The organism is Polynucleobacter necessarius (assembly GCF_900096755.1).
Lineage (GTDB): Bacteria > Pseudomonadota > Gammaproteobacteria > Burkholderiales > Burkholderiaceae > Polynucleobacter > Polynucleobacter necessarius_K.
Genome location: NZ_LT615227.1, coordinates 224,493 through 278,618, shown reverse-complemented (window position 1 = coordinate 278,618; position 54,126 = coordinate 224,493). Strand labels below are relative to the sequence as shown.

Here is a 54,126-nt window from a genome sequence, read left to right as displayed (position 1 = left end):
TCCTCCTGTTGCTCCCTTTTATGAGTTATTGCTCAAAATGACTCCGGATGGAAAGTTGGGGCAGGTGATTAAAAAAGAGCAGATTAAAACCTCGGTAAAGGGTGCTCAGGCTTGGAAGATTGCATACATCTCTTCAGATTTATATGGACGCAAAACCATCGTTACGGGATTGGTGGTTGCGCCAGTGGGCCCCGCACCTAAGGAAGGCAGACCAATTATGTCTTGGGCTCATGGAACCACTGGTGCGGCTCAGAGCTGCGGCCCATCGCAGGTGCTCAATCCTGTAGTTCCGCTAAATGAGTATTTTTTAATTGGCGGGAACTCTTGGACTGATTATGGAATTCCTGCGATTGAAGAATTTATTCAAGAGGGATATGTCGTTGTTGCAACTGACTATCAGGGCCAAGGTGGTGGCGGTAGGCATCAATATGCTCTTGCTACAACCAATTCTATGGGTACGATTGATGCTGCAAGAGCAGCAAGTTCGATGAAAGAAACTGGAGCGGGTAAAAAACCATTATCTATGGCTGGTCGCAGGGTGGTGGTGTGGCTGTGGCAGCAGCAAGCATGCCGGAGTACTTCTCCAAAAAAGGAACGGCCTCCGATAGTTTGGAATTAATTGGGTCAGTGGCTTTGGCGCCGGATGACATTGCCATCATGTTGCCTGGGGCTACTGTAGATGAGGCTAATGCACAAAAGTCTCTCAGCGGACATCATCCAGATGCGCACTAAAAATATCTTTGACTTTTCTCATATGGCAATGAGCATGTGGGGCGTGCAGGCCGCCAACCCCAAATTAAAGCTGACCGATATCTTTACAGAGAATGGCGCCAAGATATTGGATGAGGTTATCAGTAATAAATGTATGCATGCTGTTGTTGCAGATACCCTGAATTTCAACTTGAGTAGTCAATATAAAGGCGTTTTGAAGGACCAAATTACCAATCCTTTGGAGTGGACCAAGACAATGGTGAAGGGTAGTGTGAACCCAACCAAGCTAATTGCACCGGTGGTAATTTATTGGGGCAATAAAGACGTTACCAATCCGCCAATCATGGGTAAGCTCTATCTATCAAGAACAGATGTGCAAAATGGGTGGTAATGTGAATAGAATTCAATTGCCTGGGGATCAATCACACTTCACTACCCCGGGGGCTTCCAAACCTTTTTATCTGCCATGGATCAAGGATCGATTGGCTGGTAAACCCGCTACAAATAATTGTGATCAGGCCGCACAGCTTCCAAGTTAACAGCTTAGATACCCGGATTAAAAATGCCACCCCTAGGGGTGGCATTTTCTTTGATAACACTGCATTAGCATTGCGATGGATAATGGCAGTCACATCATTTATTGCGTCATTTTCGGAATATATCCATGGAAATTAAGGTTAACTTTCTCGATAAGCTGCGGCTGGAGGCTAAGTTCGATGACTTCACAGTCATTGCTGATCAGCCCATCCGCTACAAAGGCGATGGTTCAGCCCCGGGCCCATTTGATTATTTCTTGGCTTCATCTGCTTTATGTGCCGCTTACTTTGTAAAACTTTACTGCGACACTCGCAATCTTTCTACGGAAAATATTCGACTCTCACAAAATAATATCGTTGACCCTGAAAATCGCTATCAGCAAATATTCAAAATTCAGGTGGAGTTGCCTGCAGATATCTCTGCCGCAGATCGTCAAGGTATCTTGCGCTCCATTGAACGCTGCACTGTTAAAAAAGTAGTGCAGGAAGGCCCAGAGTTTGTCATTGAAGAAGTTGAAAATCTGGATGCTGACGCGCAGGCCTTGTTGGCAATTCAGCCTGCGTCTGATGTAAGCACATTTATTCCTGGAAAAGATTTGCCGCTTGAGCAAACCATAGCTAATATGTCAGCCTTGCTAGCCAATTTAGGGATCAAGATTGAGATCGCCTCTTGGCGCAACATCATTCCTAATGTGTGGTCTCTGCATATCCGTGATGCGCATTCCCCAATGTGCTTCACCAATGGTAAAGGCTCTACCAAGGAAAGTGCTCTAGCTTCGGCATTGGGTGAGTATATTGAGCGATTAAGTAATAACCATTTTTATGCGGGCACATATTGGGGAGAAGATCTTGCGAATGCGGATTTTGTACATTACCCCAATGAGAAGTGGTTCAAGCCTGGTTCAAAAGATGTGCTTCCCACGGAAATTCTGGATGAGTACTGTCGAAAAATCTATAACCCAGATGGTGAGTTGCGTGCCTCCCATTTAGTCGATACAAATTCTGGTAACGCGCAGCGAGGTATCTGCTCTTTGCCGTACGTGCGACAGTCAGATGGCAAGACAGTTTATTTCCCGTCCAATTTAATTGAGAATCTTTTTGTTAGCAATGGAATGAGTGCTGGCAATACGTTGGCAGAAGCGCAAGTCCAATGTTTGTCGGAGATTTTTGAGCGGGCAGTCAAGCGTGAAATCATTGAGGGTGAAATCGCCTTGCCGGACGTTCCCCAGGAAGTGCTCGCAAAGTATCCAAGCATTCTGGCTGGCATTCAAGGTCTAGAAGAGCAGGGCTTTCCAGTATTAGTGAAGGATGCATCGCTTGGTGGAGCCTACCCCGTGATGTGCGTCACCTTAATGAATCCCCGTACAGGAGGTGTTTTTGCATCTTTTGGTGCGCATCCAAGTTTAGAAGTTGCGCTAGAGCGCAGTCTGACTGAATTACTCCAGGGTCGCAGCCTAGAAGGTCTGAACGATTTGCCGGCGCCGACGTTTGCCAGCGAGGCGGTAACAGAGCCAAATAATTTCGTTGAGCACTTTATTGATTCCAGCGGCATTGTGTCATGGCGCTTTTTTAGTGCTCAGTCTGATTACGATTTTGTTGAATGGGATTTCTCGGGAAATGGTGAGAATTCGAATACTCAGGAAGCCGAAACCTTGTTTGGTATTTTGGGGGACTTGGGTAAAGAGTCTTATGGCGCGGTCTATGACCAGCTGGGTGCTACAGCCTGTCGAATTTTGGTTCCCGGTTATTCCGAGGTATATCCAATAGAGGATCTTATCTGGGATAACACCAACAAAGCATTGTTATTCCGAGAAGATATTTTAAATCTTCATCGCTTAGATGATAAACAGCTTGCAGCATTGCTGGATCGATTAGAAAACAATGAGCTCGATGAGTATGGTGATATTGCCACTTTGATTGGCATTGAGTTTGATGAAAATACTGTCTGGGGCCAACTCACAGTGCTGGAGCTAAAGCTGCTCATTCATCTTGCTCTAAAACAATTGGACGAAGCGCATGAGCTGGTAGGCGCTTTTCTTCAATACAACGACAACACAATTGATCGTGGTTTGTTTTATCAGGCCTTAAATGTAGTTCTAGAGGTATTGTTGAATGACGATCTGGAGCTAGAAGACTACCTCGTTAATTTCAGAAGAATGTTTGGTGATGCCAGAATGGATGCTGTGTTGGGATCAGTAGACGGCAGCGTTCGTTTCTATGGATTAACACCAACCAATAATCTTCAGCTTGATGGACTCGACAGGCATCACCGTCTGTTGGATAGCTATAGAAAGTTGCATATAGCCCGGGCCAAGCAGCCCTAGGGCCAATACAAGGTCCGTGGATTTTCAGAGAGAATCTGCTTGATTGCTTCATGATCACCCGTAAGCCCTAAGAAGGCTTGCATTTGATTTGCGTATGTTTGAGAGCTCTCGAAGCGGGTGTGAGGCCAATCACTACCCCATAAAAGATGTTCTGCACCAATTGTGGCGAGCCAGTATTTATAAAGATTTTGGTGTTTGATGTTTGGTGCTCGATATTGAGCGCTCAGCTTCACTCAGAGCATTCCCAGGTGTTTATTAATCCCTGCATTCTTTAAGCTGAACTCATTGTCTATCAACGGCCTACCAAAGTGATCAACAACAATCTTTACGCCCGCTGGAATATGCAGTAGCAGTTCATTTAGCAGTCCATCTTCGTGGTGGATTTGTAGATGTAGATCCTCATCCTTAATTTGGCTTATAAGTGCCTGATTTTTTTCTAAGGTGCTCAATGGGTCTTTATCGCCAAATAGGTTCAGCCTTATACCGCTAATACCCTGTCTTTTTAAATTACCCAGTTCATGTCTAGATATTTCTGGATCGACTACAGCGACACCTCTTAGTAACATGGGGTGGTGTTTAAGGGCATTTAGCAGAATCGAGTTGTCATAGCCTAGAAAGCTCGGCTGGACAATGACACCCCCGGTAATTTGTTGCTCGTTTGCAAGCATCTCCCATTCATCCAGCGGGGCATCATAGTTGATCAAATACCGCGCATGCTCATTTGAGATGTAGTTTTTATCAAAAATATGAAAATGGGCGTCAATATTCATCATGATTATGGTAGCATAACTCATCTAGATGAGTAGATGAGTAGATGAGTAGATGAGTAGATGAGTAGATGAGTAGATGAGTTAGCAAAGAGGGTTAGTGACGCGGTTATGAAAGCAACATCCTTGGGTTACCAGAGTTTGGCTTCGGTATTCCGCAAGAAGGTTGAGGAGGGGGTTTGGCATATTGGGAATGCAATTCCATCGGAAGCCAGTTTGGCAAAAGAATATGGGGTTGCATTAGGAACTATTCGGCAGGCAGTAGCTCAACTAGCTGACGAAGGTATTTTGGTTAAACGCCATGGCAAAAGTACCGCTGTCAGTAGTGGTCTCAATGGGCAATCCATGCTGCGATTCTTTCGTCATCAGCCAGAAGACTTTGAGCAACAAACGCCTCAGGCAAAAGTTCTTGCTATAAAAGAAATCCCACTCGATAAAGAAATCTCTAAGTTAACGGGCTGGGCTTGCAAGATGCTTTTAAAAATTCACCGTATACGACTGATTAATGGCGAGCCCTTTCTATATGAAACTATTTATTTACCATTGCCTAAATTTAAAAGATTGGCATCCTTGCGGCCTGATGAATTTGAGGAACTGTTTTATCCGATGTACGCCAAATCATGCGGCATTGCCGTTATTAAAGCCAATGATCAGGTCGGTTTTGAGTTAACGAAAAAGATGGATGCCAAAGCATTAGGCATGAAGGAAGGGTACCCAGCAGTAAGGGTAAATCGTATAGCTTTTGATTTATCTGGCAAACCGGTGGAATACCGCAGTTCAGTTGGTGACGCGATGGCATTTCAATATTCAGCAGAAGTAAATTAAGGAGACATAATGAAATTCTTTAAACAATCTTTATTTTTGGCAATTCTTTCGATTGCCGGTATGGCGACCGCTCAGGAGTGGCCAAATCGACCAATCAATTTGATCGTGAGCTATCCTCCTGGCAAATCTATTCGATTGGTTGTCCCCTTTGCCACTGGTGGAACTTCTGAGATTGTTGCCAGGTCTGTAGCCAATAGCCTTAGCACTAGCCTTGGTCAGTCAGTTTATGTTGACAATAAACCAGGGGGTGCTGGGAATATTGCCATGGAGGAAGTGAAGCGCGCAAACCCAGATGGATACACATTGATACTGGGGCATGTGGGAACGCTTGCAGTGAATCCAGCCTTGTTTGGCAAGAAGTTACCGTACGACCCCAATAAGGATTTCGCACCCGTTACCTTGGTGGCAAAGGTGCCGAATGTGATTGCTGTTAGCTCAAAGAGCCCCTATCAAACATTGGGTGACTTAGTAATTGATGCTAAAAAAAATCCAGGAAAAATTAATTACGGGTCTGCTGGCAACGGTAGCGCTGGGCACTTGGCTATGGAATATTTTTCATCTGAAGCTGGCATTGATTTGGTGCACGTCCCATACAAAGGGTCTGGGCCTATGCTGACTGATTTAATAGGTGGGCAAATACAAGCAACCTTTAATGGCCTTCCATCATTAATGGGGCAGATTAAAGGAGGCACGTTGCGTCCTCTGGCCGTTGGTTCTTCCGAGAGATCCAAGGTGTTGCCCAATGTAGCTACATTGTCGGAGTTGGGGTACAAAGGCTTTGAAACATCACAGTGGTATGGAATTATGGTGCCTGCTGGCACCCCTCAACCAATCATTGAGAAATTGCAAAAAGAAATCGCAAAATCCTTGAAGTCAAAAGAGGATTCCAAGAGGATGCTTGAGGATGGCGCAGTGCTGGTTGGCGATACCCCAAGTCAATTCGCGACATTTATCAAGCTAGAGCAAAGTCGTTGGTCTAAAGTTGTAGAGAAAGCCAAGATTTCCGTAGACTAATATTTTATAAGCTAGTTAACGACATTAAAAAACCACCCGCAGGTGGTTTTTTAATGATTGAAAGACTAGGCTGCATTAGTCGATACTCTAACAAAATTTTCTTTCGATCTTCTAGCCTTCTTAGGAGTGACTGACCAGTCTTCATCTGCTTTTCTATAGCCTAGTGGAAGCATCACAACGCTACGCAACCCATTTTCTTTAAGGTTTAAGATTTCATCGAGCGTTGCGGGATCAAAGTCCTCCATCGGCGTGCAGTCAACTTGCTCATATGCAGCCGCAATCAGCGCTGTACCTAATCCAATATAGGCTTGTTTGGCTGCATGGGTGTAATTGAGCTCAGCATCACGAACAGGGTAGGTGCTAAGTAACTTCTGGCGATAGATATCTCCCGCTTCGCTCTTGAAGTTACGAATTTTTTCAGTCATATCAAAGGCATCGTTGATTCGTTTTGCAGTGTAGTTATCCCAGGCTGCAAAGATCAGCAAATGAGAGCAGTCCACAATTTGAGTTTGATCCCAGGCAATTGACTTAATCTTTTCACGAATAGCCTTATTGGTTATAACAATCACTTCATAAGGCTGTAGGCCGCTTGAGCTTGCTGTCATTCGAATAGCTTCCAGGATCTGATCCACCTTTGCTTCGGGGACTGATTGTGTAGCATCCATCCTTTTAGTGGCATAGCGCCACTGCAGTTTGTCGATCAGACTCATATTGATTCCTTTGGGTAATTGGGTATTTTAAGCGGCTACCGCAAGTTCACTCTCCACGACAGATGAACGGATCAGGTAATCAAAAGCTCCCAGCGAAGCCTTGGCGCCTTCACCCATAGCAATAATGATTTGCTTGTAAGGAACGGTCGTGCAGTCTCCGGCAGCAAATACACCAGGAAGAGAGGTCTCGCCTTTTGCATCTACGATTACTTCGCCATGCTTAGAGAGCTCAATCGTGCCCTTGAGCCAATCTGTATTGGGTAGCAGGCCAATTTGGACAAAGATGCCTTCCAGCTCAATAGCATGCAAAGAATCATTGGTGCGATCTTGGTAGCGTAAGCCGCTCACCTTGCTGCCATCGCCGATAACTTCCTTAGTAAGCGCACTCTTAATCACGGTGACGTTTGATAGGCTATTGAGTTTGGTTTGCAAAACTGCATCAGCGCGTAATTTGCTGTCAAACTCAATTAAGGTGACATGACTCACAATACCCGCTAAATCAATGGCAGCCTCAACCCCGGAATTACCGCCGCCGATCACAGCTACACGTTTTCCTTTGAACAAGGGTCCATCGCAATGCGGGCAGTAAGCCACACCTTTACCGCGATATTCTTGCTCGCCTGGCACATTCATTTCTCTCCAGCGTGCGCCGGTACTTAAGATAACTGACTTACTTTTGAGAACCGCTCCGTTAGCGAGCCCCAACTCAATTCCGTTGCCTGATTTGCGCAGTGCGGTAGCCCGTTGCAAGTTCATGATGTCGACTTCATAGCTTTTGACGTGCTGCTCTAGAGCCTGAACTAATTTTGGTCCTTCAGTATGTTCAACAGAAATGAAATTTTCAATTCCCAGGGTATCCATTACTTGACCACCAAAGCGCTCAGCAATCACACCTGTGCGGATGCCTTTGCGGGCGGCATAAATAGCAGCTGCAGAGCCAGCTGGGCCACCGCCTACCACTAGAACATCGTAAGGTGCTTTTGCAGAAAGCTTTGCAGCCTCCTCTTGAGGGCTGGCAGTATCTAGCTTAGCTAGAATCTCTTCAACACTCATGCGACCTTGTCCAAATGCCTCACCATTTACAATGACTGTTGGCACGGCCATGATTTGATACTGATCTACTAATCCCTGAAACAGTGCGCCATCAATCATTTCGTGTTGAATGTTGGGATTAATTGCTGCCATGAGATTAAGTGCTTGCACTACGTCAGGGCAGTTATGGCATGACAGTGAGATGAAGGCCTGAAAGCGCAGCTGACCATCTAGGTGGCGAATACGATCCAGAACCTCTTGCTCTACTTTAGGGGGGGTAGCCACTAGCTTGCAAAATTGCCAAGATAAATGAAGTCATTTCATGACCCATTGGCAGCCCAGCAAATGTAATGCGTGCTGCATCATCTGATTTACTAACGGTGAAACTAGGGATGTGATCAGCTTTGCCGTCGGTCTTGACGGCAATTTTATCAGACTGCTCAGCTACTTCATTTAGCAATTCGAGCATTTCTGCTGACTTTTCGCTGCCATCTACAGATGCAGTTAAAACAATTGGGCTAACGATCTTTTCAAAGTAGACCTTTAGCTGTGATTTGATATTGGTATCGAGCATGGTGGGTTCCTTGATCTTGTGTTTGGTGAGTCTATTAATTCAATACAGCTTCCGCTTAGATCTTGCCTACGAGGTCTAAAGAAGGAGTTAATGTTGCTGCGCCTTCTTTCCACTTGGCAGGGCAAACTTCACCTGGATGTGCTGCTGTGTACTGTGCTGCTTTGAGCTTGCGTAATGTTTCAGAAACATCACGAGCGATTTCATTTGAATGCACTTCTGCAGTCTTGATAACACCTTCAGGATTAATGATGAATGTGCCGCGCAATGCTAAACCTTCTTCAGGAATGTGCACGCCAAATGCATTTGTCAAAGTATGTGTTGGGTCGCCAACGAGTGGGAACTTTGCTTTTCCTACTGCAGGAGAAGTTTCGTGCCAAACTTTGTGTGAGAAATGTGTGTCAGTTGTAACGATATACACTTCAGCACCCATCTTTTGAAATTCAGCATAGTTCTCTGCTGCATCTTCAATTTCTGTTGGGCAGTTAAAAGTAAATGCTGCTGGCATGAAAATCAATACTGACCATTTGCCTTTGAGGCTCTCATCGCTAACGGTCACAAATTTGCCGTTGTGGAAAGCTTGAGTTTTAAATGGTTGTACTGCGGTATTGATGAGGGACATATTGCGCTCCTTATATGGGTTAATCGGTATGTAACAACAGACCCCATTTTGAGCTTGAAGAGTATATTTGTCTAATGAATTAAATTAATATTAATTATCGATTTATTCGATAATTAGAAAGGGCGCTCAATTCGCCCTAAAAGGCACTTTGGGTGCCTAAGTCAATTTAATTCTATTGTTGAGAGGCCTCAGCTAAAGGCCACTACCCCTGAGATCAGGTTGATTGCTAAAGCAAGCAAGGAGGCATTGAAGGCAAACGCGGTCATACCTTGAATCATGACTAAAAAGCGTATGCGTGAGCTGGCGATATTGACGTCAGCAGTTTGGCAAGGCATGCCAACCACCATTGAAAAGTATAGAAAGTCTACGTAAGTGGGCTTTGGTTTTGCTGCAAACAGCAAAGGGGCTTCATTGGTCTTTTGAAGCTCTTGATAGTAAACGTGGGCATAGTGCAGGGCGAATGCAGTGTGCACAAAAAGCCAGGAGATGATGTATGTAGTCAACACCAGGGCGATATAGCGTGCCGCTACCGAGAATGGCAGAGATTTAAGGCTCGACAGAATAATCACAATTGCAATGAGGCTAGCTGCCGCCCCAAAAATAATGATGAGCAAAATGACGGCGGCGCCATCATCCTCTTTCTTGGAGAGTGTGAGGATGTTTTCTTCAGATGAGAAATACATCATGAAGTAGCTAAGCAATAGATATAGACCTCCTGCTGCGGACCAGGATAGCGCTAAGCGAGCTGCCAGGACGGTTTCAGGCGATAACAAAAAGAAGGTGATGAGGCCCTGCAGCTGCGCCAATGGTGAGTCTTAATGTGGCGCTTAAGTGGTGCCAATGCTGTGTCCAGTGATGTACTTTCATATTGGCACTAGTATGCACTCAAAATCAAGGGCCCTTGCGGTCAAACAAGCTTGTTACGAGTGCTGATCTGGGCGAAAATGGTGAAAATAAATGCCTATAAGGGGAATAAAATTGCGTAAGAATTTGCGAAGCTGGACTTTGTTGGTGGGGTTGCTAGTAATTCTTGGTGCATGTATTGGGGCCTATATTAGTACTCAGCCAGCAGAGGCTGATGTATCTGGCTTGATGAATCTGCTTGCGCCTGCATTTGGCAAAAATGCATAAGTTTTTTTCGGAAATTATCAGAATTCAATTTAAGGAATAGTCATGAGTCAAGAGATGGTTAAAAAATCGTTGCTACTTCAGTGGCGGCAACGCTTGCACTAGCTTCACTTTGAAGGGTAGCGATGGTGGCTTGGTCTATGGCCGTACCTTGGAGTTTGGTATGCCTCTGAATTCTCAATTGGCTGTTATGCCCAGAGATTTTGCAATGAAGGGTGTTGGTGCTGATGGCAAGCTTGAAACAGGGCTTAACTGGAATACTAAATATGCCGTTGTGGGGATGAATGCGCTTGGCCTCCCTATGTATGCAGATGGCATGAATGAAAAGGGCTTAATTGGCGGTATGTTTAATGCGCCCAATAGCGCAGTGTTTCAAGCGGTTGCGCCAGCTGAGTCCGCCAATAGCATTAGCTCCGCTCAGGTAGTTACATATGCTTTGACAAACTTTGCAACAGTTGATGAAGTTAAAGCCGGTTTGCAGAAAATTAAAGTCAATCGCTCTACGATTGCAGCCTATAACAATCAAACCGTTGCAGTGCATTATTCATTTCATGCTGCTAGCAGCAAGAGTGTGGCCATTGAATACCTCAAAGGTGAATTAGTTATTACCGACAATCCAGTAGGCGCCTTTACTAATGACCCTCCATTTAGGGATCAGCTCAAAAATATTGGTAATTATGTAAATCTCTCAAAAGTTGAGAAGCCAGCCCTAGTGATCAATGGCGCGTCTTTTACTCCGCCTAGCTCAGGCAGCGGGTTGCATGGTCTGCCAGGGGATTACTTAAGTCCTAGTCGATTTATTCGGGCAATCTTTCATTCTGATTCAGTTCCCAAAACTTTTACTGCTGCACAAATGAATAGTGCCGCTTGGCACATCATTGGTAGTTTTGATATTCCTCCGGGAGCTGTCACTTTGCCAGCAAGCAATCCCTATGGAGGCGGTACTGGAGGGTATGAGGTAACCGAGTGGAGCGTTGTGGCAAATAATAAAAATATGACCTACAGCAGCAAAATGTATGAGAACACCAATGTCTATACTTAGGATCTCAAAAAGATGGATGTCAACGCTAAAGAAGTGAAGTACATCAAACTAGATAAGCCTTTATCCACAATCTCGGTTAATTAATTTTTTCATGCCATCACAACTTTTTAAAATTGCTCGAAGCACTACCGCAACATTGCTTGCGGTAGTTTTTTTAGTAGGCTGTCCAATCTACTGGCAATGATGGCAAGCCGCTTACGCAGGAACAAATTATTCAAAAGCGTAATGCCACTCTGCAGATGGCTAAGACTGGGCTTGATGCGTTAATCAAACAAAACTCCGAAGTTAAAAAGCAAATCGATCAAGCTGCGGGCTATGCTGTTTATAGCACTACCAATATCAACGTGGTCTTAATTGTGGTGGCGCGCGGGGAAGGCGTTCTTTTTGATAAGAGACGTAAAGAGCCCGTATTTATGCAGGCGATTAAGACAGGCGAGGGATTGGGTGCGGGTTATCAGGATCAATACCAGATTGCCATTTTTAAGACCCCGGGAGCAATTGATCAGTTCTTGCTGACTTCAATAGATGGGCGACGTGGTGGTCTGGATGTGGATGCCAACTTTTCGGCTGGTTCAGGCGGCACTATCCGCTCCTTCAATCCGGATATCACCTTCTATACCGTGGGCCTTTCTGGGTATGACTTGCAGGCTAAATATAAGGTTCCACCATAGTTAGCCTGCCTAAGAAAAAGTGATTTAGCACCTTATCTACTGGTATTCCTCTATAGAAAGCCTTCTGAAGCGGAGTAGATTGATATCTATCAATCCCCATCCGAAAGGTCGACATGAGTAAGAAATCATTTGATACAAAGGTTGTGCAAGGTCAGCAACGAGCAGTTGAAGCTACCAAGGCTGCTGGAAGGGTGGCGATCGAAAGTGCGCAGGCCATTGCACATATTAATCAGCAGGCAACACAAGAGCTTGCCGAGTTAATTCAGAAGCGCGTTTCAGAGTTGATGAAGACTCAGGACTCTAAGACTGCGTTTGACTATATTCATGCTGAGGTATTGCAGGATGCGGCTAAAGAGATTTCGCAATATCACAATCAATTGCTTCAGGTATTAAAGAGTGGCAATCAAGAGCTTTCTGATATTGCGGAGAAAATGATTAAAGAGTCAAAAGCAGATTTGATTCATTTCGTTAATGACGCGACCGATAATGCACCGCTGGGAAGTGAGGCTTACGTTTCAGTATTTAAGGCCTCGTTTAATAACGCCTTGCAAAATTTTGAATTGATTCGCGCGGCAATGGCAGACCCATTCTCTAACTTTGAAAAGAGTGTCGAGAATGTTAGCAATCTATCGGGCGTCAAAGCTGCCCCCAAGAAAAAGAGCTAAACGCTACAACTTAATATTGCTTCTGAAAGCGCAGTGCGGTTTGAATGGTTTGAAAGTGAATATCTACAGTAGATGTAATTTCCTTGCCATAGCCGCCTGCCATGGAGAAAGTAAGAGGCAGTTTTTTTATCTAAAGCGTATTGAAATACTGCTTCATCTCTCAAGCGCATGCCTTCTTTACTAGCCTTCAGCCTACCAAGTCGATCCCCTTCGTGCGGGTCTGCTCCAGCTAAATAGATGATGCAGTCTGGCTTAAAGCGGCTATCAAGTTGATCGAGGCAGCTAGTTAGTGCCTTAAGGTAGATTTCATCATTGCAACCATCTGCCAAGCCAACGTCAAGATCGCTCACTTCTTTTTTAAAGGGGAAGTTATTTTCGCCGTGAATGGACAGGGTGAAGATGGAGGAATCATGCTCCAGAATAGAGGCTGTTCCATTGCCTTGGTGGACATCCAAATCAACAATGGCAACCTTCGGCTTTGAACTCACTTCTTTTTGTAGGCTACGTGCAGCAATCGCTGAGTCATTAAAAACACAAAAGCCGCTACCAGTATCTCGATAGGCATGATAAGTTCCCCCGACGAGATTTGCTGCAACACCTTCCTGCAGGGCGGTCTTCGCTGCCGCAACAGTGGCGCCAGCTGAACGGCGTGAGCGTTCAACCATTTTCTCGCTCCATGGAAATCCAATTTCTCTTTGTTCTTGCGGCGTTAGGTTGCCCGTAATAATTTTGATCAGATATTGAGGATCATGAGCATAGAGAATTTGTGTGTCTGTGGCTGGCGGTGCCTCAACGAGTTCAATGCTTTGAATGCTGCCTACCAAATCTCGTAAGCGTGAATATTTTTCCATGGGGAAGCGATGCCCCTCTGGAAGCGGTAAAACAAAGTGATCGGTATAAAACGCCTTCAAGCTTCACTCGAAAATTGTTGCAAGGTCTCTAGTGATACGGTTTCCAATGCCTTGAAGTGCGTACTCTCTAGCTTTAGCAAGGGAGCGCATCCTGCCGCTAGTGCTTCCGTCCAGCGTTTAATACAAAGACACCATTGATCTCCAGGGGTTAGGCCGGGAAACTGATACTCTGGCCTAGGGGTAATAAGATCAAAGATCATTGCCGCGCTCTAGGTTAAATTGTAAAAATTCACGTGTAACTACTGCGCACGCTAAATGACTGCCAATATCTTCTTCATTGGTTTTACAGCAACCATCTCTAAAAAACCCTGTTAGGGGGTCAAAGGAGCAGGGGATAAGAGGTTGCCAAAATACATTGAGCGCTACTTCCTTTTGCATAAATACTTTCTATGATGTTGTCGCCAGCCAGTTTATTGAATAAAGCTTAAACTTGCTCAGAGATGACTCAATTAGAAAAACTCACTTTGTTTTACGATGGCGCTTGCCCTTTGTGTCAGGCGGAGATTCTTTTTTTATCCGGTAGAAATAAAGCAGGATTACTCGATTTTATTGATATCAACTCCGATCGATTTGACTCAGACAGGATCGGTATTTCCTGTGAGGCTGCCTTGGCGGCGATGTACGGACAATTTGCTAGTGGTAAATTAATCCATGGGGTACCTGTTTTTTCTGAGGCATACCGCAGGGCCAACCTCCCAGCTTTAGCTTGGTTATTATCTAGGGCAACTCTGCAGCCTATTTTGCGAGTTTTCTATCGCTTTTTTGCTAATAACAGACATGCTATTTCAAGCCTTTTTAGTCCAATAGCATTGCGTTTGGCAAAACACCAATCGTCAAAGGTGGGCCAATGAAGACTCTCAAATTCTTGTTGGTGGTTTGCGCCCTCAACCTTTCCCTTTTTACTAGTGGATTTGCGCGCGATCTAAATCCCATTGAAACAGGCCTGAATCCTGCAAAGCTTCAAGGAAGTGGCAAGCTCACTTGGTGGGGTTTACATGTTTATGACGCATCTTTTTATCGTTCAGGAGGTTTTACCTCTCCAGAATTTGCGTTGCACTTGAAATATTACAAATCATTTTCTGGAGCCTCTATCGCCAATCGCAGCGCGGATGAGCTGAAAAAAATTGGCGTACCTGATACGCAGGCGACTCTGTGGGGTAAAGAGCTTTCGGCGCTCTTGCCTAATGTTGAGTCTGGTCAAGCATTGACGGCAATTTACACTCCTAAGCAGGGCACTAATTTCTATCATGATGGGAAACAAGTTGGACAAATTGCTGGAGCTGAATTTCCAAAAGCCTTCTTTGGTATTTGGCTTGACCCAAAGACAAGCGCACCACAGCTGCGCACAGAGCTACTTGGACAAAGCTGTCCGCCACCACTTTTTAATGAGGTCTGCAAATAATGAAACGCTCCCTATCTAGTTTTATCTTGATAATTTTTTGCGGTCTATTTTTAGTCTCATGCTCTAGCCCTCAAGCGTCCCAATACGCAAATGAAAAGCCGGCGCTGGATTTAAGTGAATATTTTTCAGGCACGATTGATGCTTATGGCATCTTCACCGATCGAAACGGCGAAGTTAAGAAAAGATTTACGGTGTTGATTAAAGCGAGCTGGACTGTGGTTGATGGCAAGAAGGTCGGAACTCTGGATGAGAGCTTTGACTACTCTGACGGCACCAAGCAAAAGCGTATTTGGACTTTGACTGAGCAATCGCCTGGTAAGTTTGTTGGTCGCGCAGATGATGTTGTTGGTAATGCGCAGGGTGACCTGGCAGGGAATGCTCTGAACTGGACATATACCCTGGCATTGCCGGTAGATGGCACGATTTATCACGTGCAATTCAATGATTGGATGTACCTAGAGTAAAACCCCCAAGGTAATGCTCAATAAGGCAAAAATGAGCAAGTTTGGTATCGATCTGGGCGAGGTAACTTTGAGCTTCTAAAAGGAGAAAAATATGACAAAAATTGCCGTGGTATTTCATAGTGGTTATGGCCACACCGTAAAACAAGCTGAAGCAGTTGCTAAAGGTGCTAATGGCACATTGGTTGCTATCGATGCTGAAGGTAATATTACCGATGCGCAATGGGCAACCTTAAATGAGGCTGATGCAATCGTGTTTGGCTCCCCAACTTATATGGGAACAGTGAGCTGGCAATTTAAGAAGTTTGCTGACGCATCTTCCAAGCAATGGTTTTCTCAGCAGTGGAAAGACAAGGTGTTTGGCGGGTTTACAAACTCGGCCACAATGAACGGTGACAAGCATTCCACTTTGCATTATTTCTTTACTTTAGCAATGCAGCATTCTGGTTTATGGGTTGGTACTTGGCTCATGCCTTCTAACTCCAAGGCTGCTAAACGAGATGACGTGAACTATGTCGGGCTCTTCTGCCGGTGCAATGATGCAAACCCCTTCTGATGCGAGTGCTGACGAAGTGAATGCGGGCGATTTGGAGACTGCAAGACTCTATGGTCAACGTATCGCCGAAATCACAAAACGCCTTAAATAAACGGTTTATGTGATGGATGGACTAAAAACCACCTTCGGGTGGTTTTTTATTTCCCATCATAGTCAGTTTATAATTCTCTAAGCAATTGAATTAAAAGAGATTATTCTCAAAAATCCACTTTTGCTTGTTTGACAGGGTCTATAGGCTCTTGGACAATGCCTGGGGTGGTTTGAAGTAAGCCACAAGCCTTTCATGGCAAACAATATTTCCCCGACCTCCAGCAAGACCAGCTATGTGCTCGAAGCCCGCGCTCTAACTTGCGTGCGAGGTGAAAAACGACTTTTTTCAGGCTTAAATCTGCGGGTAGTCTCCGGAAGTTGCTTGCATGTTCGAGGTGAGAACGGAGTTGGCAAAACAAGTTTGCTGCGCCTTTTGACTGGCTTGGCTAAACCTGAATCTGGCGGGGTTCTTTGGGGCAATCTATCTATCGCATCCAATGCCATCGCTTATCACCGTGATCTTTTGTTTCTGGGGCATAGAGATGCTCTGAAGGAAGACCTCAGCGCTTTAGAAAATTTACAAATGTATGCGTCGCTCGATGGTGTTGCATTGAGTCACGAAAAAGCGTTGGCTACTTTATGGCGTTTTGGTCTACGTGGTCGCGAAGACTTGCCAGCGAATTACTTATCTGCAGGACAGAAGCGACGCGTCCTAATGGCGCGAATGTTAACTCGTCAGGCCAAACTATGGATCTTGGATGAGCCGTTTAATGCTCTCGACGTGAAGGCCGTACAAGAACTGCAAAGCTTGATTGCAGGGCAGCTGGAGGATGGTGGCTTGGTGATTTTCACTAGCCATCAAGAGGTGAATCTACCTAATGTGCAGGTGCTCGACCTATGAACGCCTTGCTAACAATGATTCACAGGGATTTACTCTTGGTCATGCGACGCAAGAGTGAGGTGCTGACTGCCTTGTTCTTCTTCGTGGTGGTGACCAGTCTATTCCCGCTGGGTATCGGTGCGGATGCCGCATTGTTGCGCAAGATTGCTCCGGGAGTGATTTGGGTGGCCGCTTTGTTATCTACCCTGTTGGGTTTGCACCGCATGTTTGCTTCTGACTATGCGGACGGCGCGTTGGAGCAGTTGGCGTTAGCGCCTCAACCATTGGTATTTTTGGTGGCGGGAAAAATTATTGCACATTGGCTTGTTTGCGGTTTGCCGCTCGTGCTCTTGGCTCCTACTATTGGTATTCAGTTTGATTTAGATGCGAGCTCTTTATATGTGTTGATGGGTACGCTTTTATTGGGAACCCCAGTGCTCTCATTACTGGGGTCCATTGGTGCAGCCTTAACTCTGGGTGTAAGGGGCGGTAGCGTACTGATGAGTCTTTTGATTTTGCCTCTCTATATACCGGTGCTGATCTTTGGTGCCGGCGCTGTCTATGCCAATAGCGTGGGTCTGGATACATCAGGCCATTTTTCATTGCTAGGCGCATTATTGATTTTGGCTTTAGCATTTGTACCTTGGGTAAGTAGTGCTGCTGTAAAGATTGCGATTGAATGAACCAACCAAATAACTCCTCCTTTTCTGAAAACCGCTTGATTAACTGGTTTAAGTTATCAAGCCCGAGCACCTTCTATCCGGTGGCGGGCAAGTTAATCCCTATTTTTTTGGTGCTCGCAGGGTTATTTGGCGCCGCTGGTTTATGGGTGAGTTTTTTTGTAGCACCAGTCGATGCTGTTCAAGGTCAAGGCTATCGAATTATTTTTATCCATGTGCCTGCTTCATGGATGTCGATGTTTATTTACTTAGTCATGGCCATGTGGGCTGGGTTGGGATTGGTATTTAATACACGCCTGTCTGCCATGATGGCTCAAGCACTTGCACCTGTTGGGGCATGGATGGCCTTCTTATCTTTATGGACAGGTGCCTTCTGGGGCAAGCCAATGTGGGGTGCTTGGTGGGTTTGGGATGCACGTCTGACATCAGAGTTGATATTGTTATTTTTGTATTTAGGCTTTATCGCTTTGCAGGCCTCTATTGATAATCCACGTAGAGCTGATAAAGCTGGCGCAATCTTGGCATTGGTTGGAGTGGTGAATGTGCCTATCATTTATTTCTCGGTGAAATGGTGGAATACCTTGCATCAAGGCGCGTCGGTTTCTTTAACTAAGGCGCCTGCTATGGCTCAGACCATGTTGCTAGGAATGTTATTAATGGCTTTATGTTTCTGGATGTACTCGATTGCAGTAGGCTTGATGCGAGTCAGGACCATCATTCTGGAGCGTGAGGCTCATGCTGATTGGGTGAGACAATTAAGCGAGGTTAAGAATTAATGTGGAATAGCCCTTCTGAATTCTTTGCTATGGGTGGCTACGCACTTTACGCGTGGAGTAGTTTTGGTGTTTGCGCTTTGGTGATGCTGATTGAGCCTTTAGCAATTCGTGCACGCTTCAAAGCGGTTATTCGTAGACTTCAACAAGAGCGCCTAGCAGAGCAGTTTGATAAAGAGAGCAGTAAGTGAAACCTAGACATAAACGTGCAGTCATCATTATTGCGGCTCTCGCTGTTATAGGCGTGGCTGCACTTCTGATTTTGAATGCGCTAAATAGCAATATAGCTTTGTATGTCACCCCAAGTGAGGTTGCTGCTGGCAAGGCTCCTAATGGACAAGCATTTAGGATTGGCGGCATGGTGAAAGACGGGTCAGTCAAACGCGATGGACTTACAGTACATTTTGTAATTACCGATATGGCAAAAGATATTCCAGTGTCTTACACCGGTATTCTTCCTGATTTATTTAAAGAAGGTAAAGGCGCAGTGATTCAGGGTCGCCTTAATTCGAATGGCGAATTTGTGGCTAGTGAAGTCTTAGCAAAGCATGATGAAAACTACATGCCGCCCGAAGCTAAGCATGCTTTAGATCAGGCACAGAAAAACGGAAGTAATAAATGATTCCTGAGTTTGGGCATTACACATTAATACTTGCTCTTTGTGTTGCTTGCATACAAGGGGTCTTGCCTTTAGTTGGCGCGCATTATGGCCGCCGTGAGTGGTTAGTCTTAGCTAGACCAGCAGCCCAAACAGTTTTTCTCTTGCTTGCCATTGCATTCGCAATTCTGGCCTGGAGTTTTTACATTAATGACTTTTCAGTGCTCTATGTAGCAGAGCATTCCAATTCCCAGCTGCCAGTCGTTTATCGTTTAGGTGCTGTATGGGGTGGGCATGAAGGTTCTTTGTTGTTGTGGATTTTCTTATTAAGCACATGGACTATCTTGGTTGCTCAACTCTCTAAAGCTTTGGACGAGTTTATGGTGGCGCGAGTCATTGGTGTTCTAGGGCTTGTGACTAGCGGTCTCTTATTGTTTGTGTTGACTACGTCTAGTCCCTTCACGCGTCTTTTACCTGCAGCGCAAGATGGCCGCTCATTAAATCCGCTCCTACAAGATCCCGGATTAGTCTTTCATCCACCAATGTTGTACATGGGATATGTTGGGTTTTCTGTGGCTTTTGCATTTGCTATCGCCTCTTTGTTGTCTGGCAGATTAGATGCTGCCTGGGCACGCTGGTCTCGACCTTGGACCACTGCAGCGTGGATATTTTTAACGCTAGGCATTGCTCTAGGTTCATGGTGGGCATATTACGAGTTGGGTTGGGGCGGTTGGTGGTTCTGGGATCCGGTTGAAAATGCCTCTTTCATTCCTTGGTTAGTTGGCACTGCACTCCTACACTCATTGGCGGCTACCGAGAAACGCGGTGGATTTAAAAGCTGGACCGTGTTGTTGGCAATTACCGCGTTCTCACTCTCTTTGTTGGGAACATTCTTGGTCCGCTCGGGCGTACTAACATCTGTTCATGCTTTTGCAACAGACCCAAGACGCGGCATCTTCATTCTGATCTTCTTGGCTTTAGTGGTTGGATCTTCTTTAGTGCTGTACGCATGGCGTGCGCCTAAGAGTGCTCTAGGCAGTAAATTTAGTTTGAGCTCAAGAGAAACCTTCATCTTGCTAGGCAATGTATTTTTAGTAGTCTCCGCTGGCTCGGTGTTGCTTGGCACTCTTTATCCATTGCTGATCGATGCACTTCACTTAGGTAAGATTTCTGTCGGCCCTCCATACTTCAATAGTGTGTTTGTGCCCATCATGATTCCTTTATTGGTGTTGATGGGAGTTGGACCTTGGACAAGCTGGAAAAATACCAATCTAGTTACCGTAGTTAAGCGCTTATGGCTTGCAGGCTTGGTAGCAGTGGTTGCGGCGGGTGTTGCCATTCCTCTCATCATGGGTCAATTTACTTGGTTGGCAGGCCTAGGGCTCTTATTGGCTTTCTGGGTGATAGCTTCAGGTTGTCTGCAAATCATTCGTCAAGCAAAAGCAGGTAAACCTACTCGCTCATTTGTTGGTATGCAAGTTGCCCATCTTGGAATAGCTGTATTTGTGATTGGCGTCACCATGGTTGGCGCATATCAAGAGGAAAAAGATGTGCGCATGTCAGCAGGTGATACGGTTTCTGTTGGCGGCTATCAAATTCAGTTACAAAGCGTTACAGCTGCAATGGGTCCAAATTATCAAGCAATGCGCGGCGCATTCCTATTGACCAAAAATGGCAAAACAGAAACTACGATGTATCCAGAAAAGCGTAGTTATTTCTCCTCCACAATGCCAATGACAGAAGCGGCTATTGATGCAGGCTTAACTCGAGATATATATGTTTCCCTTGGTGAAGAGTTGGATGACAAATCTTGGGCGGTACGTGTTTACTACAAACCTTTTGTAGATTGGATTTGGGGTGGTTGCTTGTTAATGGCGCTTGGTGGAGTTTTGGCGATCTCAGATAAGCGCTATCGCATCAAATTGAAAAAGCAGATCTCATGAAGGCAAAATTTTTAATTCCCTTGCTGCTATTTGTTGTTCTGGTTGTCTTTTTAGCAATCGGCCTCAATCGCGATCCACATGAGGTGCCGTCACCTTTAATTAATAAAGCAGCGCCCGCATTTGAAGTGCCTCAACTTGGAGACTCCAACAAGACTTTCTCTCCAGCTAGTATGAAGGGGCAGGTTTGGATTTTGAATGTGTGGGCCTCTTGGTGTGTTGCTTGTCGCGAAGAGCATCCAGTATTGGTTGAGCTTGCTAAATCTCAGGTGGTGCCCGTCATTGGTTTGGATTACAAAGACAAACGAGAAGATGCTTTGGCAATGTTGGCAAAGCAGGGAAACCCATATCTCTTATCAGCATTTGATGCGAATGGGCGCGTTGGAATTGATTACGGCGTTTATGGTGTCCCAGAGACTTATGTCGTTGATAAGGCGGGCATCATCCGGTTTAAGCATATTGGACCTCTAAGTCTAGAAATCTTGAATCAAAAGATTTTTCCTTTGGTAAGTGAGCTCAAGAAATGATGAAGCGCTTATTGCTCATTGCCTTATGTGCTTTTAGCTTGAGCATTTCTTATGCCAAGGATGCTGCTCCATTGGCCGATGATCCGCTGACTGAGCAGCGTTTAATCAGCATCTCCGAAGAAATGCGCTGCCTGGTTTGTCAAAATGAGTCACTTGCGGGATCCCGCTCTGATTTGGCAAATGATTTGCGTCGAGAAATTCGCATCCTGATTAAAGAAGGTAAGAGCGACGATCAAATCAGAACCTTTATGGTCGAGCGCTATGGTGATTTTGTTTTATATCGTCCACCTATTAAGCCAATCACCTGGCTGCTTTGGATTGGGCCTTTTGTCATCCTTCTCATCGGTATCGTTGGGTTGTTAGGTTACTTACGCAGAAGAAACAGCAGTGTGCCCAGCACCATTTTAACGGATGAGGATAACCAAAAAATTGATGCCTTGCTAAATAACGCCGGCAAAGAAGATAAGAGCAATTAATGACCAGCTTTCTCATTCCAGCATTTCTTTTATTAGTCTTGGTATTGGTGCTCTTATTGCGCCCCTTTATATTCCCGGCGAAAGGTGAGCTCACCTCTCGCCGTCAAATGAATGCTGCGATTTATCGTGATGAACTGGAGAAGTTAGAGGCTGAGCGCGAATCTGGCGTGATCAATGCAGTTGATTATGAAATTTCTCATGCAGAAATGCGTCAGCGCTTATTTCAAGATACCAGCGAAGAAGATGATCGTGCTGTTATGGGTTCAAGCAAGAAAACGATAATTGGTCTTTGCATCTTTATTGTTTTGCTTTCATCCGTCATGTATTTTTCATTAGGCGATGCCACGCGTGTTGCCGAAAGAAATGCAGAGCAGCCAATGACGCGTGAGGGTGTTGAGAAAATGGTTGCCGAGTTTGCGACCAAGATGGAGAAGGATCCAAGCAATCTAAAGGGTTGGGCCATGTTGGCTCGCTCCTATCGTATCTTGGGCCGGAATCAAGAGGCAGCGGTTGCCTATGAAGGCGCAGGCAGTTTTATTGACTCTGATCCTCAGTTGTTGGCTGACTATGCGGATGTCTTAGCTACAAATGCGAATGGTAGTTTTACCGGTAAACTCACTCAGCTAATTAATAAAGCTCTGAAGTTAGATCCTAATAATTTGATGGCGCTTTGGCTTTCTGGAACTGCTTCCTATACCTCCGGAAACTACAAGGCAGCTGTTCAGGCTTGGGAAAAGCTTGCGCAGCAATTACCACCTGGCACAGAAGAAGCGCGCTCAATAGAAGGTTCGATTGCCGATGCTCGCTCCAAAGGCGGCCTTCCTTCTGCAAGTCCTGTTGCAGCCGGTGGTAAATCCATTAGCGGCACGATTGAGATTACTGCCGACCTAAGGCCCAAACTTAAGGCTGGAGATATTGTGATGGTGATTGCCCGTAACCCGGGAGAGCGCATGCCTGTGGCAGTGCTAAAGACTGCCGCATCTGAATTTCCAATGAGTTTCTCTTTGACTGATGCATTGGCTATGAATCCAAGCGCGCCATTATCTAAATTATCGGAAGCCTCTATTGAAGTCAGAGTCTCCAAAACGGGTATGGCTAAACCGGAAGCAGGGGATTTAATTTCCTCTGCAAAAACCGTTAAGGTCGGATCAAGTAATGTCCGACTCTTGGTTGATCAAGTACGTCAATAACTGCTGTTTAGCCTCTACCTACAAAAGGCATATTGGTGGCCATAATGGTCATTGAGAGTATGTTGCTCTCAAGTGGTAGCTGGGCCATATGAAGAACTGCTTCCCCCACATGATTAACATCCATGCGAGGCTCAACCTTGATGGTTTGATCTGCCTGCATGATGCCAGCAGCCATGCGTTCGGTCATTTCTGTAGCAGCATTGCCAATATCAATCTGACCACATGCAATATTGAATGGACGTCCATCTAATGCAATTGTTTTGGTTAAGCCGCTAATAGCATGCTTAGTTGCTGTATACGGGGGCAGACATCGGTCTTGGGGCATGTGCTGAAATTGACCCATTGTTAATAATTCTGCCGCCCTGAGGTGATTGGGCCTTCATCATGCGAATAGCCTCTTGTGAACACAGAAATGCGCCACAGAGATTAGCGTTTACAACATTCATCCATTGCTCATAAGTCAGGTCTTCCATCGGGATCGCAGGTGCTCCCATGCCGGCATTATTAAAGAGCACATCGATCCTGCCAAATTTGGTCTTGAGCTGTGCAAATAGTTTTTTGACGTCCTCGGGTTTCCCTACGTCACAGGCTATGGCGAGACAATTATTTTGATTTCCACCAATGTCGCTGATTGCTTGATGAAGTCGATCTAAATTACGTCCAGTTAATACGACTTGGTAGCCACCTTTAAGGAGTGAATTTGCCGCTGCTTTGCCGATTTCAGTGCCGGCACCGGTCACTAGGGCTACTTTTGTTGTGATTGCATTCATTGATATTTTGGGTAGATCAGAAAAACCCCATCTTATCTCGATTTAATTGGCAGGATTTCAATCTTTTCCCTATTATTGTCATCGGGGCATAATGCAAAAAACCAACACCTCAATATTCGAGACTTTCATGAATTCCATCAAACGACAAATTTATAACCCTCTAGCCATCGTTGCTGCATTTTTTGCGGTTTTAATCGTTATTTTTGGGGTTTTATGGATCCTCATTCCGCCCCCACCCAAAGTCATTGAGATGGCTACTGGATTTCCAACGGGGCTCTATTACCAATTTGGCGAGCGCTTAAAAGCTGAGCTAGGTCATGATGGTGTCAATCTCGAGCTGAAAAAAACTGGGGGGACGGTTGATAATCTCGCGCTTCTCAATGACCCAGCCTCTGGCGTAGATTTTGCGATGGTGCAGGGCGGCGTTGCCGATGTTTCTAAATACCCTAATTTGGTTTCTGTAGTAGGTATGTTTTATGAGCCGATTTGGGTTTGGTACCGCGAAAGTGCCTTTAAAAATGATGGCGGCCAATTAAGAGTTTTGGGTCAATTAAAAGGCAAGCGAGTATCGATTGGCAATGAAGGCAGCGGTACCTTGGCTCTGAGCGATGCCTTATTAAAGATTGGCGGTATGTCTGCAGAAGATATGCAAGCGCAGAAATTAAAGCCGGACGAGGCAATTGCCAAATTTAAGAGTGGCGAATTAGACGCCATCTTTATCGTGGCGGCTGCAGAGGCCCCCATTTTGCAAAAGTTTTACGAAATCCCTGGAATTCGTTTAATGAACTTTGAGCAGGCAGATGCTTATACACGTAACCTGCCATATTTATCTAAGGTCACGGTGCCCAGAGGACTTCTTAGTATTGCCCATGACTTACCGCGACAAGATATTCAGGTGATTGCTGCCACAGCTACTCTGGTGGCTAAGGATGACATTGGCCCTGCCTTAGTCTCCTTATTACTAGGTGCCTCCTACGACATTTTGAAGTCTTATTCGCGCTTGCAAAAAATAGGCGAGTTTCCATCTGGGGCAGGTTTAGATTTTCCTTTGCATGTGGATGCTGAAATCTATTTAAAAGATGGACCCTCATTCTTGCATCGCCATCTACCTTTCTGGACGGCGGTATGGGTGGGGCGCTTTGTGAAAATTGTGATCCCATTGTTGGTGATCTTGATTCCGTTGTTCACCTATATTCCATCAGCGAAGAATTTCTTCCTTAGATTAAAGCTTGCGCAGGTATATGAGGAGTTGAAAGTTGTGGAGAGAAATGCTTTAAACCCAGAATTGAGAGAAAAGAATCTGAAGGATCTAGAGTCTATCGAAAAGCGGGTTGGCAATATCAAAGTTTCTATGTTGGATGCTAAAGAGTTATATGACCTCAAGGGGCATGTGGGGGATGTGCGAGCACGTTTAAATTTACATAAGTAATTTGAAGTTAGGAGACAAAAATGAATAAAACAAAAAGTAAATATAGTTTTGGCGTCAGTTTTGGGAGGGCTCTTTTCGGTTGCTGTTTGGGCACCACAGCCTTATCCAAATAAACCCATCTCTCTTGTGGTTCCGCAGGCTGCGGGCGGCACAAACGATATTGTTGCGCGCCTGATCGCTCCAGCTTATGGGGAGGCGCTTGGCACTTCTATTGTGGTTGAGAATCGACCTGGTGCCGGTGGCAATATCGGCACTCAAAGCGTAGCTCGCGCGCCTAAGGACGGTTACACCTTACTTCTCACAATCAATAGCGCTCAAGCAATCAACCCTTCTTTGTATAAGAACCCTGGTTTTGATCCAGTCAATGATTTTGTGCCGTTGTATTACATTGGCGCTACACCATACGTATTGGTTTCACCACCAGGATCACCTTATAAAACTTTGGCAGATGTTGTCGCCGCGGCTAAAAAGAAGCCAGGGGAGTTGTCCTACGCTTCTGCAGGTAATGGGACAATTAGTCACTTATTGGGTGCCATGCTCAATACGAGTGCCGGCATTGAGATGCAGCACATTCCTTACAAAGGAGTAGCCCCTGCAATTAACGATGTTTTAGGTGGGCAAGTGCCATTAGCTCAGCTAAGCGCTCTAGTGCCGCCCCTGAAATTCCGACGATTGCTGAAACTTATCCCGATTGCGTAGGAGAGGTTTGGGTTGCTACATTTGCCCCAATGGGCGTAAATGTAGATGTTGTGAAGTGAAGAAAAATCAGCAGGCAATGGATAAAGTCATGACCAGGGCAGATGTTCGCGAGAAGCTCACTGCCCAGGGATTGGACTTAAATCCAGTGCCGCCTGCTAAGTTAGGTCTTCTGCTAAAGGAGGAATTAGCTAAGTGGGCAAAAATTGTGAAGGCATCAGGGGCTCAGCTCGATTAGCTCTAAAATAAGTTCATGACTAACGCCACACTAGCGCCACCACTAACATCGGCTAAAGAGCTTGCAAATTCTTTGCGTAGCAATGGCTATGTTGTGGCATCTGCTGAGACCGTGGCAGAAATCAGCAAGACTTCGCTTCCTGCGCTACAAGGTCTAACGCAGTTTTGGGAGGGCTTGCCTCGTGATCCTTATTTGAAAGATGGTGGTCGCTACCGTTTTCGTCGGCATGCCAGTTATGAAATCAAAGGCGATCATCTTCATTTAGTGCCGCATCGTGCGCACTGGCAGTCATTAAATTACAACGCACTGCATGGTGGCATTGAACGCTGGTTTGAACCGGGTTCAGGCCGATCTGTTGAAAGATCCGGCATGGCAATCTGTATTGCGGGGATTAGCCAATCTATTTAATGGCTTAAAACCAGTTACCACATGGTTTGTTGAGGCACATCAATTTCGGATTGATACAACCGATGGCATTGGTCGACCAACACCAGAGGGTGCCCATCGAGATGGGGTCGACTTCGTTGCTGTTTTTCTACTTGATCGTTCTGGCATCAAGGGTGGAGAAACCAGAATATTTGACGCAGGTGGTTCCGCAAGATTGCGCTTCACTCTCTCTCAGCCTTGGTCGGTGTTAATCATGAATGATGAGCGCATGATTCATGAGTCAACGCCTATCCAGCCTCTAGGTAATTATGGGTATCGCGATACTCTAGTGCTCACCTATAGGTCTAGTGGATTTCAAGATTCACCACAACACAGCCAACAATAAAGCTTTATAAAACGTGACTGATATCTATCGTGTTGCTTGTGCCGCTGGGTTTTCAGGTGACCGTACCGATGTTGCCAAGCCTTTAGTCGATGAATTGTTGAGGCAAGGCGGCCCGAGCTGTCTTATTTTCGAAAGCCTAGCTGAAAGAACGTTAGCCCTTGCTCAGTTAGAACGCCATCAGAACGCTCAGCTTGGCTATGAGCCCCTCTTATCAGAGATGTTAGAGCCCGTTTAGCGGACTGCCTCAATGGCGGCATTCCTATTGTCGGTAATTTTGGCGCCGCTAATCCTGAGGGTGCTGCAAAACTGATTGCATCTATAGCCAAGCAAAAAGGCTTTCCGAATATTCGAATTGCGATAGTGAAGTGTGATGATGTTTCGGCGGAAGCTTTTCGCTCAAATCTTGAAGCTTTGCTTTCTCCAGAAGATCAAAAGATCTTGGCTAAAAGTACTCTGGTAAGTGCAAAGATTTACCTAGGCGCACAAGAGATTGCAAATGCGTTAATTGCAGGGGCGCAAGTGGTTGTGACAGGCAGGGTGGCTGACCCTGCGCTAACAGTTGGACCATTGATGGCACACTTTAAAAAAGATTGGAACGACTGGGATTTCGTAGGTGCTGCCACTATGGCAGGACACCTTTTGGAATGCGGTGCTCAGGTCACCGGCGGATATTTTGCGGATCCTGGCATGAAAGATGTTCCCGGCTTGGCTCATGTAGGCTTTCCGATTGTGGAGTTTGATGCACAAGGAAATATTTGCGTAACTAAGCCACCATCTACCGGGGGCTTAGTGAATCGCATGACTGTAACTGAGCAACTCTTGTATGAATTGCACGATCCTGCACATTATTTAACGCCAGATGTTATTGCTGACATTACTCAAGCGCAGATTACTGAGCTGGGTGGGGATAGGGTTCTTTTAACCGGTGTTCAAGGTCATCCGCGGCCTGATACTTTGAAAGCGAATGTCTGCATTGATGGAGGCTGGCTAGCAGAAGCAGAAATTTCTTATGCAGGGTTTAATGCTTATGAGCGCGCCCAGTTAGCCGCCAATATTCTTCGAGAGCGTTTAAGTAGTTTGGATTTAAGAATTGATTTTATTGGCTCATCCAGTATTTTCTCTAGCGATATCGGAGAGGGCCCACAATTTAAATCCAAGGAAGGTTTTGAAGACATTCGATTGCGGGTTGCAGCAGCGCATGGCGACCGCAATCAGGCGCTTAGGGTATGCAGGGAAATTACAGCGCTTTATACCTGTGGACCTGCTGGCGGCGGCGGGGTCCGAACCAGTTTGAAGCCTCGTCTCAATACTTTGGTTTGCTTTATCCCTCGAGAGTTGGTGCAGGCTTCTTATGAGTTCTTTGAGGGTTGAGAAGTCATGAATAAACCCATACCTTTGTACAAACTTGCGCATGCTAGAACAGGCGATGAAGGTAATCGATCTAATATCAGCGTGATTGCATATCACCCTGAAGATTTTTCCTTATTGCAAAAAGAGTTGACTGAGGAAAAAGTTAAAGCCCATTTTGGATTTCGAAATCCAAGCGCAGTAAGGCGTTATGAGCTCCCTAATTTAATGGCTTTTAACTTTGTGATTGATGATGTACTCGATGGCGGAGTCAATCTCTCTTTGAATCTGGATTCCCATGGCAAGAGCCTTTCTTACTGGCTCTTAGCAATGGAAATTAATATCGATCGAAAATAATTCGCGCTAGAAATTTATTCTGGCCGCATCCCAGCATCTTGAATGGCTTTTGCCCACTTGGTGGTTTCTAGCTTAATTTTTTGACCGAGAGCTTCGGGCGTGCCAGGTTGGGTTTCAAAGCCCATCGCAGAAAAGCGCTCAACCAAGTCTTTTGATTTAGCAGCATCGTTGATGGCTTTATTGAGTTTGGTTACGGCATCTTTTGGCATGCCGGCTGGTCCAAATGCCGCAAAGAATGCAATCAGTTCGTAGCCCTTAATACCTAAGGCTTCGTTGACGGTAGGCAGCTCAGGAATGGCTGGTGAGCGCTTGAGGGAAGTTACTGCGAGACCTCGAATTTTTCCTGCTTGTACTTGTGGCAAAGTCACAGCAAAGTCGGCAGTAAACATATTTACTTGACCGCCAATTAAATCAGTCATCGCAGCATTAGGGCCGCTCTTATAAGAAACCCCAGTCATTTTGATGCCGGAAACATTGGCAAGCATTTCTGAAGAAACACGCTGCGAAGTACTTGCATAAGCAAACGTCATTTTTCCAGGATCTGCTTTTGCAAGCGAAACAAATCCATTGAGTGATTTGGCTGGAACTTCATTGTTAATTGCAACGATGAGGGGTGCAGATCCAAAATAACCAATTGGCGTAAAAGCGGTATCTTGGTTGTAGGGAAGATTTTTCACCAAGCTTTTCAGAGCCGCATTGGTACTGTTTGTGCCGAAAAGTAATGTGTAACCATCTGCAGGTGATTTTGCAACTAAATCTGCGCCAATCATTCCATTGGCTCCGGGTCGATTCTCAATCACTACAGGTTGACCCAAGGACTCGGCCATTTTTGCAGCAAAGGCTCGACCAATCTGGTCGGTTGCGCTGCCTGGTGCAAACGGCACAATCGCTTTAATAGGCTTTGAAGGGTAGGAGTCAGCAATGGCAAGGGTGCAGCTTAGACCAATAAATAGACCTCCAACGGCCTTAATGAGGTGTCCTGCGAATAGTTTGTTTTTCATGTTGTCTCCGTCTAGTTTTTTATAAGTGTAGCGGGTCTTTGGGCATTAGGGCGAGTAGAATGAGTTCACGTTTTTACTGACACTTTATGCGCTTTCGATCGGCTGGTTACATCCCTCTTATGCTCATGGCACAAACTTGTGCTTTATTGGGCTTTGCTTGCTACGCAGTAGTGCTCACTACCTTGCAGGAAGAGTGGTATTTAAGCAATTTACAGTCTGGACTCATTGCCAGCGCCTTTTTCTTTGGTTATATGTTGGCAGTTCCTTTGGCCACCGCGCTCACAGATAGGGTTGATGCACGCAAAGTTTATTTAATTGGAGGCTTATCGGCTACTTTCGGTCTTTTGGCTATGGGGGTTTACTCGCCAATAACTTTTGGACCGCCATGTTTTTTATGGCAATTAATGGCGCAGGTTTGGCTGGTACTTATATGCCAGGCCTCAAAATTTTGTCTGATCGTATTCAGTCGGGCGAGCTAACGCGTCATATTGCTTTCTACACCGCCTTCTTCGGAATTGGTACAGGATTCTCTTACTTATGTTCGGGCTGGATTCTGAGTGCGCTCGGTTGGCAATATGTCTTTGGCCTAATTGCCTTAGGACCATTTATCGCATTTTTAATTGTGCTGCTATTTATTCCAGTGCTGCAGCATGAGAAGTGGAAAGGGCCAATCAATATTCGCTTGCACGACATTTTTCCAGTAGATAAATGGAAATTGGTATTGCAGGATAAAAATGCGGCAGGATTTATTTTTGGATATACCGCCCACACTTTGGAGCTCTTTGCCTCTCGAAGCTGGATTGTGGCTTTCTTTGCTTTCTGCGCCATTGCTTCTGGAGAGTCTTTTATATTGGCAGCAGCAACCTTGGCAGGCGTTATTAATTTCTTTGGAGTGCCTGCATCAATATTGGGCAATGAGGTTGCCTTAAGAGTTGGTCGTCAAAAGTGGGTATGTATTGTGATGCTGACGAGCGCTGTATCAGGGGTTGCATTTGCTTGCTCAACAGGTCAATCGTGGTGGTTGATTGTGGCTTTGACCATTGGCCATGCCATTTTCATTATGGCGGATTCATCAACCCTTACTGCAGGTTTGGTGATAAGCGCACAAGAAAATATTAAAGGTGCTGCTATGGGCCTGCATTCACTAATGGGTTTTGGCGGCGGCTTATTAGGCCCAGCCATTTTTGGTTTCGTCTTAGATATTTCTGGTTCACGCACCTCTCAAGCCGCTTGGATATGGGCATACGTTGCTGTTGTCATTTGGGGCGTTCTTTTTGTGATTTATGAGCGCCGCAGAGGTTGGGGTAGTGCAGCGCGTGCGTGAGTGATCTGATGAACAAAAAGAATTCTCTAGTTTGCTATCACTGTTCAAGCCAGATTCTTCCTGGTGATTTAATCGAGGCAGAATTGGGTGGTGAGCCCAGATCATTTTGCTGTCCTGGATGTATGGCGATTGCGCAGACCATTCATGGCGAAGGCTTAGAGGTTTTCTATGCGCGGCGCGTTCAATCCAGTGATAAGCCTGCCGCTTACCTTGCTCTCAATGAAATCCCAGAAAAACTGAAGCCTTATGATGACCCTTCATTGCGGGGACGATTTACGCGATCAGCTGGAGAAGAGGGTGATCTCGAAACTACCCTGCGCTTGGAAAAAATTCGTTGCGCTGCTTGTGTTTGGTTGTGTGAGCAACACTTACGCCGCATCGCAGGAGTAAAGGATGTGCAAATTAATTATGTGACTCAAAAAGTCATTGTGCGTTTTTCTCCAGATAAAACCAGTTTGGCCCGATTGCTATTTGAAATTGAGCGCATTGGATACGAGGCTTGGCCATTCGAGCCATCTCAATCTTTGGATAGAGCTAAAAAAGAGAGGCGCCAGCTTCTCTCGCGCCTTGGCGTAGCTATGCTTGGAATGATGCAGGTCATGATGTATGCATGGCCAACTTATGTTGACGCTGATATTACCCCCGAGTTTCAAGTGCTCTTAGGTTGGACTAGCTGGATATTAACGGTGCCGGTTCTGGTGTATTCAGCTGGGCCAATATTTCAGGCGGCTTGGCGCAGTATCCAGTCAGTTAAGCAAACGCATATGCTCGGTATGGATGTTCCTATTGCGCTGGCACTCGCATTGGCTTTTATTGCCGGCACAATTAATTTAATTAATGGATCAAGCCAAAGTTATTTTGACTCGATCACGATGTTTGTGACATTTATTTTGGCTGCAAGATATGTCGAGTTATTGGCAAGACAGGATGCCCAAGGCGGTGCAGAGGCGTTAGCAAAACAATTGCCTGCTACCTGTGAACGCGCATTCAATCACCCTGCATCACAAGATATTGAAGTTGTGCCGGTAGTCAATTGCAACCCTGGCGAAGTGTTGCGAGTATCCCCTGGCGAAGTGGTTCCTGCCGATGGTGTCTTAATTGAAAATGCAAGTGCCTTAGACGAGTCATTACTAACCGGTGAATCAAAGCCGGTCGAGAAAAAAATTGGCGATCGCGTATATGCAGGAACGCACAATATTCTTAACCCATTGTTTATGCGTATTGACGCCGTGGGGCAATCCACTCGTATTGCAGGAATCGCAGCACTATTGGACCAGGCGCTACTTGCAAAGCCGGTAATGGTCAGTCTTGCTGAAAAGTGGGCCGCCTATTTCGTTGCGTTTTTATTATTTGGTGCATTTGCTTCATCAGCGATTTGGCTTTACTTTGACCCCGATCGCGCATGGATAGTTTTAGTTTCAGTTCTTGTTGCTAGCTGTCCTTGTGCCTTATCGCTAGCTGTACCTACTGCCATGGCAGCAGCTCAAGGCGCTGTAACTAAATTAGGTTTACTGATCGTGCGTGGCCATGTGATGGAAGGTTTAGTGAAAGCAACAGACCTAGTGCTCGATAAGACCGGCACCTTAACAATGGGTCAGCCAGAGCTACAAGATATTATTAATCTACGTCAAGGCTATCAGCGTGAGGATGCATTGGCTCTGGCTGCTGCCCTAGAGTCAGGGCAGAGGCATCCTTTAGCGCTTTCATTACTGCATACTGCAGAAAGTGAAGCACTCACGCTACCTTTGTTAAGCGAACCCGTTATTAATCTTTTGGGTAGAGGTCTAAGTTCCGGGCCCTATCGACTGGGAAGCGCATTATGGTTGGGTGTAGATCAGGGCGCTCAACAGGGGCAATATGGTCAGGTGCATTTAGCTGATGAACAAGGGTTAATCGCTAGCTTTGTTTTCTTGGATACACCAAGGGTGGGACTAGAGCAATTCTTAAGAGTAGTGAAGTCTAGAAACATTGCTGTGCATTTGGTTTCAGGAGACGATCGTGAGACGGTTGCATGGTGGGCTCATCATGTTGGTATCGAGCACTACCAAGGCGGCTGCACTCCTGAAGATAAGTACGACTACATTGAGCGACTACAAGAAGAAGGGCGCTTTATTTGGGCTATTGGTGATGGCGTTAACGACGCCCCTTTGCTGGCACGAGCAGATATCTCGATTGCTGTTGGAGCGGGTGCGCCATTAGCTGCAGCTGGAGCCGATGCCATTCTCACTGCTGCCTCATTAGAGCCTTTGGCAAAAACATTGATATTGGCAGATAAAACCCAGGCAATTATTAAAGAGAATTTATTGTGGGCCTTGATCTATAACTTATTGGCAATTCCTGCCGCAATGATGGGTTGGGTTAATCCTTGGGTTGCCGGCATTGGGATGTCCATTTCGTCGTTGGCGGTCACTTTAAACGCTTGGCGTTTGCGAAAAGCTTAGACTATAGGGATGGAAAGCCTCTTTCTTCTCATCCCCATTTCCCTGCTTTTAATTGGTCTTTTGGTCTGGGTCTTGAATTGGTCCATTAAAAGTGGACAGTTTGATGATTTAGATGGTCCGGGAGAGGCGATTCTGATGGATGATGATGCCCCAAAACCATAAAATGTTAGTAAACACTCTCAAAATTAGCCATACAAATAAAGGCTTTAAAATTCTAAGGGTTTTTCTTAGATATCGGGCATGAATTTGCCCAATCCTTTTTGATATAGATCAAACCCCACCGGCGACCTTGATTTGATAATCGAGCTAGTCTATTTGGATTGTGTCGCTGTTTGGTCACAAAAAAGGAGAAACCATGGGACTTACCGTGGGGAACAATCAAGATACCTTCAACTACAAGGTTGTTAGTCAGTTTGCTATCGTCACTGTACTTTGGGGAATCGTGGGCATGCTTGTGGGGGTTATCCTTGCAGCTCAGTTAATCTGGCCTGAAATCACTTTTAATATTCCTTGGTTAAGTTATGGTCGTTTGCGTCCATTACATACCAATGCGGTGATTTTTGCTTTCGGTGGATCGGCGTTGTTTGCAACGTCTTATTACATCGTTCAGCGTACTAGTCAGGCGCGTCTATTTTGTGACAAGTTAGCGGCATTTACCTTTTGGGGCTGGCAAGCGGTTATCGTCTTAGCTGCTGTGACTTTGCCATTGGGTATCTCTACATCAAAAGAGTATGCCGAGCTTGAGTGGCCAATCGATATTTTAATTACTCTGGTTTGGGTTGCGTATGCAGTGGTGTTCTTTGGCACCATCATGAAGCGCAAGACGAAACATGTTTATGTTTCTAATTGGTTCTTTGGCGCATACATTCTAACAATTGCCATTCTGCATATTTTCAACAACTTGGAAATGCCAGCTTCATTGTGGAAGTCCTATTCTGCATATGCTGGCGTACAAGATGCGATGGTTCAGTGGTGGTATGGCCATAATGCTGTTGGCTTCTTCTTGACTACTAGCTTCCTGGGCATGATGTACTACTTCATCCCGAAGCAAGCTGAGCGTCCAATTTACTCATATCGTTTATCCATCGTCCACTTTTGGGCCTTGAACTTCACGTACATGTGGGCAGGCCCTCATCATCTGCAACATACCTCATTGCCTGACTGGACTCAGTCTTTAGGAACAGTGTTCTCATTAATCTTGCTGGCGCCTTCATGGGGCGGCATGATCAACGGCATCATGACTTTGTCGGGTGCTTGGTACAAACTGCGTCGTGACCCGATCTTGAAATTCTTGGTGGTTGCTTTGTCTTTCTACGGCATGTCAACTTTTGAAGGTTCAATGATGTCCATCAAGACCGTGAACAGCTTGTCTCACTACACAGATTGGACAATTGGTCACGTGCACTCAGGTGCCTTGGGTTGGGTTGCCATGATTACGATTGGTTCACTCTATTACCTGATTCCACGTTTAGTTGGCCAAAAAGAGATGTACAGCACTAAGTGGATTGAATTGCATTTTTGGATCGCTACTATCGGCGTGGTTTTATACATTGCTGCGATGTGGATTGCTGGGGTAATGCAAGGTTTGATGTGGAGAGCATTTGAGCCAGATGGTACTTTGACCTACAGTTTCGTTGAGTCTGTTAAAGCAACCTTCCCCTTCTATGTCATTCGTTTGATGGGTGGCTTATGCTACCTGAGCGGCATGTTCTTGATGGCGTATAACGTCTTCAAAACTGCGCAAGGCAAAACTTTTGTAAACGCGCCTATTCCTATGGCCGTTGCTGAACACTAAAAAGGAGAAGAAAGTGTCTAGCGAAAATAAATTCTTTTCCCATGGAACATTGGAAAAAAACGCTGGTTGGTTAATCATTGCGACGATTGTGGTTGTATCGATTGCAGGTTTAGTCCAAATTGTTCCACTCTTTTTTCAGCACACTACAACTGAGCCTAGCCCAGGCGTAGTTCCATACACAGCCTTGCGTTTAGCTGGTCGTGATATCTATCAACGCGAAGGTTGCGTTGGCTGTCATTCACAGCAGATTCGTACATTGCGTTCAGAGGTTGAACGTTATGGCCCTTATTCTTTGGCCGGCGAGTCTGTGTTTGATCACCCGTTCTTATGGGGTAGTAAGCGCACAGGTCCAGATTTAGCTCGCGTTGGTGCTCGCTATTCTGATGATTGGCATCGTATCCATTTGCGTAATCCGCGTGATGTGGTTCCTGAGTCAAATATGCCTGGATACCCTTGGTTGCAAAAGAATGCGGCTGATGCCTCTTCAATTCAATCTCATATGATTGCGATGACTCGATTAGGTGTTCCTTATACCGAGGAAATGATTGCAAATGCACCTAAAGAGCTAGAGGGCAAGACCGAAGAAGATGCCTTGATCGCATATCTTCAGGGCTTAGGAATTTCTCGTCGCTACATCATTGTTGATGAAGTAGTAGCCAAGTAAAGACCAGGACTTTAATTAGAGCGATATAAATCAAGTGGAACAGCTCACACCTTATCTCTCGGCATTTTCTACAGTAATTGGCATCATATTTTTTGTAGGAATTGTTTGGTGGGCATGGTCGCCTGGTAGAAAACAGGCAAACCAGGAATCAGCAGAGCTTCCATTTGATCTTCCGGATGAATTTAGTAAGGACAAATCATGAGTGACTTTTTTAGCAGCGGTTGGAGCGCCTATATCGCCTTAGTTTCATTAGTCGGTATTGTTTGGTGTATTTGGCTGTTATTTTCGCAGCGTAAAGCTAAGGTATTGCATACGGCCGATGGCGCAGTTGCGGATACTGGCCATGTTTGGGACGGTGATTTGCGCGAATTGAATAATCCATTGCCACGCTGGTGGATGTGGATGTTCTTGTTGTCCTGCATATTTGGATTGGTTTATTTAGTTCTGTTCCCTGGGCTGGGCTCCTTCCCTGGTGTATTAGGCTACAGCACCGATGGTTCTTTGATGAAGTCTATGACTACAGCTAATGACGAATTAAAGCCTGTCTACGCTAAGTATGTGAAGATGGACATTGAGCAAGTGGCTGCCGATCCTAAAGCACGTGAAATGGGTCAGCGTTTGTTCTTGAACTCTTGTGCACAATGCCATGGCTCTGATGCTGGTGGTGCAAAAGGCTTCCCGAATTTGACTGATGGTGACTGGCTCTATGGTGGTTCACCAGAAAATATTAAGACAACTATTGTGAATGGCCGTGGCGGTGTAATGCCTCCATTCCCGCAGTTAGATAGCAAACAAATTGTCGATGTTGCCAACTATGTTCGTAGCTTATCTGGTTTGCCAGCGGACGACATCAAGGTAGCGCGTGGCGCTGAAGTATTTAAGGCGAACTGTGCGGCTTGTCATGGCGCTGATGGTAAAGGCAATATCGCCTTGGGCGCGCCAAACCTAACTGATAAGACTTGGTTATACGGTGGTTCAGAGGCAACTATTGTTGAAACTGTTACCAGGGGCCGTATGGCTATGATGCCTGCTCAAGACAAGGTATTGAGCCCTGAAAAGATACAGTTATTAACAGCGTATGTTTGGGGCTTGTCTAATAACAAGCAGCCAGCAACTAAGTAAGCAGTGGCAAGTAATTCGCCGGGTGGGAAACCTGTTCCGATAGAAGTTATTGAGGAGTCTCTTTACGAGGTCCGGCGAAAGATTTACCCACGCTCAGTATCAGGGCTCTTTGCTCGCTGGCGCTTCATCTTAGTGTTTGCTACCCAGCTTTTATTTTATGGATTGCCATGGATTAGCTGGAATGGTCGTCAGGCCGTTCTCTTCGATTTAATTCAGCGTAAGTTTTATATCTTCGGCATTGTCTTGTGGCCGCAAGACATTATTTACCTCACGCTTCTTCTAATTCTTTCGGCTTTAGCGCTATTTCTATTTACCGCCATTGCCGGACGTCTTTTCTGTGGTTACGCTTGCCCGCAAACGGTTTATACCGAGATCTTTATGTGGATCGAGCGCAAGGTTGAGGGTGATCGCTTTGCCCGCATTCGTTTGGATGGTGAGGAGTGGCCCTGGGGTTTTAGAAAATGGCGCCTTAAGATAACCAAACATTTCCTTTGGCTATTGATTGCGTTCTGGACTGGCTTTACCTTTATCGGCTATTTCACCCCAATTACGACATTAGGTTCCGCATTAATTCATCTCGCCCTAGGCCCTTGGCAGACTTTCTGGCTTTGCTTCTATAGCTTCGCGACTTGGGGTAATGCAGGTTTTATGCGTGAGCAGGTTTGTAAATATATGTGCCCCTATGCACGCTTCCAGAGCGTGATGGTTGATAAAGATACTTTCTTAGTTACCTATGACAAAGTGCGTGGTGAGCCAAGAGGTAGTCGCAGTAAATCTGCTGATCATGAATCTCTAGGTTTAGGCGACTGCGTTGACTGCAGTATTTGTGTACAGGTTTGCCCAACTGGTATTGATATTCGTGATGGCTTGCAATACATGTGTATTGGCTGTGGTGCCTGTATTGATGCATGCGATCAAGTGATGGAGAAGGTGGATTATCCAAAAGGGTTAATTCGCTATACAACTGAGAGAGCGATCGAGGATCGCGAATCAAACCAAAGCGCTATTCGCCATATTTTGCGTCCGCGCGTATTGATCTATATTGCCTTTATTACAGTGCTAACAAGCGCTTTCCTGGTTTCGCTGGCTACTCGAAATCCATTGCGCGTTGATGTCATGCGAGATCGCGGTGCTTTAGCGCGCGAAGTAGAGGGTGTCCGCATTGAGAATATTTACCGCATTCAGATCATGAATGCATCTGAAAATAATATGAACGTGCAAGTAAAAGCCCTTGGTTTAGATGGTTTGAAGGTGCTCAACTCTCAAGGCCAAGTTGTAACTGAGATTGAAGTGAGCCCAGCTAGCAATCTACTGATGCCAATTAAGGTGAGTGCTGATATTGGTGCGAATGCGCCTGGTAACTACCCAATTTATTTTGATGTAGTTGCTCACGAGATGTCAGGCAATGATTTAATTACCAGGAAGCGTGATGAAAAATCTAGCTTTATTATTCCCCGTTAAGCTAATAAGCAATGGAGAGGATGCATATGACAGAAAATCAGATTATTAAACCTTGGTTTAAACAACTGTGGCCTTGGCTATTAATTAGCGGCCCTGCAGTGGCAATGATTGGCTGCATCATCACTATTTATTTGGCAATTAATCTTTACGCAGATAAGCCATTGCGCGACGGCGTTGTGAAGCAGGGCTTAAAAGTCGAGCAGTTGAAAGATGCGCAGGCCACAAAATGAAGTACCGTCTATTGATCTGGATCCTATGGCCATCGTTTTTGGTGGCTGGTATGGCAGAGGGTTTGCTATTTACCGTGATCCATCCACAAGATTTGTTATTTTTTGGACATCACCCTGAAATTTCCGATGAGGGAATTTATACCATCGGATTTTTTGCAATCTGGACGTTTTGTGCGATCTCTAGCGCTTTGACTGCTTACATCTTGCCTGGTATTGAATTTCCAGACAGTAAAGAGATTGATCGCGGCTTAATTTAAGCGTGTTTTACCGGGATATCAGCGCTGACGCACCCTTGTTCTATCGGGGTTTGGGATGCCTGCTAGCTCATAGAGTCCATTCATATCAATGAGTTTGATGTGACGTTGTTTGATTTGGATTAGGCCGGACTCAGCAAAGCGCGAAAGCATGCGACTCACAGTTTCAATCTGAATACCTAAGTAGCTACCGATCTCTACGCGACTCATGCGTAAATCAAATTCATTATTCAAATAACCTCTTGCTGCTAAGCGTTGTGAGAGGCTAAGTAAGAATGCTGCCAATCTTTCTTCAGCACGCATGGTGCCAAGTGAAAGTAGGTGACATTGATCTTGGGTGAGCTCCCGACTCATGATCTTGTGGAACTGGTTTTGCAACACAGGGATCTGACGCGCTAAGTCTTCAAAAGCATCGTATCGAATAATGCAGACTTCGCTTTCTTCTAAAGCAATTGCATCGGATTGATAGTGGCCATCGCCAATGCCGTCAAGACCCAAAATCTCTCCAGGCAGATGAAAGCCAATTACTTGTTGACGACCGTCTTGGAGGCAGTATTCAGTTTTGAGTGTTCCAAAGCGCACGCTATATACAGAGCTTAAGGGGTCGCCATGACGATAGAGGCTTTCCCCTTTTTGAAGGTGGACACGTTTTTTAACCAAGGCGTCTACTTTGGAAACGTCGCTGGAGCTAAGACCTACCGGGAGGCAAAACTGACCCAGTACACAAACTGAGCATTTGCTGGTTGGGGTGTCGGTAGGCTTGTAATTCATCTTGTAGCTAATTATGCAGTCAGTTTATTCTATACGGATGATGAATCTCCCTTATTTACCCTTAATTTCGATAGAAGATGTTAACTTCTAGTCTTCTTTTAGCCGTCTTTCTAGGCGCCCTAGTAAGCGGTTGGCACTGCGCCTTGATGTGCGGTGGGATTGCGGCTGCGGTCGAGCGGCCCAGCGCCCTAGAAACCCCTTTGAGAAGCAAATCAGAGCTTTTTTACCTGCAGCTCATCATGCACTTGGGGCGTGTGACAACCTATGTCTTGCTGGGCGCTTTGGCCGCTTGGGTGGGCGTGGTGGTCTGGCAGCAAAGTATCCTGCCAATTCAGCGGCCTTTGTTTGCCTTTACTTCATTGATCTTGATTCTGATGGGGATTCGGTTGTTAAGGGTTGGGCAATCAGGGGGCTTGGTTGGAGGTAGGTGGCTAGGTACAAAAATAGCAGGCTACTGGGCTAAATATTTAGGCCGCATCGCCAGCGGGCCTTCCCGTTGGTTTAATGGGATGCTTTGGGGTTTAGTGCCCTGCGGTTTGGTCTACAGTGTTTTGCCACTCGCGTTTCTTTCGGGCGATGCTCTAACGGGCGCAGCATTGATGTTGGTATTTGGTTTGGGCACGCTCCCAAACTTACTGCTGATCTCTAAATTTTCAGCGGCACTAACTCAGTTCGGCCAGTATGTGTGGGTGAGATATCTGGCTGCATCTCTTTTATTTGCTGCAGGCGGCTTTGGTTTGTATCGTGCCTGGGTTTTGCCTGAAGCCTTGTTAGAAGGCGGCTTTTGTATTTCTTAAATTCTGAAATTTAAGATTGGGTTGCGGCTTTTATTCCGGAAATCAGATCAGGATAAAAACAATCTGCCGGCAAAGATTTTAAGAAATCACTCCGTTGGACCATCTCAAGCGGTTGATGGTCTAGGCCGCAGATGATTAATTTAATGTTGCGAATCTTGCATAGATGAGCAAGCTCCATGATCGTATCCATGCCCGAGGTGTCGATATAAATCACATTCTTTAGATCCAGCAACAAGGTTTGTGTTGGCAGGTTCTCTTCAATTTTCTCTAGCAGCTTTACGGCGCCAAAAAAGATTGCCCCGTAAATTCGGTAAGCATCAACGCGGCCCTGAAGATGGTTGAGTGTTGGAAAATCTTTGGTATCTGCTGATTCACAGCGTGATAGGCTAGAAATACGGTAAATAAAAGTGATAAACGCTAGCAATAGACCTACTTCAACAGCGGTTGTGAGATCTAAAATCACCGTAAGGAAAAAAACGCTCAGGATGGTAATTCGATAAGGAAGACGGAACTGCTTGAGGTCAATAAACTTTTTCCATTCACCCATATTCCAGGCAACGTACATCAGAATTGCAGCAAGGCTAGCCAAAGGAATGTCTTTTGCCAACGGTGCTGCAAACAAAATAATCATGAGCAAAGTCAACGCATGAACTATTCCTGAAATAGGGGTTGTAGCGCCGCTTTCAATATTCGTTACGGTTCTCGCGATAGTTCCTGTTGCGGGCATACCGCCAAAGAAAGGTGTTGTTAAGTTCGAAATGCCTTGTGCCATCAACTCTTGATTTGATTCGTGACGCTCATGCGTCAATCCATCGGCGATGCGGGCACATAACAGTGATTCAATAGCGCCAAGTAGAGCCAAGGTTAATGCTGGCATGAGCATATATTGGGCGCTGTCCCAGCTAATTGGTATCCATTCAAATGAAGGAAGGCTTGAGGGGATACCTCCGAAACGGCTTCCGATAGTCTCTACTGGTAAGTTCAAGAGGCTGGCAACAATTGTTGCGGAAACCATGGCAACTACAGTGCCAGGCAGATGGCTTAACCAACCCAGACGCTTTTGAAATAACTTCCAGACAATAATGAAGGTCAGGCTGCCGATAGCAACGCCTAGGGCTATTGGATTAAATGTATTTGCTGCTTGATATAACGTTTGGACAGCTGGAAAAAATTGGGCCGGCATTTTTTCAATGCTCAGGCCGAAGAAGTCTTTGATTTGAGATAAGCCAATCAAAAAAGCTATGCCATTAGTAAATCCAATAATGACTGCAATTGGAATAAAGCGTACTAACGTTCCTAGGCGAAACACTCCCATCATAAAAAGCAGGACGCCTGACATTGCAGTGGCTAGAAGTAAGTTGGGGACTCCGTAGCGCTCCACAATGCCATACACAATCACAATAAATGCACCAGCTGGTCCACCAATTTGCACGCGGCTACCACCAAGCAGGGAGATCAGACCTCCAGCAATAATGGCCGTAAAGATGCCTGCCTCGGGCTTTAACCCGCTGGCAATTGCAAAGGCCATTGCCAAAGGAAGGGCCACTACACCCACAGTTAATCCTGCCAGCACATCCTTGGTTAGTAAGGTGCGGTTATAGCCAGCAAAGGAGTCGAGGATTTTAGGGTGGAAAAGCATGGTGAGGGTGTGTGAAGACTCAAATCATTTATGAAAACCGGGTTTGCCAACCCAGTAGGCAATTACGGCGCATAAGGCGGTTACAGAGCTTCCCCAGGCGATATCCACAAAGGCAAGCTGAGCTGGGAAGTTTCTGATGACAGCTAGATTAGTTAGATCATAGGTCATGTAGCAAAATAGGCCAAAGAGAGCGCCATATTGCAGCGCATATATCCAAGATTGTTTCGATAGGGCTGGCACGATCACGAAAATGCAAGCTCCTAAGGTGTAAATTAAATAGAAGGCTAGGCCAGCAATCAGTTTGGGTTCACTAGCCATGAGATCGCCCATTTGATCTCGGTAGAGGTTTTTGGCGAGTCCTAGTAGCCACACTAAATCAATCGCGATGAGCGCGATGAGAAAGGAGAGATAGACAGCTAAATACTTGAGCAATTAAGTTACCCTTTTCTGCTTTTATAGGCCAATAATAAGCATTATGATGGAAAGAGTAGATCAGTAGTTCAAAGATCAGTAGTTCAATTTAAAGGGAGTAGATATGTTTAAGCATTTATTAGTGCCCGTAGACGGCTCAGACGTAAGTAAAAAATCCTTAAAGAAAGTTGCTGAACTTGCTAAGGCTAATGGCGCTGCTGTGACTTTGGTATATGTTTCCGATCCACTGCCGCCAATAATGTATTCAGATAGCACAATGGGTTATGGTATTTCGCAAAAAGACCATAAAAAAAGTATGCGAGGCTTATGCGAAAGACGTCTTTAAAAAAGCAGCTGTTGCACTTGGCGCAGCTGTAAAAGCCAAAACATTGCATATTGCGAATTCTAATTTGTCAGAAGGTATTTTGGATGGCGCTAAGAATGCAAAAGCGGATGTCATCGTGATGGCATCCCATAAGCGCACTGGCATCAAAGAGATTTTGTTGGGCAGCGAGACGCATGAAGTTATCGTGCACTCAAAATTACCTGTATTAGTTCTGGGTTAATATTCCAACTGTGCAAGCAAAAGGGTCCAGTTGGACCCTTTTTTATTTCTTCATCTATAAATATTTATGCCTTCTTAATTATGTTTAATTGGGCTACCTAGCAAAAGAATTTCTCGAGTCAGTTGACCGCTTTCGTTATCTCGCATGGACCATAAATCGAGTTGAGTTTTAGATCCATAGGGATCAACGTAGATTCCATTTTTTCTTAATTCAAAATGTAAATGTGGTCCGGTCGATCTACCGGTTGATCCTACATAACCAATTTCTAGTCCACGACGAACTTCGTTACCTACTCCTAGCTCCACGTTGTAGTTGCTTAAGTGAGCATAGTAGGTGTGATAGTTTCCTGGGTGCTCCAAGACGATGAGATTTCCAAATGCGCCGCTATATCCAATGTGTGCCACTCTGCCATTGGCGACACTAAAGATTGGGGTGCCGATAGGTGCAGAGTAATCAATGCCCATATGTGCGCGATAGCGTTGTTTTGTTGGTGCTGCTTGGGCTACAGGTGCAGACGCTTTGCTGCGTTTAGATGAGGCTCGCACCATGCCTACACCACGGGAAATGCGTCGATAACTCAGTGGATTGGTCCAGAAGGAGCGCTCAAGCGATTCACCGCTGCCCGTGAAGAATCCCCCTGGTATATCGCTACGTTCTAACCAAAATGCGCTTACATAAACCTCTTTGCTGCTAGGGTCCAGAATTTCAGTAGCCCAAATTTGAGCCCATCTTTCGCGATCACCGAAATCCACAATCAAGCGAACCACGCTGTTGGTGTTTTCTAACGAGTTGTTTTCTTCAGGGTAGATTTGTTTGATGAGCGCGTTCAACTCCCAAACAAGTTCTACAGGCAATATATCGCCCACTTTACGTGGGTCGTATAAAACATCTTTTAATGGAATGCGTAGCTCAGTTAAATTCTTGGATTCGCTTTTTAAATAATCTTGCTGAATTAAAAATCCACCAACTGCTGATGGTGTAAATGTCCATACTTCAGTTTTGGCATCTTGTATTGGTCCATTCATAATGCTGAGGGAGTCAAAACGATTGCGACTGCCAAATGCTGCAGCGTAAGGGATGCAATCTCCGCGCATCCGATCAAAAAATGCTTTTGTCTGACTCTTAAAAAAATCAGAAAACTGGGAGTTATCAATTCCAATACTAGAAGGCAAATTATCCTCATTGAAATTGCGCCTCAAGCAGCCCTGAATTGCTCGGTAATCTAAATTACCAGCGCTATCGAGATCAAGCTCATTCGGATTTTTTCTTTGGAAGAGCTCGGGGTTAAGGCTCATGCTGTTAGTGCGCTTCGATCCGCCGGCAGAACTGTCTTTAAAGCCAATCGATTTTTGGTTTTGAACTACAGCCTTGCTACGGGCTGGCGTGGTTTTTTGTGTTTGTTTATTTTGGGCGATGGCGAGGCTACTTAGCCCTGGTGTTAAAGCGAGGAAGGCCCAGCCCGTCAATATGAGCACTCCTTTGGATAGGAAGGAGTGGCGAGTTACATTTTTATTCACCCTGTAATTATCTAATAATGTGGGTGTGCCCTTGGATAATTATGCTGTCCTGCAGCAAATTGAGGTTATTCGTCGTCTGGAGCGACTTTGAGAACTTCAAATGCCGCCTTGAGTCTTGTTTCGTAATTCTTTTTTACTTTAGCAGCTTCAGAAGGGGGCCAGTTGCGAAAGCCTGCCCCTTTAGCAATGCCAGTTTTGCCACTTTTTGCGAGATCGGTAACGCAGGCCGGGGGTGCGGTGATATTGGATAGGGACGGATAAATCGCTTCTGCAGCCAAAGTCATGCCCTCCCATCCAGATATTTCTTTTTGCGTCATAGGTCCCACAGCGGCATAGCGAAATCCAAAGCTATAACGCACAGCAGTATCGATATCCTCCGGCGTAGCAACGCCATCTTGTACAAGCGATAGCGCTTCGCGCATTAGGGCATGCTGTATTCGGTTGGCTAAAAACCCGGGAATATCTTTTTTACAAGCACTGGTTTTTTGCCATGAGCTCGAAAAAACGCACAAAGTTGATTTGCCATCTCTGGGCTTGAGTATTGGCCAAGCACGATCTCAACTAAAGGAACGATATGCGCAGGCATAAAGTAATGGACATTAAACATGCGATTTGCGGTAGGTAGACTGCCCGCAATATCGCTAATTGGAAAGCCCGAACTGTTGCTAGCAATTGGAATATGTGGGGGCACTCTTTGGTCGAGGTCGGCGAAGATTTCTTTCTTTAGTTCAATGCGCTCTGAAACAGTCTCAATTACAAAATCGGTGTCAGCCCAATCATCCCATTCTTTTATATTGGCACCTTGTAATCTCCCGCCTCGATTGCGCCAATCTGCATCAATGGAGTCTGCGCAAGATTCGATGTCGCTAAGCGTAGCCATCACTTTTGCTGAATCACACCCTAAAAGAACCGTATTAGCCCCACAGGCTAGAAATCCTGCGGCAATTCCGATGCCCATAGTTCCGGAGCCTATAACAACTACTTTGCTCATGATTTGCCCGTGCTTTAGTAATGGATGATCTTCATTATTCATCATCTACGCTCGTACCTCCAATTAAATTTATCGATACAATATTTTTTTGAATAAGGAGTTCTGATGCCCATTATTGAATCTATACAAGTTGCCTCTGTTGCGGTGCCTTTGGATAAGGTCACCTCATTCTCAACACGTACTGTTTCTGAGCGTCACTACTGCTTGGTGAGGGTGCGCGGTAAAGATGGCAATGAGGGTATCGGCTTTTGTTATGTAGGTAGCGCCGGTGGCGATATTGCCAAAATCGCAGTGGAGCAATTGCTTGCTCCAAAACTAATTGGGCAAAATAGTCATCGCAGCGAAGGCCTATGGATGGAGATGTATAACGAATCTATCTTGCAAGGGCGTGCTGGCGCTGTGATGCGCGGCATTTCAATTCTGGATACTGCTTTATGGGATTTGAATGCGCGTTCTGTGGGCTTGCCATTGCATCAGTATTTAGGCTCAGTTGTGGACGATCGAGTGCCTGCTTATGCAAGTGGTGGCTATTACTTAGAAGGTAAAACTCCGGCCAAGCTAGGCAAGGAAATGGAGTCCTACGTAAAGCAGGGGTTTAAGGCGGTTAAGATGAAAGTTGGGCGTCTATCTCCAGCAGAGGAAGAGGCGCGTGTAAAGGCGGCCCGTAAGGCGGTTGGCGACGATGTGTTACTCACCTTAGACGCAAATAACGCTTGGCGTGATTTGCCCACTGCATTGGAATACGTGCGCCGCTTTGAGGCTTACAACCCATATTGGATTGAGGAACCTTTCTCTCCAGACGCAATTGATTTACATGCTGCATTAGCGCGTCAAACGAAGATCAACGTAGCTACTGGCGAGATGGAAGCGGGGCGTTGGCGCTTTAGGGAGTTGATTGATGCTGGCGGCGCGGCAATATTACAGTCTGACGCTGCGGTCTGTGGTGGTATTACTGAGTGGCGTCGTATTTCTGCGTATGCAGATTTAAAGGGTGTGACGGTATGCCCTCATTGGATGCATGATCTGCATGCGCCTTTGGTTGCAGCAACCCCAAATGCTCGCTTTGTTGAGTTCTTCTTGGATGATCAAGTGCTCAACTTCCGTAGATTAATTAATAAGCAGCTCACCTTTAAGAATGGCGATCTCATTTTGCATAAGACTCCAGGTTTAGGGTTTGAGTTCGACGAAGCTGCTGTTAAAAAGCATGCTGGCAAAGCTGCATGGACCAAGATTGCATAATTGATGGTCCGAGCATTGCAATATGCAATGGACTCATAAGCAATAAAGAATAAAGCCCGCATTAGCGGGCTTTATTGATTGTGGCAAGGAGTTAAAAAGTCAGCACTCAAAGGCTCACGAGGGTTTACGATTGGGTTTGAGGTAAGTCATAGACTGGGTAACAAGCACCAAACCAAAGCCGATGAAGCCAACTAAGTCAGCCTCGGTAGATGGGTAAGCTAAAGCAACGCCTGAGACAACCATGAGAATGCGCTCAAAGACCTCTTGGTCTTCTCAATGAACCAGCCTTGTAAACCGCCTGCCAGGCAAATAATTCCTACTACGGCAGTAAAGGATACCCAGCCAATTTGCGCCCAATCAGCTTGCTCTAATGCAGTAGTTGAGCCCATCAACAACAGGCTGACGCCAGACTTATCTAAAACAAACATGAATGGCACCAAGATTGCAGGCGCAACATACTTCCAGGTTTGCAATGTCGTTTTATAGGGGTTACCTTTGCAAATTGCAGCAGCTGCAAAAGGAGATAATGCAGTCGGAGGCGATACTTCAGATAGCACTGCATAGTAAAAGATGAACATGTGGGCAGCAAATGCTGGGGCTGGGACACCCAAATTGATTAAGGCGGGCGCTGCTATCACTGCGCAAATAATGTAAGACGCAGTGACCGGAACTGCCAGTCCAACGACCCAAACTACTAGCGTAGTAAATATAGTCGTTAATAAAAGTGAGCCACCCGCATACTGAATCACAATTAAGCCTGCGCCTGCGCCTGCGCCTGCGCAAGTAGCAGCAATTGCCAGAACGCCAGTAGAGCCCGAAGCTAGTGCTTTAGTCAGGTTGGAGTTATAGAGGCCAGACAGAATTGGCTCTTTACCCTTGAACCATGCCCATGGAATGATGGCGGTATCTTCTCTAAGCATGCTCGAGAGAGCAGAAACAACTGTCGCCCAGAACACGGACATGACTGGTGAAAAGCCCATCAACATAAATACCACGATTGAGATGAGTGAGAAAAAATGGAACCAGTATTTTTTGGCGAGCTGCCACGCAGATTCAGCAGATTCGAAATGAATGTTCTTCATGCCATATTTGCGTACGTCAATTTCAACCATCACAAATAAGCCAAGATAGAAGAGGATCGTTGGAATAGTTGCCATGAGCAAGACATCTAAATACGAAATCTTGAGGAAGTCCGCAATCAAGAATGCTGCTGCGCCAAGCACTGGCGGAGAAATAATCGCGCCCAATCCCCCGGCAGCCAAGAGGCCTCCAGCCGCATTCTTTTCGTAACCAACCTTATCTAACATCGGAGCAGCCACAGAACCTACAGTTACTGTTGTGGCCACGCCTGATCCAGATGGGCCGCCCAATAGGAAGGAGGACATCACAATGGTTCTGCCTACGCCAGAGGACTTACCGCCCATAGCCGCAAATGAAAAGTCGATAAAAAATTTACCCGCACCAGTAAATTGCAAAAAAGCGCCAAAGATAGTGAACAGAATAATCAAGGTCGCAGAGACGTCAACTGCGGTCCCGTAAATTCCTTCGAGGGTCATGTACATATAAACCCACTAAGCGATCAAGACCATAGCCTTTGTGTGTCCAAGGGGCAGGTAGATAGTTGTCAAAAAGTGCGTAGAGTAAAAACAATACAGTGACAGTAACCAGCACCATTCCATTGGTTCTTCTGACACTTTCAAGAATTAGTAGGATTAGGCCGATTCCAACAAGTACGTCAGTTGAATTGGGTGCAGTATTTCTATCGGCAAAATCATCGCCACCACTAAGGATGTAGTAAGCAATGGCTACCGAGCCAATGGCAAATAGAACATCCCAAATCATGAGGCGATTTTTAAAGCGTGCAGCAATCGGAAAGCTGAGGAAAACTAAAAAGAGCACTAAAGCGACGTGAATGACTCGAAGTTGTTGTGTTGGGACAATCGAGTAAGCGGCATAGAGGTGAAATAAAGACATGCCTACCGCGACCAGCGTGATGAACTTAGCTAGAAGACCTTTGTAGTCATTAGAGTCACCTTCCTCCTGCTTAATGAAGGCGTCTAGTTTTTCTTGGGTTTCATTGTCGATAGCGTTCTGATTCATGTCTCAACCTACTTATTTATATTTATGAACTTCTTTAAAGCAGTAGGGGTGAGATCAACTCACCCCTGGTACTAAATTAATTTACTTTGACATTCTTTTCTTTGAAGTACTTTAGTGCGCCTGGATGGAAATCAACTGGTGTTGATTTCGCCTTTTGGCCTTCTAAAGTGACATTCATGTATTCCTGATGGGTTCTCACTAAATCTAATTTGTTATCAAAAATTGCTTTTGTGATTTTGTAAGCCTGATCATCCGGCATGCTGGCGTTAACCACCAAGATATTTGCAACGGCAGCGACCTTATTGTCTTTTGCCATGCCGCTATAGGTTGCCTTTGGAATTACTGTTGGGAAGTAGAGGTTGCCATATTTCTTATTCATTGATGGCACTTCTTCGGTTGTATCTACCATCACAATTTTCATGCCTGGGCTGTTAGCCAAATCAGTTACAGCTGCTGTTGGTGGTCCGCCGACCCAGAAGAAGGCATCAATCTTGCGATCTTTAACTGCATTAACGGATTCAGCAACGCTCAAACGCTCGCGTTTGACATCTTTATCTTTGTCTAAGCCAGCCGCCTCTAAAAGTCTGAAAGCCATAACTTCAGTGGCGCTGCCTGGAGCGCCAGTACTAACGCGCTTGCCTTTGAGATCCTTCATGGACTTAATGCCAGTGGACTCCACTGTTACTACATGCATTAAGTTTGGGTAGAGCACTACGAGAGTGCGTAGATCAACTTTTCCCCCCGGTAAATTTACCGTCTCCAACTTGTGCATCCTTTGCAGCATCGGCCATGGAGAAGCCAACGTAAGGCTTGCCTCTACCAATGAGGTTGAGGTTATCAATTGAACCACCAGTAACTGACATGCCCGGCACTTTGCTTGACAAGACGGAAGCTAAACCACCACCCATAGGGTAGTAAACGCCTCCTGTGCCACCGGTTGCAATTGAAATATTTTGCGCACTTACGCTTGCACATAAAAAGCTAAGCGATAAGGCAATGACTTTTAGTAATTTCATTGTTGTCTCCTATTGATCTTTGTTGTGTTGTTTAAATTAAAGGCCGGGCATACTGAAGTTGATCTGCTTCAATTCGCTCAGTAGCTGAGCTTGTTGATCTGCGCTTAACTGCATCAATGGCGGACGCACTTTAAGCCATTCAGGATCTTTGCTGAAATGAGCAACTGCTGTTTTCATACCGGCAATCATTTGATATTTAGCAAAGACTCCACGAATCTGATCTAGGCCTGCTTGACGTTCATCAGCATTGGACTCTCTCCAATGCGCAGCCAAATCAGCAATAGCTTTAGGATTCACATTTGCTGTGGCGGAAATGCATCCAACGCCACCAGCACGCAGGGCGCGCATTAGGAATACTTCGCTGCCTGCATAGACGCGGAAGCCTGCAGGAGCTAGTAACTTAATTACGGATTCTGTATATGCCCAGTCACCAGAACTATCTTTCATGCCGACAACAGTCTTTGGGTATTCTTTTGCTAGACGTTCGAGTAGCGAGAGGCTGAGGTTGATTTTGGTGACCGGGGGAATGTTGTAGATATAAATCTGCAATGCCGCGCTACCAACTTTTTGAATAACTTCTGAAAAGTATGCGAAGAGGCCATCATCGCTGACATCTTTGTAATAAAAAGGCGGCAGCATTAAAACGCCAGCGCATTTGTGATTAACTGCATGACGCGTCATATTCACAGTTGCATCAATAGAGGTAGCGCCTGTTCCGGGCATCAAGTGCTCTGGGTTTAAGCCGCCCTCGATTAATGTGGTGAGTGTAGCCATCTTTTGCGGTGCAGACATCGAGTTGGCTTCAGAGTTGGTGCCAAAGATTGCTTGCCCAACACCATTGGCTTCCAGCCATTTGCACTGCTTTAATAATTTTGCGGCATCTGGACTTCCGTCTGCTGTAAATGGCGTCAATACTGGTGAAAGTACTGCCGGCAGTGTTAAAGGGTGCAGGGAAATGGTCATGCTGTCTCCGTTTTAGTTTTTAACTTCCGATGGAAGCGGTTTTTGATTAAAGAAGGCTTCTAAATTATCTACTGCCAAATTCGTCATTGCTATCCGTGTTTCCGAGGTAGCGCTACCGATATGTGGTGTTAACAGTACATTACTCAGGCTTAAAAAGGCTGGATTCGGATTGGGTTCATTCTCAAAGACGTCCAAGGCAGCCCCAGCGATCTTTTTATGTTGCAGTGCATATAGAAGAGCCGCCTCATCCACTACATTGCCTCTAGCAATATTAATTAAAAAAAACCAGATGGTCCAAGAGCTTCTAAGGCCTGTGCATTGATCATCTTGTCGGTTTCGGGTGTTGCTGGGCAAGCTAAAAATAGGATGTCACTAGCAGCAGCCAAGTCTTTGACATTTGGGTGATACGTATAGGGTAAGGGCTTTGCATTTGGTCCGGAGTAAGCAATCTCCACTTTAAAGGGCTCTAAACGCTTTGCAAGATCTTGTCCGATACGTCCCATGCCCACAATACCCACTCGTTTGCCAGCTAAAGTGGTTGTGAGCTTGAAGGGTGCCTTTGACCAGGCGGTGCTTTTAACGTATTCCTGGGCCTCAGGAAGGTGACGTAACAGAGCTAGCATCATGCCAATAGCTAATTCGCAGACTGCGTCGTTTAAACCCCCCGGTATTGCTTGCTTTAATGCTCCGTTCCTTGAGGTAGCTCAAGGGGAGGTTGTCATAACCAACGCCACAAGTTGCCACCATGCGGATAGTGGGAATTCGTTTAACCAAAGCAAAGCCTCTGGCAGCTTGGTATTCGAGTGAATCAAAATCGCCTGAAAATTTCCAGCTGGCGCAGGAGCTTGAGGATCGGGGTGATGGGTTGGGGTAAAGCGCCGATCAATTTCTGCCCGCATAATTTCAGGGAAATGGCCGACCTGTAGCACCGAATTGACGGGGATCATGTCTCACTATGTTTTTTATTGAAATAATGAGCCCATTGTAAGAGGATTTTTAATTTAAAGTGCGAGAGTATGTAATGTTGTTTACCCCAGCTGAAACCAAGGTGGTGATCGTAGGCGGTGGCACGATGGGCGCCGATGTTGCTGCGGTATGCGCGCGTGGAGGATGTGCTGTCCAGGTTGTGGAACCCACCACAACAGAGCGTAGAGCCCTTTTGCCAGATTATTTTGCCAATACCATGACCGATCTTGGTTATGAAAATCGTATTCACTTGTTGGCAGTGGCGGGCTCTCTTGAAGAGGTTGATTGGGCAGATATCGATCTGGTTATCGAATGTATCCCAGAGCTCTTGGATATCAAGCAAGAGTTATTTGCCAAGCTCGAAAAATATGCGAAGCCTGAAGCAGTGTTGGCCAGTAATAGCACTAGCTTTCCGATTAGCGCAATTGCAAAAGATCTCAAAACAGCTGCGCGCATGATTGGCCTACATTTCTTTATGCCAGCCCATTTGGTACCTTGTGTCGAAGTGGTTTATGGCGAGAGGACCTCACCGATGGTGGGGGAAAGTTTGTCGCGCTTGATGACTGCTTGCGGCATGGTTCCGGTTACCGTAAAAAAAGATTTGCCAGGGTTCTTGGCCAATCGCTTGCAGCATGCTTTGTCACGCGAGGCCTTCTCAATGGTGGATGCAGGTATTTGCACTCCAGAGGATATTGATAAGGCGGTTCGTTTTGGTTTTCGCTATATCGCCGCTGGGCCAGCTATGCAACGTGACCATGCGGGTCTTGAAATGCATGGTGCTGGGGGTGCAACTATTTACCCGACACTGAATAACTCACCAACGATTGCGAAGTGCTTAAGTAATCGCATAGAGGGTGGAAAATTTGGAATGAAAACGGGTGAAGGTTTTTTCCCGTGGGCAGCAGAAACCATTAAAGCTGAACGCGAACGTTACCAAGAGGCTTTGCGCGCTGGATTAAAAATCATCCAAAAAGAATTGCCTGAGATTAAATAGACTTAGGAAATATCTTTTAGGTGTAACTTACCTAAGTGTGGTACAAGGCGGTAGGTGATAAAGACGATAGCGATTGTTGCCACACCGCCAAACACAATGGAAGGCACCAAGCCCATCATGATAGCTGCAATGCCAGATTCAAGTGCACTCAATTCATTCGAAGAGCCAATGAAGATGCCATTAATCGCACTGATCCTGCCGCGCATATGATCGGGTGTGGTGAGTTGCATGATGCTGCCTCGAATGACTACTGATGCGGCGTCAAAACATCCTGAGGCGAATAAGAAAAATGTGCAGACCCAAAGATTGCTCGATAGTCCAAAAGCAATAATTGTGGCGCCAAACCCGGCAACCGAAATCAAGAGATGTTTGCCAGAATCCGTCAGGATGGGGCGCTTAGCCAAGTAGATTCCCATGATGGCCGCCCCCCGCAGCCGGAGCGGCACGCAAGATACCCAAGGTTTCTGGCCCAGCATTCAGGACTTCTTTAACAAATGCAGGAAGAATGGATACCGCACCACCAAAAAGAACGGCAAACATATCGAGCGCCATGATCCCCAAAATGAGTTCATGTTTTCTAACGTAATGAAAGCCTTCCAAAAAAACTCTTTAAAAAGTTTCCCGATAGGTTGCCAGTTTTTTCTTGTACGGCGGTGATAAAGGTAATGCCGTATAAGCCTACCGCTCCACAAGCAGCCGCCAGGAGGTAAGTCTATTCAAGACCAGCAAATCCAATCATTAATCCACCCATGCCGGGACCTGCAACTACGCATATCTGAATGGCGGAAGATGCATAAGCGGTGTAGCGGGGCAACTGATCTCTTGGAATAATTTGTCCAAAGAGCGCCTGATAGGAAGGTCTTAATAAAGCACGACCAATCCCAATAAATGCAACGGCGGTATAGATTAATGGCACGGGCGGCGACAACCAACCTAGGGCAATCACCGTTAAAAATAGCGCTACTGCAATATGGATTACGCAAGCGATAGCTGCAATCAATTTGCGAGAGTAATGATCAACTGCATGCCCAGAATAAAGGACTAATGCAAAGTAAGGAACTAGCTCTGCTAATCCAATGAGGCCCAGAGATACAACGCTATTGGTGATTTCATAGAGGTGCCAACCAACGGCCACCATCGTAATTTGGTAGCTGAGAGTTGCGCCGATGCGATAGAGCAGTAGGGTTCTAAAGGCTTTGCTAGGATTCATGAA

At 45.7% G+C, this 54,126-nt stretch carries 62 protein-coding genes and 10 pseudogenes (1 of these 72 cut by a window edge); 44 read left to right on the top strand and 28 right to left on the bottom strand.

What is annotated here, in order from left to right:
• The 3 genes from DXE27_RS09535 to DXE27_RS01455 all read left to right on the top strand — a co-directional run.
• Positions 1 to 619 carry the 3' portion of a hypothetical protein gene (locus DXE27_RS09535; RefSeq protein WP_231969605.1) on the top strand. The gene continues 89 nt to the left of window position 1, outside the view, so only the last 619 of its 708 coding nucleotides appear in the window; the start codon falls outside the window, past its left edge; it ends in the stop codon at positions 617 to 619.
• 102 nt (positions 620 to 721) lie between these two features.
• Positions 722 to 1,102: a hypothetical protein gene (locus DXE27_RS09530; RefSeq protein ID WP_231969604.1), complete on the top strand. Its 381-nt coding sequence runs from the start codon at positions 722 to 724 to the stop codon at positions 1,100 to 1,102.
• 273 nt (positions 1,103 to 1,375) lie between these two features.
• Entirely contained in the window at positions 1,376 to 3,571 is a 2,196-nt protein-coding gene (locus DXE27_RS01455; protein WP_128112616.1) for an OsmC domain/YcaO domain-containing protein, read from the top strand.
• Here the strand turns inward: DXE27_RS01455 and DXE27_RS01445 are convergent.
• A pseudogene (locus tag DXE27_RS01445) lies at positions 3,568 to 4,341 on the bottom strand (amidohydrolase family protein). The gene DXE27_RS01455 and the pseudogene DXE27_RS01445 sit on opposite strands and share 4 nt — an antisense overlap.
• Positions 4,342 to 4,449: 108 nt before the next feature.
• Here DXE27_RS01445 and DXE27_RS01440 point away from each other — a divergent pair.
• Together DXE27_RS01440 and DXE27_RS01435 are read left to right on the top strand one after the other, a co-directional pair.
• Positions 4,450 to 5,163, top strand: a complete 714-nt coding sequence (locus DXE27_RS01440; RefSeq protein WP_128112613.1) for a GntR family transcriptional regulator — start codon at positions 4,450 to 4,452, stop codon at positions 5,161 to 5,163.
• A gap of 9 nt (positions 5,164 to 5,172) precedes the next feature.
• Positions 5,173 to 6,177, top strand: coding sequence for a Bug family tripartite tricarboxylate transporter substrate binding protein (locus DXE27_RS01435; protein ID WP_128112612.1), 1,005 nt, complete (start codon positions 5,173 to 5,175; stop codon positions 6,175 to 6,177).
• Between the two features lie 65 nt (positions 6,178 to 6,242).
• Here DXE27_RS01435 and DXE27_RS01430 read toward each other — a convergent pair whose 3' ends face one another.
• The 4 genes and pseudogenes from DXE27_RS01430 to DXE27_RS01415 form a co-directional block, all read right to left on the bottom strand.
• Complete coding sequence (locus DXE27_RS01430) at positions 6,243 to 6,887, bottom strand: NAD(P)H-dependent oxidoreductase (RefSeq protein ID WP_128112611.1); 645 nt, start codon at positions 6,885 to 6,887, stop codon at positions 6,243 to 6,245.
• Positions 6,888 to 6,914: 27 nt separating this feature from the next.
• A pseudogene (gene ahpF, locus DXE27_RS01425) lies at positions 6,915 to 8,493 on the bottom strand (alkyl hydroperoxide reductase subunit F).
• Between the two features lie 55 nt (positions 8,494 to 8,548).
• A complete protein-coding gene (gene ahpC, locus DXE27_RS01420; RefSeq protein WP_128112610.1) occupies positions 8,549 to 9,112 on the bottom strand; it encodes an alkyl hydroperoxide reductase subunit C in 564 nt (187 codons plus the stop codon).
• A gap of 188 nt (positions 9,113 to 9,300) precedes the next feature.
• Positions 9,301 to 9,918: a DUF1345 domain-containing protein gene (locus DXE27_RS01415; protein ID WP_128112609.1), complete on the bottom strand. Its 618-nt coding sequence runs from the start codon at positions 9,916 to 9,918 to the stop codon at positions 9,301 to 9,303.
• 172 nt (positions 9,919 to 10,090) lie between these two features.
• Here DXE27_RS01415 and DXE27_RS08915 point away from each other — a divergent pair, with 172 nt between their 5' ends.
• The 4 genes and pseudogenes from DXE27_RS08915 to DXE27_RS01400 all read left to right on the top strand — a co-directional run bounded on the left by DXE27_RS08915 (position 10,091) and on the right by DXE27_RS01400 (position 12,618).
• A complete protein-coding gene (locus DXE27_RS08915) occupies positions 10,091 to 10,243 on the top strand; it encodes a hypothetical protein (protein WP_172457097.1) in 153 nt (50 codons plus the stop codon).
• A 106-nt stretch (positions 10,244 to 10,349) separates the two neighbouring features.
• Positions 10,350 to 11,282 (top strand): annotated as a pseudogene (locus DXE27_RS01410) (linear amide C-N hydrolase); the annotation flags it as partial.
• 239 nt (positions 11,283 to 11,521) lie between these two features.
• Positions 11,522 to 11,953 (top strand): lipid-binding SYLF domain-containing protein, encoded by a 432-nt coding sequence (locus tag DXE27_RS01405; protein ID WP_231969603.1) that lies wholly within the window; start codon positions 11,522 to 11,524, stop codon positions 11,951 to 11,953.
• A 113-nt stretch (positions 11,954 to 12,066) separates the two neighbouring features.
• Positions 12,067 to 12,618, top strand: coding sequence for a phasin family protein (locus tag DXE27_RS01400; RefSeq protein ID WP_128112607.1), 552 nt, complete (start codon positions 12,067 to 12,069; stop codon positions 12,616 to 12,618).
• Between the two features lie 10 nt (positions 12,619 to 12,628).
• On the opposite strand, the pseudogene DXE27_RS01395 reads toward DXE27_RS01400, so the two are convergent.
• Together DXE27_RS01395 and DXE27_RS01390 are read right to left on the bottom strand one after the other, a co-directional pair.
• Positions 12,629 to 13,529, bottom strand: a pseudogene (locus DXE27_RS01395) (histone deacetylase family protein).
• A pseudogene (locus DXE27_RS01390) lies at positions 13,526 to 13,907 on the bottom strand (DUF2237 family protein). Before DXE27_RS01390 ends, DXE27_RS01395 begins: the two co-directional pseudogenes overlap by 4 nt.
• A gap of 62 nt (positions 13,908 to 13,969) precedes the next feature.
• Here DXE27_RS01390 and DXE27_RS01385 point away from each other — a divergent pair.
• The 13 genes and pseudogenes from DXE27_RS01385 to ccmI all read left to right on the top strand — a co-directional run bounded on the left by DXE27_RS01385 (position 13,970) and on the right by ccmI (position 23,042).
• Positions 13,970 to 14,380: a thiol-disulfide oxidoreductase DCC family protein gene (locus DXE27_RS01385; RefSeq protein WP_128112606.1), complete on the top strand. Its 411-nt coding sequence runs from the start codon at positions 13,970 to 13,972 to the stop codon at positions 14,378 to 14,380.
• Entirely contained in the window at positions 14,377 to 14,931 is a 555-nt protein-coding gene (locus tag DXE27_RS01380) for a chalcone isomerase family protein (RefSeq protein WP_128112605.1), read from the top strand. Before DXE27_RS01385 ends, DXE27_RS01380 begins: the two co-directional genes overlap by 4 nt.
• Positions 14,931 to 15,474: pseudogene (locus DXE27_RS01375) on the top strand (DUF3833 domain-containing protein). Before DXE27_RS01380 ends, DXE27_RS01375 begins: the two are co-directional and overlap by 1 nt.
• A 12-nt stretch (positions 15,475 to 15,486) precedes the next feature.
• Positions 15,487 to 16,039 (top strand): annotated as a pseudogene (locus DXE27_RS01370) (flavodoxin family protein).
• Positions 16,040 to 16,231: 192 nt separating this feature from the next.
• The gene (gene ccmA / locus DXE27_RS01365; protein ID WP_197712276.1) at positions 16,232 to 16,879 is read left to right on the top strand and encodes a cytochrome c biogenesis heme-transporting ATPase CcmA; all 648 of its coding nucleotides are present in this window, start codon (positions 16,232 to 16,234) and stop codon (positions 16,877 to 16,879) included.
• Positions 16,876 to 17,541, top strand: coding sequence for a heme exporter protein CcmB (gene ccmB, locus DXE27_RS01360; RefSeq protein WP_128112604.1), 666 nt, complete (start codon positions 16,876 to 16,878; stop codon positions 17,539 to 17,541). Before ccmA ends, ccmB begins: the two co-directional genes overlap by 4 nt.
• Positions 17,538 to 18,314 (top strand): heme ABC transporter permease CcmC, encoded by a 777-nt coding sequence (ccmC, locus tag DXE27_RS01355; protein WP_128112603.1) that lies wholly within the window; start codon positions 17,538 to 17,540, stop codon positions 18,312 to 18,314. Before ccmB ends, ccmC begins: the two co-directional genes overlap by 4 nt.
• Positions 18,314 to 18,502: a heme exporter protein CcmD gene (gene ccmD, locus DXE27_RS01350; RefSeq protein WP_128112602.1), complete on the top strand. Its 189-nt coding sequence runs from the start codon at positions 18,314 to 18,316 to the stop codon at positions 18,500 to 18,502. The genes ccmC and ccmD overlap by 1 nt, the downstream gene beginning before the upstream one ends.
• Positions 18,499 to 18,933 (top strand): cytochrome c maturation protein CcmE, encoded by a 435-nt coding sequence (gene ccmE / locus DXE27_RS01345; RefSeq protein WP_128112601.1) that lies wholly within the window; start codon positions 18,499 to 18,501, stop codon positions 18,931 to 18,933. Before ccmD ends, ccmE begins: the two co-directional genes overlap by 4 nt.
• Positions 18,930 to 20,852 (top strand): heme lyase CcmF/NrfE family subunit, encoded by a 1,923-nt coding sequence (locus DXE27_RS01340; protein WP_128112600.1) that lies wholly within the window; start codon positions 18,930 to 18,932, stop codon positions 20,850 to 20,852. The genes ccmE and DXE27_RS01340 overlap by 4 nt, the downstream gene beginning before the upstream one ends.
• The gene (locus DXE27_RS01335; protein WP_128112599.1) at positions 20,849 to 21,376 is read left to right on the top strand and encodes a DsbE family thiol:disulfide interchange protein; all 528 of its coding nucleotides are present in this window, start codon (positions 20,849 to 20,851) and stop codon (positions 21,374 to 21,376) included. The genes DXE27_RS01340 and DXE27_RS01335 overlap by 4 nt, the downstream gene beginning before the upstream one ends.
• A complete protein-coding gene (locus tag DXE27_RS01330) occupies positions 21,373 to 21,852 on the top strand; it encodes a cytochrome c-type biogenesis protein (RefSeq protein WP_128112598.1) in 480 nt (159 codons plus the stop codon). The genes DXE27_RS01335 and DXE27_RS01330 overlap by 4 nt, the downstream gene beginning before the upstream one ends.
• Positions 21,852 to 23,042, top strand: coding sequence for a c-type cytochrome biogenesis protein CcmI (ccmI, locus tag DXE27_RS01325; RefSeq protein ID WP_128112597.1), 1,191 nt, complete (start codon positions 21,852 to 21,854; stop codon positions 23,040 to 23,042). The genes DXE27_RS01330 and ccmI overlap by 1 nt, the downstream gene beginning before the upstream one ends.
• Positions 23,043 to 23,049: 7 nt before the next feature.
• Here ccmI and DXE27_RS01320 read toward each other — a convergent pair.
• Positions 23,050 to 23,812 (bottom strand): annotated as a pseudogene (locus DXE27_RS01320) (SDR family oxidoreductase).
• A 127-nt stretch (positions 23,813 to 23,939) separates the two neighbouring features.
• Here DXE27_RS01320 and DXE27_RS01315 point away from each other — a divergent pair.
• The 6 genes and pseudogenes from DXE27_RS01315 to DXE27_RS01295 all read left to right on the top strand — a co-directional run bounded on the left by DXE27_RS01315 (position 23,940) and on the right by DXE27_RS01295 (position 28,651).
• A complete protein-coding gene (locus tag DXE27_RS01315) occupies positions 23,940 to 25,241 on the top strand; it encodes a TAXI family TRAP transporter solute-binding subunit (RefSeq protein WP_128112596.1) in 1,302 nt (433 codons plus the stop codon).
• Between the two features lie 48 nt (positions 25,242 to 25,289).
• Entirely contained in the window at positions 25,290 to 25,940 is a 651-nt protein-coding gene (locus DXE27_RS01310; protein ID WP_231969602.1) for a Bug family tripartite tricarboxylate transporter substrate binding protein, read from the top strand.
• 76 nt (positions 25,941 to 26,016) lie between these two features.
• Positions 26,017 to 26,175, top strand: coding sequence for a hypothetical protein (locus DXE27_RS09525; protein WP_231969601.1), 159 nt, complete (start codon positions 26,017 to 26,019; stop codon positions 26,173 to 26,175).
• 15 nt (positions 26,176 to 26,190) lie between these two features.
• Positions 26,191 to 26,947, top strand: a pseudogene (locus tag DXE27_RS01305) (2OG-Fe dioxygenase family protein).
• Positions 26,948 to 26,960: 13 nt separating this feature from the next.
• A pseudogene (locus DXE27_RS01300) lies at positions 26,961 to 28,318 on the top strand (acyclic terpene utilization AtuA family protein).
• 6 nt (positions 28,319 to 28,324) lie between these two features.
• Positions 28,325 to 28,651: an AtuA-related protein gene (locus DXE27_RS01295; RefSeq protein WP_128112595.1), complete on the top strand. Its 327-nt coding sequence runs from the start codon at positions 28,325 to 28,327 to the stop codon at positions 28,649 to 28,651.
• Between the two features lie 14 nt (positions 28,652 to 28,665).
• Here the strand turns inward: DXE27_RS01295 and DXE27_RS01290 are convergent, their stop codons facing one another.
• On the bottom strand, positions 28,666 to 29,652 hold the full coding sequence (locus DXE27_RS01290) for a Bug family tripartite tricarboxylate transporter substrate binding protein (RefSeq protein WP_128112594.1): 987 nt from the start codon (positions 29,650 to 29,652) through the stop codon (positions 28,666 to 28,668).
• A gap of 86 nt (positions 29,653 to 29,738) precedes the next feature.
• Here DXE27_RS01290 and DXE27_RS10220 point away from each other — a divergent pair, with 86 nt between their 5' ends.
• The 11 genes from DXE27_RS10220 (at position 29,739) to DXE27_RS01240 (ending at position 38,946) form a co-directional block, all read left to right on the top strand.
• Entirely contained in the window at positions 29,739 to 30,131 is a 393-nt protein-coding gene (locus DXE27_RS10220; RefSeq protein ID WP_331852052.1) for an MFS transporter, read from the top strand.
• On the top strand, positions 30,038 to 30,976 hold the full coding sequence (locus tag DXE27_RS01285; protein WP_231969600.1) for an MFS transporter: 939 nt from the start codon (positions 30,038 to 30,040) through the stop codon (positions 30,974 to 30,976). Before DXE27_RS10220 ends, DXE27_RS01285 begins: the two co-directional genes overlap by 94 nt.
• Before the next feature lie 8 nt (positions 30,977 to 30,984).
• Positions 30,985 to 33,417, top strand: coding sequence for a heavy metal translocating P-type ATPase (locus DXE27_RS01280; protein WP_128112593.1), 2,433 nt, complete (start codon positions 30,985 to 30,987; stop codon positions 33,415 to 33,417).
• Positions 33,418 to 33,426: 9 nt separating this feature from the next.
• On the top strand, positions 33,427 to 33,579 hold the full coding sequence (gene ccoS / locus DXE27_RS01275) for a cbb3-type cytochrome oxidase assembly protein CcoS (protein WP_128112592.1): 153 nt from the start codon (positions 33,427 to 33,429) through the stop codon (positions 33,577 to 33,579).
• A 193-nt stretch (positions 33,580 to 33,772) separates the two neighbouring features.
• Positions 33,773 to 35,212, top strand: a complete 1,440-nt coding sequence (gene ccoN, locus DXE27_RS01270) for a cytochrome-c oxidase, cbb3-type subunit I (protein WP_128112591.1) — start codon at positions 33,773 to 33,775, stop codon at positions 35,210 to 35,212.
• 13 nt (positions 35,213 to 35,225) lie between these two features.
• Complete coding sequence (gene ccoO / locus DXE27_RS01265) at positions 35,226 to 35,876, top strand: cytochrome-c oxidase, cbb3-type subunit II (RefSeq protein ID WP_128112590.1); 651 nt, start codon at positions 35,226 to 35,228, stop codon at positions 35,874 to 35,876.
• A gap of 34 nt (positions 35,877 to 35,910) precedes the next feature.
• Positions 35,911 to 36,078 (top strand): cbb3-type cytochrome oxidase subunit 3, encoded by a 168-nt coding sequence (locus DXE27_RS01260; protein WP_128112589.1) that lies wholly within the window; start codon positions 35,911 to 35,913, stop codon positions 36,076 to 36,078.
• Complete coding sequence (gene ccoP, locus DXE27_RS01255; protein WP_128112588.1) at positions 36,075 to 36,998, top strand: cytochrome-c oxidase, cbb3-type subunit III; 924 nt, start codon at positions 36,075 to 36,077, stop codon at positions 36,996 to 36,998. The genes DXE27_RS01260 and ccoP overlap by 4 nt, the downstream gene beginning before the upstream one ends.
• A gap of 3 nt (positions 36,999 to 37,001) precedes the next feature.
• Complete coding sequence (gene ccoG / locus DXE27_RS01250) at positions 37,002 to 38,459, top strand: cytochrome c oxidase accessory protein CcoG (RefSeq protein WP_128112587.1); 1,458 nt, start codon at positions 37,002 to 37,004, stop codon at positions 38,457 to 38,459.
• Between the two features lie 26 nt (positions 38,460 to 38,485).
• Positions 38,486 to 38,689: a FixH family protein gene (locus DXE27_RS01245; RefSeq protein WP_128112586.1), complete on the top strand. Its 204-nt coding sequence runs from the start codon at positions 38,486 to 38,488 to the stop codon at positions 38,687 to 38,689.
• Positions 38,686 to 38,946, top strand: coding sequence for a hypothetical protein (locus DXE27_RS01240; protein ID WP_128112585.1), 261 nt, complete (start codon positions 38,686 to 38,688; stop codon positions 38,944 to 38,946). The genes DXE27_RS01245 and DXE27_RS01240 overlap by 4 nt, the downstream gene beginning before the upstream one ends.
• A gap of 18 nt (positions 38,947 to 38,964) precedes the next feature.
• Here the strand turns inward: DXE27_RS01240 and DXE27_RS01235 are convergent, their stop codons facing one another.
• Positions 38,965 to 39,714, bottom strand: coding sequence for a helix-turn-helix domain-containing protein (locus DXE27_RS01235; RefSeq protein ID WP_128112584.1), 750 nt, complete (start codon positions 39,712 to 39,714; stop codon positions 38,965 to 38,967).
• A 77-nt stretch (positions 39,715 to 39,791) separates the two neighbouring features.
• Here DXE27_RS01235 and DXE27_RS01230 point away from each other — a divergent pair, with 77 nt between their 5' ends.
• Positions 39,792 to 40,511, top strand: coding sequence for a sulfite exporter TauE/SafE family protein (locus tag DXE27_RS01230; protein ID WP_128112583.1), 720 nt, complete (start codon positions 39,792 to 39,794; stop codon positions 40,509 to 40,511).
• Between the two features lie 10 nt (positions 40,512 to 40,521).
• On the opposite strand, the gene DXE27_RS01225 is transcribed toward DXE27_RS01230, so the two are convergent.
• Both DXE27_RS01225 and DXE27_RS01220 read right to left on the bottom strand, forming a co-directional pair.
• Entirely contained in the window at positions 40,522 to 42,150 is a 1,629-nt protein-coding gene (locus DXE27_RS01225) for a SulP family inorganic anion transporter (RefSeq protein WP_128112582.1), read from the bottom strand.
• 24 nt (positions 42,151 to 42,174) lie between these two features.
• On the bottom strand, positions 42,175 to 42,582 hold the full coding sequence (locus DXE27_RS01220; RefSeq protein ID WP_128112581.1) for a DUF2177 family protein: 408 nt from the start codon (positions 42,580 to 42,582) through the stop codon (positions 42,175 to 42,177).
• 103 nt (positions 42,583 to 42,685) lie between these two features.
• On the opposite strand from DXE27_RS01220, the gene DXE27_RS09990 reads away from it, so the two are divergent.
• Positions 42,686 to 42,907 (top strand): universal stress protein, encoded by a 222-nt coding sequence (locus tag DXE27_RS09990; protein WP_269459794.1) that lies wholly within the window; start codon positions 42,686 to 42,688, stop codon positions 42,905 to 42,907.
• A complete protein-coding gene (locus tag DXE27_RS09985; protein WP_269459793.1) occupies positions 42,846 to 43,127 on the top strand; it encodes a universal stress protein in 282 nt (93 codons plus the stop codon). The genes DXE27_RS09990 and DXE27_RS09985 overlap by 62 nt, the downstream gene beginning before the upstream one ends.
• 74 nt (positions 43,128 to 43,201) lie before the next feature.
• Here DXE27_RS09985 and DXE27_RS01210 read toward each other — a convergent pair whose 3' ends face one another.
• From DXE27_RS01210 to DXE27_RS09015, 3 genes are all read right to left on the bottom strand, one after another.
• Entirely contained in the window at positions 43,202 to 44,644 is a 1,443-nt protein-coding gene (locus DXE27_RS01210) for a M23 family metallopeptidase (protein ID WP_172457096.1), read from the bottom strand.
• 65 nt (positions 44,645 to 44,709) lie between these two features.
• On the bottom strand, positions 44,710 to 45,066 hold the full coding sequence (locus DXE27_RS09020) for a 3-hydroxyacyl-CoA dehydrogenase family protein (protein ID WP_197712275.1): 357 nt from the start codon (positions 45,064 to 45,066) through the stop codon (positions 44,710 to 44,712).
• Between the two features lie 23 nt (positions 45,067 to 45,089).
• Positions 45,090 to 45,680 (bottom strand): 3-hydroxyacyl-CoA dehydrogenase family protein, encoded by a 591-nt coding sequence (locus DXE27_RS09015; protein WP_197712274.1) that lies wholly within the window; start codon positions 45,678 to 45,680, stop codon positions 45,090 to 45,092.
• Between the two features lie 60 nt (positions 45,681 to 45,740).
• Here DXE27_RS09015 and DXE27_RS01200 point away from each other — a divergent pair, with 60 nt between their 5' ends.
• Positions 45,741 to 46,874 carry a mandelate racemase/muconate lactonizing enzyme family protein gene (locus DXE27_RS01200; RefSeq protein ID WP_128112580.1) on the top strand — a complete coding sequence of 378 codons (1,134 nt, stop codon included), beginning with the start codon at positions 45,741 to 45,743 and terminating at the stop codon, positions 46,872 to 46,874.
• A gap of 114 nt (positions 46,875 to 46,988) precedes the next feature.
• Here DXE27_RS01200 and DXE27_RS09980 read toward each other — a convergent pair whose 3' ends face one another.
• From DXE27_RS09980 to DXE27_RS09510, 10 genes are all read right to left on the bottom strand, one after another.
• On the bottom strand, positions 46,989 to 47,117 hold the full coding sequence (locus DXE27_RS09980) for a hypothetical protein (RefSeq protein WP_269459792.1): 129 nt from the start codon (positions 47,115 to 47,117) through the stop codon (positions 46,989 to 46,991).
• The gene (locus tag DXE27_RS01195) at positions 47,093 to 48,436 is read right to left on the bottom strand and encodes a TRAP transporter permease (RefSeq protein ID WP_231969599.1); all 1,344 of its coding nucleotides are present in this window, start codon (positions 48,434 to 48,436) and stop codon (positions 47,093 to 47,095) included. Before DXE27_RS01195 ends, DXE27_RS09980 begins: the two co-directional genes overlap by 25 nt.
• The gene (locus tag DXE27_RS09520) at positions 48,396 to 48,974 is read right to left on the bottom strand and encodes a hypothetical protein (protein WP_231969598.1); all 579 of its coding nucleotides are present in this window, start codon (positions 48,972 to 48,974) and stop codon (positions 48,396 to 48,398) included. Before DXE27_RS09520 ends, DXE27_RS01195 begins: the two co-directional genes overlap by 41 nt.
• A 76-nt stretch (positions 48,975 to 49,050) precedes the next feature.
• Entirely contained in the window at positions 49,051 to 49,668 is a 618-nt protein-coding gene (locus DXE27_RS01190) for a TAXI family TRAP transporter solute-binding subunit (RefSeq protein WP_269459791.1), read from the bottom strand.
• Between the two features lie 34 nt (positions 49,669 to 49,702).
• Complete coding sequence (locus tag DXE27_RS09975) at positions 49,703 to 49,990, bottom strand: TAXI family TRAP transporter solute-binding subunit (protein WP_269459790.1); 288 nt, start codon at positions 49,988 to 49,990, stop codon at positions 49,703 to 49,705.
• 36 nt (positions 49,991 to 50,026) lie between these two features.
• Positions 50,027 to 50,953 carry a dihydrodipicolinate synthase family protein gene (locus DXE27_RS01185; protein ID WP_128112579.1) on the bottom strand — a complete coding sequence of 309 codons (927 nt, stop codon included), beginning with the start codon at positions 50,951 to 50,953 and terminating at the stop codon, positions 50,027 to 50,029.
• Between the two features lie 12 nt (positions 50,954 to 50,965).
• Positions 50,966 to 51,205, bottom strand: coding sequence for an NAD(P)-dependent oxidoreductase (locus tag DXE27_RS09970; RefSeq protein ID WP_269459789.1), 240 nt, complete (start codon positions 51,203 to 51,205; stop codon positions 50,966 to 50,968).
• 23 nt (positions 51,206 to 51,228) lie between these two features.
• Complete coding sequence (locus DXE27_RS09965) at positions 51,229 to 51,579, bottom strand: NAD(P)-dependent oxidoreductase (protein WP_269459788.1); 351 nt, start codon at positions 51,577 to 51,579, stop codon at positions 51,229 to 51,231.
• Positions 51,548 to 51,700, bottom strand: a complete 153-nt coding sequence (locus DXE27_RS09515) for a hypothetical protein (RefSeq protein WP_231969770.1) — start codon at positions 51,698 to 51,700, stop codon at positions 51,548 to 51,550. The genes DXE27_RS09965 and DXE27_RS09515 overlap by 32 nt, the downstream gene beginning before the upstream one ends.
• The gene (locus DXE27_RS09510; protein ID WP_231969883.1) at positions 51,658 to 51,900 is read right to left on the bottom strand and encodes a hypothetical protein; all 243 of its coding nucleotides are present in this window, start codon (positions 51,898 to 51,900) and stop codon (positions 51,658 to 51,660) included. Before DXE27_RS09510 ends, DXE27_RS09515 begins: the two co-directional genes overlap by 43 nt.
• Before the next feature lie 74 nt (positions 51,901 to 51,974).
• Here DXE27_RS09510 and DXE27_RS01175 point away from each other — a divergent pair, with 74 nt between their 5' ends.
• Positions 51,975 to 52,913, top strand: a complete 939-nt coding sequence (locus DXE27_RS01175) for a 3-hydroxyacyl-CoA dehydrogenase family protein (protein WP_128112578.1) — start codon at positions 51,975 to 51,977, stop codon at positions 52,911 to 52,913.
• Between the two features lie 2 nt (positions 52,914 to 52,915).
• Here DXE27_RS01175 and DXE27_RS09505 read toward each other — a convergent pair whose 3' ends face one another.
• The 3 genes from DXE27_RS09505 to DXE27_RS09495 all read right to left on the bottom strand — a co-directional run bounded on the left by DXE27_RS09505 (position 52,916) and on the right by DXE27_RS09495 (position 54,123).
• Positions 52,916 to 53,329, bottom strand: a complete 414-nt coding sequence (locus tag DXE27_RS09505) for an MFS transporter (protein ID WP_231969597.1) — start codon at positions 53,327 to 53,329, stop codon at positions 52,916 to 52,918.
• Entirely contained in the window at positions 53,310 to 53,513 is a 204-nt protein-coding gene (locus DXE27_RS09500) for a hypothetical protein (RefSeq protein WP_231969596.1), read from the bottom strand. Before DXE27_RS09500 ends, DXE27_RS09505 begins: the two co-directional genes overlap by 20 nt.
• A gap of 112 nt (positions 53,514 to 53,625) precedes the next feature.
• A complete protein-coding gene (locus DXE27_RS09495) occupies positions 53,626 to 54,123 on the bottom strand; it encodes an MFS transporter (RefSeq protein WP_231969595.1) in 498 nt (165 codons plus the stop codon).
• Positions 54,124 to 54,126 lie beyond the last annotated feature (3 nt).

Coding starts and splice junctions, on each gene's coding strand:
- ccmC (WP_128112603.1), top strand. CDS start 17,538: ATGAACCAACCAAATAACTCCTCCTTTTCTGAAAACCGCTTGATTAAC.
- DXE27_RS09990 (WP_269459794.1), top strand. CDS start 42,686: ATGTTTAAGCATTTATTAGTGCCCGTAGACGGCTCAGACGTAAGTAAA.
- DXE27_RS09505 (WP_231969597.1), bottom strand. CDS start 53,329: ATGGGAATCTACTTGGCTAAGCGCCCCATCCTGACGGATTCTGGCAAA.
- ccmA (WP_197712276.1), top strand. CDS start 16,232: ATGGCAAACAATATTTCCCCGACCTCCAGCAAGACCAGCTATGTGCTC.
- DXE27_RS01200 (WP_128112580.1), top strand. CDS start 45,741: ATGCCCATTATTGAATCTATACAAGTTGCCTCTGTTGCGGTGCCTTTG.
- DXE27_RS01295 (WP_128112595.1), top strand. CDS start 28,325: ATGAATAAACCCATACCTTTGTACAAACTTGCGCATGCTAGAACAGGC.
- DXE27_RS01315 (WP_128112596.1), top strand. CDS start 23,940: ATGAATTCCATCAAACGACAAATTTATAACCCTCTAGCCATCGTTGCT.
- DXE27_RS01455 (WP_128112616.1), top strand. CDS start 1,376: ATGGAAATTAAGGTTAACTTTCTCGATAAGCTGCGGCTGGAGGCTAAG.
- DXE27_RS01285 (WP_231969600.1), top strand. CDS start 30,038: ATGTTTTTTATGGCAATTAATGGCGCAGGTTTGGCTGGTACTTATATG.
- ccoN (WP_128112591.1), top strand. CDS start 33,773: ATGGGACTTACCGTGGGGAACAATCAAGATACCTTCAACTACAAGGTT.
- DXE27_RS01175 (WP_128112578.1), top strand. CDS start 51,975: ATGTTGTTTACCCCAGCTGAAACCAAGGTGGTGATCGTAGGCGGTGGC.
- DXE27_RS09495 (WP_231969595.1), bottom strand. CDS start 54,123: ATGAATCCTAGCAAAGCCTTTAGAACCCTACTGCTCTATCGCATCGGC.
- DXE27_RS09980 (WP_269459792.1), bottom strand. CDS start 47,117: ATGGTTGTCTCAGGCGTTGCTTTAGCTTACCCATCTACCGAGGCTGAC.
- DXE27_RS09525 (WP_231969601.1), top strand. CDS start 26,017: ATGGATAAAGTCATGACCAGGGCAGATGTTCGCGAGAAGCTCACTGCC.
- DXE27_RS01330 (WP_128112598.1), top strand. CDS start 21,373: ATGATGAAGCGCTTATTGCTCATTGCCTTATGTGCTTTTAGCTTGAGC.
- DXE27_RS01235 (WP_128112584.1), bottom strand. CDS start 39,714: ATGAATTACAAGCCTACCGACACCCCAACCAGCAAATGCTCAGTTTGT.
- DXE27_RS01195 (WP_231969599.1), bottom strand. CDS start 48,436: ATGTACATGACCCTCGAAGGAATTTACGGGACCGCAGTTGACGTCTCT.
- DXE27_RS09985 (WP_269459793.1), top strand. CDS start 42,846: ATGGTATTTCGCAAAAAGACCATAAAAAAAGTATGCGAGGCTTATGCG.
- DXE27_RS01380 (WP_128112605.1), top strand. CDS start 14,377: ATGAAGACTCTCAAATTCTTGTTGGTGGTTTGCGCCCTCAACCTTTCC.
- ccmD (WP_128112602.1), top strand. CDS start 18,314: ATGTGGAATAGCCCTTCTGAATTCTTTGCTATGGGTGGCTACGCACTT.
- DXE27_RS01440 (WP_128112613.1), top strand. CDS start 4,450: ATGAAAGCAACATCCTTGGGTTACCAGAGTTTGGCTTCGGTATTCCGC.
- DXE27_RS10220 (WP_331852052.1), top strand. CDS start 29,739: ATGCGCTTTCGATCGGCTGGTTACATCCCTCTTATGCTCATGGCACAA.
- DXE27_RS01405 (WP_231969603.1), top strand. CDS start 11,522: ATGGCTAAGACTGGGCTTGATGCGTTAATCAAACAAAACTCCGAAGTT.
- DXE27_RS01245 (WP_128112586.1), top strand. CDS start 38,486: ATGACAGAAAATCAGATTATTAAACCTTGGTTTAAACAACTGTGGCCT.
- ccmB (WP_128112604.1), top strand. CDS start 16,876: ATGAACGCCTTGCTAACAATGATTCACAGGGATTTACTCTTGGTCATG.
- DXE27_RS01435 (WP_128112612.1), top strand. CDS start 5,173: ATGAAATTCTTTAAACAATCTTTATTTTTGGCAATTCTTTCGATTGCC.
- DXE27_RS09020 (WP_197712275.1), bottom strand. CDS start 45,066: ATGCGCGAAGCGCTATCGCTTGTACAAGATGGCGTTGCTACGCCGGAG.
- DXE27_RS01225 (WP_128112582.1), bottom strand. CDS start 42,150: ATGCTTTTCCACCCTAAAATCCTCGACTCCTTTGCTGGCTATAACCGC.
- DXE27_RS09520 (WP_231969598.1), bottom strand. CDS start 48,974: ATGAATCAGAACGCTATCGACAATGAAACCCAAGAAAAACTAGACGCC.
- DXE27_RS09975 (WP_269459790.1), bottom strand. CDS start 49,990: ATGAAATTACTAAAAGTCATTGCCTTATCGCTTAGCTTTTTATGTGCA.
- DXE27_RS01430 (WP_128112611.1), bottom strand. CDS start 6,887: ATGAGTCTGATCGACAAACTGCAGTGGCGCTATGCCACTAAAAGGATG.
- DXE27_RS09965 (WP_269459788.1), bottom strand. CDS start 51,579: ATGATGCTAGCTCTGTTACGTCACCTTCCTGAGGCCCAGGAATACGTT.
- DXE27_RS01280 (WP_128112593.1), top strand. CDS start 30,985: ATGAACAAAAAGAATTCTCTAGTTTGCTATCACTGTTCAAGCCAGATT.
- ccmI (WP_128112597.1), top strand. CDS start 21,852: ATGACCAGCTTTCTCATTCCAGCATTTCTTTTATTAGTCTTGGTATTG.
- DXE27_RS01335 (WP_128112599.1), top strand. CDS start 20,849: ATGAAGGCAAAATTTTTAATTCCCTTGCTGCTATTTGTTGTTCTGGTT.
- DXE27_RS01240 (WP_128112585.1), top strand. CDS start 38,686: ATGAAGTACCGTCTATTGATCTGGATCCTATGGCCATCGTTTTTGGTG.
- ccoP (WP_128112588.1), top strand. CDS start 36,075: ATGAGTGACTTTTTTAGCAGCGGTTGGAGCGCCTATATCGCCTTAGTT.
- DXE27_RS01190 (WP_269459791.1), bottom strand. CDS start 49,668: ATGCATGTAGTAACAGTGGAGTCCACTGGCATTAAGTCCATGAAGGAT.
- DXE27_RS01230 (WP_128112583.1), top strand. CDS start 39,792: ATGTTAACTTCTAGTCTTCTTTTAGCCGTCTTTCTAGGCGCCCTAGTA.
- DXE27_RS01340 (WP_128112600.1), top strand. CDS start 18,930: ATGATTCCTGAGTTTGGGCATTACACATTAATACTTGCTCTTTGTGTT.
- DXE27_RS01290 (WP_128112594.1), bottom strand. CDS start 29,652: ATGAAAAACAAACTATTCGCAGGACACCTCATTAAGGCCGTTGGAGGT.
- DXE27_RS09530 (WP_231969604.1), top strand. CDS start 722: ATGCGCACTAAAAATATCTTTGACTTTTCTCATATGGCAATGAGCATG.
- ahpC (WP_128112610.1), bottom strand. CDS start 9,112: ATGTCCCTCATCAATACCGCAGTACAACCATTTAAAACTCAAGCTTTC.
- DXE27_RS09015 (WP_197712274.1), bottom strand. CDS start 45,680: ATGATGAATAATGAAGATCATCCATTACTAAAGCACGGGCAAATCATG.
- DXE27_RS01185 (WP_128112579.1), bottom strand. CDS start 50,953: ATGACCATTTCCCTGCACCCTTTAACACTGCCGGCAGTACTTTCACCA.
- ccoS (WP_128112592.1), top strand. CDS start 33,427: ATGGAAAGCCTCTTTCTTCTCATCCCCATTTCCCTGCTTTTAATTGGT.
- DXE27_RS09510 (WP_231969883.1), bottom strand. CDS start 51,900: ATGATCCCCGTCAATTCGGTGCTACAGGTCGGCCATTTCCCTGAAATT.
- DXE27_RS01400 (WP_128112607.1), top strand. CDS start 12,067: ATGAGTAAGAAATCATTTGATACAAAGGTTGTGCAAGGTCAGCAACGA.
- DXE27_RS01385 (WP_128112606.1), top strand. CDS start 13,970: ATGACTCAATTAGAAAAACTCACTTTGTTTTACGATGGCGCTTGCCCT.
- DXE27_RS09515 (WP_231969770.1), bottom strand. CDS start 51,700: ATGGTGGCAACTTGTGGCGTTGGTTATGACAACCTCCCCTTGAGCTAC.